Consider the following 57,671-nt stretch of genomic DNA (forward strand, 5'->3'; position numbering starts at 1 on the left):
CGGGAAACGGGGGAACCGCAACCAGAAACGAAACCCGAACCTCACCCCGAACCCCAGGCCCCACACAGGCCCCACACAGGCCCCCGGATGCAGTACCCGAGCCCGAGCCTGCCCCAGAGAAACCTCCCCAGAGAAACCTCCCCATGCCAGCCTCTCCATGCCAGCCTCTCCGCTTCTCTGGGCCCCAACGCTGCGGATTCGCCAACAGCATCTTCACACCGGCCCGGGGCCCGGCCGGCCCTCACCGGTCAGCGGGCGGGGTCGCGGCGGGCGACGGAGGCGAGATCGGCCTCGATGCGGGCCGTGGTCTCCAGGAGCGCGGGGAGCAGGTCGCGGCGCACGTCCTCGATGGAGGAGCGGTTGGCGTGCGCGGACACGTTGGCCGCGGCGATCACCCGGCCGCTGTCGTCGCGGATGGGCGCGGCCAGCGAGCGCAGGCCCTCCTCCAGTTCCTGGTCGACGATCGCGTAGCCCTGTTCGCGCACGCGCAGGATTTCCGCGCGTAGGTTGGCGGTGTCGGTGATGGTGAACCGGGTCAGCGGCTTGAGCTCCACCCGGTCCAGGTAGGCGGTGAGCTCGGTGTCGTCGTATCCCGCGATCAGGACCCGGCCCATCGAGGTGGTCGATGCGGGGAAGCGGGTGCCCACGGCGATGGACACGGCCATGATCCGCGAGGTGGCCACGCGGGCGACGTAGAGGACGTCGTCGCCCTCCATGACCGAAACCGAGGCGGACTCGCGTACCCGGGCGGACAGGTCCTCCAGGTGCGGCTGGGCGACGTCGGGCAGCCCGGCGGAGGCCACGTAGGCGTAGCCGAGCTCCAGAACGCGCGGGGTCAGGGAGAACATCCGGCCGTCGGTGCGCACGTATCCCAGATCCACCAGGGTCAGCAGGAAACGCCGGGCGGCGGCCCGGGTGAGGTCGGTGGCGCGCGCGACCTCGCTGAGCGTCATCGACGGGCGATCGGCCGAGAAGGCGCGGACGACCATGAGTCCCCTTTCCAGGGACTGAACGAAGTGGGCTCCGCGGTCGGGGGCGTCTTCGGTGGTCATGATGCCTTCCAGGTTTGGGGGCAGAAGGTGAGGCCGTGTCGCGGCGGGGCTTGGTCATCGAGATGTTCTCATACCGAACAGTCGGGGCATGCCTTGACCCTTCCTGTGATCGGCGCTACCGTCATACCCAGTTGTTCGCACTGTGAACATTCATTCGCTATACGAACGGGAGGGTCACTATGGCCGTGCCCCTGGGCGAGGCGGTTCGGCAGCTCATCCACGACGGGGACACCGTCGCCCTGGAAGGGTTCACCCACCTCATCCCCGTGGCAGCCGGGCACGAGATCATCCGGCAGGGCCTGCGCGACCTCACGCTGGTCCGGATGACGCCCGACATCGTCTACGACCAGCTCATCGGCGCCGGATGCGCGCGCAGACTGGTGTTCTCCTGGGGCGGTAATCCCGGCGTGGGCTCGCTGCACCGCTTCCGCGACGCGGTCACCGCCTCCTGGCCTGGCCCGCTGGAGATCGAGGAGCACAGCCACGCCGGGATGGCCAACCGCTACATCGCGGGCGCCTCCGGGCTGCCCTTCGCGGTCCTGCGCGGCTACAGCGGCACCGACCTGGTCGAGCACAACCCCAACATCAAGACAGTCTCCTGCCCCTTCACTGGCCAGGAACTGGCTGCCGTCCCCGCGCTCAACCCCGATGTCACCGTGATCCACGCCCAGCGCGCGGACACCGCGGGCAACGTGCAGCTGTGGGGCATCGTCGGAATCCAGAAGGAGGCCGCCCTGGCCGCCGACCGGGTCCTGGTCACCGTGGAGGAGGTCGTGGACGCCCTCGACCCCGTTCCCGGACAGGTGATCCTGCCCAGCCGTGTCGTGGACGCGGTGAGCGTCGTCCCCGGCGGCGCCGCCCCCTCCTACGCGCACGGCTATTACGAGCGGGACAACGCCGCTTACAAGGCCTGGGACACGATCGGCCGGGACCGTGAGGCCTTCACCTCCTGGCTCGCCGAACTCACCTCGACCGCGTCCGGTGCCACGGCCGCCGTGCTCTCCGGAGCCGCTCCGGCCACCTCGACCCCCACGGCGTCCGCCGCCCCGGACACCGGCGACCCCGAACCCGCTGGGAGAGGCGCGTGACCACCGTGACCTGGACGTCCGACGAGATCATGACCGTCACCGCGGCGCGCTCGCTGCGCGACGGGATGGCCTGCTTCGTCGGCATCGGCCTGCCCAGCACCGCCGCCAACGTGGCCAGTCGCACCCACGCCCCCGACCTGTGGATGATCTACGAATCCGGCACTCTGGGTGCGGCCCCCGATCACCTGCCGCTCTCCATCGGCGACGGGATCCTCGCCGACACTGCCGACGCCGTGGTCTCTGTCCCGGAGGTCTTCAACTACTGGCTCCAGGCCGGACGTATCGACGTCGGGTTCCTGGGCGCCGCCCAGATCGACCGGTACGCCAACATCAACACCACCGTCATCGGCGACTACGACGACCCCAAGGTGCGCCTGCCCGGAGCGGGCGGCGCTCCTGAGATCGCCGCCTCCTGCCGCGAGGTGGTCGTGATCATGCGGCACAGCCGCCGTGCGTTCGTGGACAAGGTGGACTTCGTGACCTCGGTGGGTCACGGGTCCGGCTCCGGCGACCGCGAACGGCTCGGGCTGACCGGATCCGGTCCGGTCCGGGTCATCACCGACCTCGGCGTGCTCGAACCCGATCCGCGCACCCGCGAACTCACGCTGGTGGGCGTGCACCCGGGCGTGGAGGTGGCGGCGGTGCGCGAGGCCACCGGCTGGGACCTGAGGATCAGCGACGACCTCGTGCGGACCCCGGACCCCTCCGGCGACGAGCTCTCCGTGCTCCGCTCCCTCACCGGGGCGGCCTGAGCGATGCGCCGTACACGGGAGCTGTCGGGGTCATGGCATGGATCCGAACCGAGGCGGACCGGGGTCGGAAACCTGGCCCAATACGATACCTAACACCGTTAGGTAATGGTGCCGGGGCCGCCCCGGACCCCGCCCGACGGGCCCGCACCACGGACCCACACCCCTCGAAACCAGGAGGCCCACGGTGACCGACGTCCACGTCCTCGACGCCGTCCGCACCCCCTTCGGCAAGTACGGCGGCGCCCTCTCCGGAACCCGCCCCGACGACCTCGCCGCGCACGTCATCAGCGCCCTCGTCGAACGCGCACCCGGCCTCGACCCGGCTGCCGTCGACGAAGTCCTCCTCGGCAACGCCAACGGTGCGGGCGAGGAGAACCGCAACGTCGCCCGCATGGCCGCTCTCCTGGCCGGGCTGCCGACCACCGTCCCCGGAGTCACCGTCAACCGCCTCTGCGGCTCCGGCATGGAAGCCGCCATCCAGGGCGCCCGCGCCATCCAGACCGGTGACGCCTCCCTGGTCATCGCCGGGGGAGCGGAGTCTATGAGCCGGGCCCCCTGGGTACTGCCCAAACCCGCCAAGGGCTTCCCCGCCGTCAACGCCACCCTGCACTCCACCACCCTGGGCTGGCGCATGGTCAACCCGCGCATGCCCCAGAAGTGGACCCTCTCCCTGGGCGAGAGCACCGAGGGTCTGGCCGGTCAACACGGCGTCAGCCGGGCGGACCAGGACGCCTTCGCCCTGGCCAGCCACGCCAAAGCCGCCCGCGCCTGGGCCGAAGGCACCTTCGACGCCGAGATCGTCCAGGTCGAGGGCGCCCGCCTGGACCGCGACGAGAGCATCCGCGAGACCTCACCCGACAAGCTCGCCGGGCTCAAACCGGCCTTCCGTGACGACGGCGCCATCACCGCGGGCAACGCCTCTCCCCTCAACGACGGCGCCGCGGCCCTGTTGCTCGGCGATGAGGCGGCGGCCGAGGCCACCGGCCTGGAACCCCTGGCCCGCGTGGTCAGCCGGGGCGTCGCCGGGGTGGATCCTGATGTGTTCGGCATCGGCCCGGTCCGTGCCGCGGAGATCGCCCTCGAACGCGCCGGGATCGGCTGGGGCGACCTGAGCGCCGTCGAACTCAACGAGGCCTTCGCGGCCCAGTCCCTGGCCTGCGTCCGTGCCTGGAAAGGGCTGGACCCCGACATCGTCAACCCCAACGGCGGAGCCATCGCTATCGGTCACCCGCTCGGCGCCTCCGGGGCACGCGTTCTGGGCTCGCTCGCCCACGAACTGCGCCGCAGGGGCGGAGGATGGGGTCTGGCCGCCCTGTGCATCGGGGTCGGCCAGGGCCTGGCCGTCGTCCTGCACGCCTGAGGTCGCATGATCCAGAGTCCGCGCCTGGAGTTCAACGCCCGACGGCACCTGGCCCCGGAAGCAGAAGGGGCAGAACCTGAAGTCGTGCCTCCCAGGGGCCGCGTCTGACAACGCGTGACTGATGTCCCCAGCTGCGGGCCCCGACCGTCCCGGGGCCCGCTCCGACGCTCCGAAAGGAAGCACCGCATGTCCACCACCTCCGGGCTCCACATCCCCGGGTATGTTCGCGATCACAACACCCACCCGCCGCTGGACTACCCCGGGTACAAGAGCACCGCGCTGCGCCACCCCCAGCGCCCGCTCACCCTCCTGCCGCACATGCTCACCGAGATCACCGCGCCCGTGCTGGGCCAGGACCGCCTCGGCCCCCACGACCACGACCTCACCCGCCAGCACGAGGGCGAACCCCAGGGCCAGCGCATCCTCGTGCACGGCCAGGTCCGCGACAGCGACGGCCGCCCGGTCCCGCACACCCTGGTGGAGGTCTGGCAGGCCAACGCCGCCGGCCGCTACCGCCACACCGGTGACAACTGGCCCGCCCCGCTGGACCCCAACTTCACCGGGGTCGGTCGGGTCCTCACCGACGCCGAGGGGCGCTATCGGTTCGTCACCGTCCGGCCCGGCGCCTACCCCTGGAAGAACCACCAGAACGCCTGGCGCCCCGCCCACATCCACTTCTCGCTGTTCGGGCGGGCCTTCACCCAGCGCCTGGTCACCCAGATGTACTTCCCCGACGACCCGCTGTTCTTCCAGGACCCGATGTGGCAGTCCGTTCCCGACGAGAAGGCCCGCGAACGCATGCTGGCCCGCTTCGACTACGACGCCACCGAACCCGAGTGGGCCCTGGCCTACAAGTGGGACATCGTGTTGCGCGGACGCGAACAGACCCTGTTCGAGTCCGAGGAAGAGATCCTGGAGGACGACGAGTGAGCGCTCACACCAACCAGCCCCAGGTACCCACCACCCCGTCCCAGACGGTGGGCCCCTACCTGCACATCGGCCTGCCCTGGCCGGACGGCCCCTTCGCCGTCGTCGAGGGCACACCCGGCGCGCTCTGGCTGCGCGGCACCGTCTACGACGGCGCGGGCGCCCCTGTCACCGACGCCCTCGTCGAGACCTGGCAGGCCGACCCCGACGGTCGCTTCGACCACCCCGACGACCCCCGGGGCGCACGTAGTTTGCCGGGCTTTCGCGGATTCGGCAGGTGCCCCACGGACGCCTCGGGCTCCTACGCGATCCTCACCCTCAAACCCGGGCCGGTCCCCGGGCCCACCGGCGACCAGGCGCCGCACGTCGACATCTCCGTCTTCGCGCGCGGCATGATGCACCGGGTCGTCACCCGCCTGTACTTTCCCGAGGAGGAGGCGGCCAACGCGGCCGACCCCGTCCTGAACTCCATCGGAGACCCGGCCGCCCGTGCCACCCTCGTCGCCGACCGGGAGGAGGGCGGATACCGCCTCGACATCCGCCTCCAGGGGGAGCAGGAGACCGTCTTCTTCGACATCTGACCCGCGTCGTCCGCCCGCCGACCGCTGCCCATCGAGCCCGCCCCGAGCCAGACAAGGACTTCCCATGACCGGCCTGTTCGACGGTGTCCTCAACCACGGCCCCCTGGGGTCGCTCACCGACGACACCGCCTGGCTCCAGGCCCTGCTCGACGCCGAGGCGGCCCTCGCCCGGGCACTGGCCGACACGGGTCACATCACGGACCAGCAGGCCGAGGCCGTCGCCGCCGCCTGCCAGGCCGACAGCTTCGACCCGGCCGCCCTGGGCAGGGCGGCCGCGGACGGCGGCAACCCCGTGATCCCCCTGGTCAAACAGCTCACCGCACACGTGCACCAGACCGATCCCGAGGCCGCCCGCCACGTCCACCGCGGTGCCACCAGCCAGGACGTCATGGACACCGCCGCCATGCTCCTGGTCCGCCGGGCCGGGCAGGTCCTGCGCACCGAACTGTGCGCGCTCATCACCGACCTGCACGCGCTCGCCGACCACCACCGCACCACACCGATGCCCGGCCGCACCCTGCTCCAGCAGGCCCTGCCCACCACCTTCGGCGCCGTCGCCGCGGGCTGGGCCGCGGGGCTCACGGGGGCGGCGGAGCGGCTCGAGGACGTGCTCACCCATCACCTGGCCGCCCAACTTGGCGGCGCCGTGGGAACCCTGGCCTCCCTCGAACCGCACGGCCCCATCGTGGCCGCAGCCTTCGCCGAACACCTCGGCCTGCCCGAACCCCTGCTGCCCTGGCACACCGAGCGCGGCCGTATCGCCGAGATCGCCGCCGCTCTGGGCCGGGTCTGCGGGGCGGTCGGAACCACCGCACAGGACATCGTCCTGCTCGCCCAGACCGAGGTCGGCGAACTCACCGAGGAAGGCGGCAGCGGGGTCGGCGGGTCCTCCACCATGCCGCACAAACGCAACCCGGTCGCCTCCGTCAGCGCCCTGGCCGCCGCCCGCCAGGCCCCTGGCCTGGTCGCAACCCTGTTCGCCGCGCAGATACAGGAACACCAGCGCGCCGCCGGGGCCTGGCACGCCGAGTGGCTCCCCCTCACCGACCTGATGCGGCGCACTGGCTCAGCGGTCTCTTGGCTGCGCGTGAGCGTTCAGCGTCTGCGCGTGCACCCCGACCGCATGCGCGCCAACCTGGACCTGACCGGCGGGCTGGCCCTGAGCGAACGCCTCACCACCGACCTGGTCCCCGAACTGGGTCGGCTGGAGGCCCACCGCAGGGTTTCCGGAGCCTGCCGGGAGGCCGTGGAACAGGGACGCGACCCCGTCGAGGTGCTGGCCGAACACCTCCGGGGCTTGCGCACTCGCGAGCGCATCAGTGCACTGCTGGACCCCGCCGCCTACCTCGGCGCCGCTCCCGTGTTCACCGACCGGGTCACGGGTAGGACCGGCCAGGCAGGCCCCAGCGGCACAGGGGCCAGCCCCGCCGACGCAGCAACCGGCCCGACCGACACAGAAGAAGGAACCGATGAGCGTTGACCTCCACCACCTCGTGAGCGGCCCCGTGGACGCACCGCCCCTGGTGCTCGCCGGGTCCCTCGGCTCGACCGTGGGGATGTGGGAACCCCAGGTCGAGGCGCTGTCCACCGTCTTCCGTGTGATCCGCGTGGACCTGCGCGGACACGGACACTCGCCCGTCCCGGAGGGGCCCTACAGCATGGCCGACCTGGGCGGGGACGTCCTGGCGCTGCTCGACCGGCTCGGCATCGAGCGCGCCCACTACGCGGGCCTGTCCATCGGCGGCATGGTCGGCCAGTGGCTGGCGGTCAACGCCCCCGAACGCCTGGGCCACCTCGTCCTGCTGGCCACCTCGCCGTACATGGGCCCCGCCCAGAACTGGCGCGACCGGGCCGCCCTGGCCCGCGACAAGGGCACCGCGGCCCTGGCCGACGCCGTGGTGGAACGCTGGTTCACCCCCGACTACGCCGCCGCGCACCCCCACGAGATCACCCGCCTGCGCGACCAGATCGTGGACACCCCGGATGAGGGCTACGCCGGTTGCTGCGGCGCCATCGAGCACCACGACACCCGCGAGGACCTGCACAGGATCACCGCGCCCACCCTGGTCATCGCCGGGGCCGAGGACCCCTCCACCCCGCCCGACCCCCACGGTGCGCTGATCGCCGAACGTGTGCCCGGAGCCCGGATCGTGGTACTCGACGGCGCTGCCCACCTGCTGTCCTGGGAGCAGGCCGCTCGGGTCAACACGCTCATCACCCAGCACCTCGCCGCCGCCGACCGCTACGAAGCCGGGATGCGGGTACGCCGCGGTGTGCTCGGCGACGCCCACGTGGACCGCGCCGAGGCCCGCAAGACCGCCTTCACCGAACCCTTCCAGGACCTCATCACCCGCTACGCCTGGGGCGAGATCTGGACCCGCCCCGGCCTGGACCGGCGCACCCGCAGCTGCATGGTGCTCACCGCCCTGGTCGCCCACGGCCACTGGGGCGAGGTGGCCATGCACGTGCGCGCGGCCCTGCGCAACGGCCTGACCCCCGACGAGATCGGCGAGGTCTTCCTCCAGGCCGCCGTCTACTGCGGTGTCCCGGCCGCCAACAAGGCCTTCGCCATCGCCCAGGAGGTCTTCGACGAGGAGGCCTCGGCCTGAACCCGCGGGGCCGGGAGGAAAGGAGATCCGCCTCCGGAAGGAAATTCGGAGAGTCTGCCGATTCGCCGGACAAAGGGCCGCCCGCCTCGGTAATGTGGCTTTCGAACACGTGAACGAACGTCGTCGATGTTCGACCGCGGAGCCCGCGGCAGTGGAAGGAACCCATGGACCACACCGAACAGGCTCTGCGTGAGCGCGGGGAGCGTTTCCGGGAAATGCACCGGGGGCCGGGCGCCTTTGTGGTGGCCAACGCCTGGGACGCCGGGACGGCCCGATTGCTGGCGGGGCTCGGATTCGCGGCCCTGGCCACCACCAGCGCCGGGCTCGCGCACTCCCTGGGACACCGGGACGGCGCCGGACTGGTCAGCCGGGAGCAGACCCTGGGCAACGCCGCGGCGATCGCGGCCGCCACGGACCTGCCGGTCTCGGCGGACCTGGAGAACGGGTTCGCTGACAGCCCCGAGGAGGTGGCTCGGACTGTGCGGGAGGCGGCCGGGACGGGGATCGTCGGTGGTTCGATCGAGGACACCACCGCTGACCCCGACGCCCCGATCCACGAGTTCGGGCTCGCGGTGGAGCGGGTCCGCGCCGCCGCGGAGGCGGCGCGGGCACTGCCCTTCCCGTTCACACTCACCGCCCGGGCGGAGAACTTCCTGTACGGCCGCCCGGACCTCGAGGACACGGTCCGCCGCCTGCGCGCCTTCGAGGAGGCGGGGGCGGACGTGCTGTTCGCGCCTGGGCTGCCGGACGCCGATGCCGTCCGAACCGTGTGCGCCGCGGTGGAGCGCCCGGTCAACGTCCTGGCGGCGGGGGCCGCGGCACAGATGTCGGTGGCGGAGCTGGGCGACCTGGGCGCACGGCGGGTCAGCCTGGGCTCGGGGCTGTCGCGCTCGGCGCTGACCGCGGCCCTGGCGGCCGCCCGCGAGGTCGCCGAGCACGGAACCTTCGCCCGGATAGCCGAGGCCAGCTCCAACCCCGAGATTCACCGACTGCTGTAAGCCCGGCGCCGACTACCGTTACCTCGCTCGCCCCGGCTGCTACCAGCCTCGCGCCTGGCTCGGCTGCTGGCTCTGCGGACCCTCTTCGTCGTCTGGGCGGGTCAGGGCTTGAAGGCCACTCCGGCCAGTTCCCAGCGCTTGATGTCCGCTTCCTTGGGGCGGGCGACCGGATCCCGGTCGGGGTGGCGCCAGGTGCTGCAGTCCACGGCGCGGGGGCCCTGGTCGCGCCCGTCGGCCCAGGGGCTGACCAGCTCCAGTCCGGCGAAGACCTGGGAGGCCTCCTCCGGGCTGCGCACCCGGCCCCACGGGGTGCCGAAGGACAGGATCTTGTCGGTCATCCAGGCGGCCGCCGCGGTGTCGTCCGAGACGATGTGGGAGAAGATCACGCAGGACCCGGGTGCCAGCCGGCCCATCAGGTCGCGCACCAGACCGAAGGGGTCGGACTCGTCGGGCAGGCAGTGCAGCAGGGAGACCAGCATGACGCAGACCGGCAGATCGGGGTCGATCAGCCCCTGCGCCTCGGGGGAACCGAGGATGAGGTCGGTGTCGCGCATATCGGCCATCAGGAAGGCGGTCCCGGAGCTGTCAGCGACCAGAGCCCTGCCGTGGGCCAGCACGATGGGGTCGTGGTCCACGTAGAGCACCCGTGCTCCGGGGTTGGCCCTCTGCGCCACCTGGTGGGTGTTCTCCCCGGTGGGCAGTCCCGCACCGAGGTCGAGGAACTGCTCCACCCCCCGGCCGCTCACGTACTCGACCGCGCGTCCGAGGAAGGCCCGGTTGTCCCTGGCGAAGGAGACCAGCTCGGGGATCCCCGCGGCGAGTACCTCACAGGCATCCCGGTCCGCCGCGAAGTTGTCCTTTCCTCCCAACAGGTAGTCGTACATCCGAGCGATGCTCGGAGTGTCCATGTCGATGTGAGGGGGGAAGCGATCGGCCATAAGGAGAGGTACCAATCAGGACTAGTCGTGCGGGTTCGTCTCCAGTCGAATCGTAACCATGTTTCGGTGCGCTTACCGGCGTTTTCCACAAGAAAAACAAGCGGATACTTCAGGGGTCCTCTTGAAGTGTCGAAAAGGGCTTCTCGGAACGGTCGAAACCGGGCAGGTGATCGGCGACATGGCCTGGCGCTGCGGCCCTGGCGCGGTCTGCGGTGTCCGCGGGCAGGAGCGGTGGAGGGGGAGGTGCGGGGGCTGACCAGAAGGCCGCCGGGGAAAGGGGATCTGCTGTTTGTGCCTGGGCGGCGAAAACGCCATCACCAGCTCCGGGGTGTTCTTCGGAAAGACGTGTGGGGTGATCGTCGGCCAACGCCGCTTCTCGAGCCGAAGGTCCCTTTGTTCCGGCAGGGAGGTCCCTGACCAGTTCCACCAGCGTCCGCCGTTCCCGGCCCGCCCAGCGGGTCAGGACGAAGGGGTCGCGGTCGGCCTCGGCGCCCAGCGCGGCGGCGGTCACCGACAGGTGCGCGCACCGCCCCCGCCAGTGGTCGCAGGAGCAGGTCGCCACCAGTGCGCCCCAGCCGCGCGGCACCAGGTCCAGGCCGAGCAGTCCGAACACCCGGGCCGCGGCGTCGGGCAGTTCACCGGAGAGCAGCCGCGCTCGGAACAGCGGCTGCGAGGCCAGTGCCGCGCACACCTGGACCCACTCCTCGTCGGCCCACACCGTGCGGATCAGGCTCACCTCGTGCCCCCGAACCCGGGCGAGCACCTCGCCGGGCCGCACCGAGAACCGTTCCACGGCGGCGGCGCCCGGGCCGTCACCGGGACCGCCCAAGGCCTCCCCGACCAGCTCCGACCAGCTCATCCCGACACCGCCTCCGGCGCCAACCGAACCACCTCGCGCAGATCCTCCACCGACAGTCCGCCGAGCCACTGTTCCCCGGTGGCCACCGCGCCGTCGGCCAGCGCGCTCTTGCGTTCGATCATCTCGTCCACCCGTTCCTCCACTGTGCCCACACACACCAGCTTGCGCACCTGCACGTCCCGGCGCTGTCCGATCCGGAAGGCGCGGTCGGTGGCCTGGTTCTCCACCGCCGGGTTCCACCACCGGTCCACGTGCACGACGTGGTTGGCCGCGGTCAGGTTCAGCCCGGTCCCGGCCGCCTTCAACGACAGCAGGAACACCACCGGACCCGACACCGTCTGGAAGTGCTCGGTCATCCGCTCGCGGTCGGCCCGGGAGGTGCCGCCGTGCAGCCACAGCACCGGAACCCCCAGCTTGGAGCGCAGGTAGGGCGCCAACCTCTCGCCCCAACGCGCGTACTGCGTGAAGCACAGCGCCTTGTCGCCCTCGGCCACGGCCTCGCCCAGGATCGACTCCAGCCGGTCGAGCTTGCCGGACCTGCCCGACAGCACCGAGCCGTCTCCCAGGAACTGGGCCGGATGGTTGCAGATCTGCTTGAGCCGAGACATGGTCGCCAACACCAGCCCTTTGCGCTCCTTCTCGTCCGCCTCGGCCATGCGCTCGGCCATGTCGTCCACCACCGCCTTGTACAGCGAGGCCTGCTCGGGGGTGAGCGTGCACCAGGTGCGCATCTCCTGCTTCTCCGGCAGGTCCGCGATGATCGAACGGTCGGTCTTGAGGCGGCGCAGCACGAACGGACCGGTCAGCCGACGCACCAGGTCGGTGCCGTCCCCCGCGCCCTCCTCGGCTTCGGCCCGGTCGGCCACCGCGCGCTGGAAGTCGGCCGCCGTGCCCAGCAGCCCGGGGTTGGCGAACTCCATCACCGACCACAGCTCGCCCAGGTTGTTCTCCACCGGGGTGCCGGTGAGCGCGATCCTGGTCGCCGCGGGCAGCGAGCGTACCGCCCGTGCCTGCCGGGTGGAGTGGTTCTTCAGCGCCTGGGCCTCGTCGCAGACCACCCGGTGCCAGGGCATCCCCGAGAGCTCGTCCGAATCCCGAGCCACCACCCCGTAGGTGGTGACCACCAGGTCGCAGGCGCCCACGATCCGGGCCAGGTCGTTTCCGGTCGGCCGGTCCGGGCCGTGCTGGACGTGCACCCGTAGCCCCGGAGCGAACTTCTCCGCCTCGCGCCGCCAGTTGCCCACGAGGGAGACCGGGCACACCAGCAGGGTCGGCCCGGACGCGGGGGCCTGCGCGCGTTCGTCGGTGAGCAGGGCCAGCAGCTGCACGGTCTTGCCGAGCCCCATGTCGTCGGCGAGCACCGCGCCCAGCCCCAGCTCGCCCAGGAACCGCAGCCAGGCCGAACCCCGGTCCTGGTAGGGGCGCAGCTTCCCCTGGAAACCGGGAGGGGTGCCCATGGGACGCGGTTCGGCCTTGGCCTCGCCGTCGAGCAGGGCGCCCAGCGGGCCGTCTGCCACCACGTCCGCCACCGGCAGCGGGGTCTCCGCGACCCCGATCGCCGCGCGCAGCGCCTCCTCGCGGCGCATCCGCCCGCGTCCGCCGCCGCTGCGGCGCATCAGTTCCAGGGCGGCCTCGACCCGTTCGGGGTCCATCTCCATCCACCGGCCGCGCACCCGCACCAGGGAGCGCTTGAGCCGGGCCAGCTCGGCGAGCTTGTCCAGCTCCTCGGCGGCCAGGGGCTCGCCGGAGCCGGGACCGCGCAGCAGCGCTTCGAAGGAGACGTCCACGAGGTCGGTGGGGCCGACCCCGCCGCGCCCGCGCTTCTTCGGCTCCTCGTTCACCGTCATTCGCAGTTCGAGGGCGCCGCGCCCGCTCCACTCGGGAAGGATCACCCCGAACCCCGCCGAGGTCAGCCGGGCCGCGGCACCGCCCACGAAGGACTGAGCTCCGGCGGTGTCCAGGAGGAGCCGGGTCGGGGCCAGATCGCCCAGGGTCCGCCGGAGGGCGGGCAGGTGGCGTACGGCGCGGCGCAGGTCGGCCAGGGCGGTGGTACCCACATCCTCGGGCAGCCAGGCGGCGCCCTCGCCGAGCCAGACCTGTTCCAGGGGAAGGCGTAGACCGGGGTCGCTGGTGGAGCGCACCCAGAACTCCACGGTCCAGGGCCGAGGGCCGCCCCGGGAGCTCTCGGGTTCGGGCTCGCGCAGCACGAACAGCAGCTGGGCCCGGCCGCCGCCGCGCACTCGGGAACGCCATTGGCGCAGGGGGCCGCGCAGCGCCTGGGCGGTGCCGTCGTCCACCCGGGTGCGCTGCCCGGTGAGCGCGTTCGCCAGCCGGGCGGCGGGTGTGGTTTCGGGGTCGTGGGCCGTGCCAGGGGCGCCTGCGTCGTCACCGATGCTGGGGGAGTGCCGCTTCGGCGCGGTGGCCAGACGGCGGGCGGCGGCGTCGGTGAGCAGCTCCAGCGGGGCCAGCACGCAGACGCGGGCCGCATCGCCCCGTTCGTGCGGATCCAGGTGGGCGGTGGCCGCGGCGGGCAGGGTGTCGGTGAGCGCCGCCAGGTGGGACTCGGCGGTGTCCAGCGGGGCGGGCCGCCAGCGTGCGTGGGGCGGTTGTCCGACCAGGTCGGGCAGGACGCCCCCGGCCAGGACCAGCCGCTCGGCGAAGGCGTGTACCGCCCGCAGATGGGTCAGGGCGGGGCCCGCTGCGACGGGAAGGTCGTCGAGCATGGTGAGCAGAGTGTCGGCCTGGGCCGCGGACAGCGCCAGAGACGGGACCCGCCAGGGCCGGAGTTCGGCGGGCGCCGTGTCGGTGGAGTCGGAAGGCGCGGGGGAGACCGCGGTGCCGGGCAGGACAAGCACCAACGCGGCGCCGTCGGGGGACCCGGGGACGATCCCGGCCTTGGCGGCTACCTCGCGTAGCTCCGCAAGGCTTACGGCGAAGGGGTGCGCCCCCGCCAGGGGCTCCTCCTCGTGTTCACCCTCGCCCCAGAGCACCAGTGTGTCCCTGGACCACACCCCGTGCAGAACCCGCACCACACCTCCCGTGGAGAAAAGCGAACGTCGTCGGCCCCAAGTATCGCGGGGACCGACGACGTTTTCGCACGTGCGGGTCGGGAGCGCAAGACTGCCGGGTTCCCGGACCGGAGCGCGGATCAGAGGTTGGCGGGCACCTTGTTGCCGACCGCCTCGATCCCCTCCTTGAGGTTGGTGCGCCACAGCAGGATCCCGCCGATGATGAAGAACACCACCAGGGAGAAGATCGCGGTGCGGAACCCACCGGTCAGGTTGACCACCAGGGTGATCGAGGCGGCGCCCAGCAGCACCGAGCCCCGGTCGGCCAGCTGGAAGAGGCTGAAGTACTCCGCTTCGCGGCCGCGCGGGATGAGCAGCGAGTACAGTGCCCGGGCCAGTGACTGGGTGCCGCCCAGGACCATGCCGATGCCCGCGCCCAGCAGCAGGAACAGCACCGGGTCGCCCGGCGGAAGGTAGTAGCCGCAGGTGACCAGCCCGCACCAGACGACCAGGCTGGCGAGCACGGTGTTCTTGGTGCCGAAGCGGCGGCCGATCCAGCCCATCAGCAGCGCGCCCGCGAAGGCGACGAACTGGATGAGCAGGATGGTGGCGCTGAGGACCGCCAGGGACAGGCCCAGGTCCTGGCTGGCGAAGCTGCCCGCGAAGTAGATGACGGCCTGGATGCCGTTGTTGAACAGCACGAACGCGATCAGGAACAGCAGGGTGTTGCGGTACTTGCCCATCTCGCGCAGAGTGCGCCAGTACTGCTTCAGCGAGGCGCCCAGCTTGGGCGGTCCGGGTTCGGCGGCGAGTTTGCCGTAGCGGTTGCGCAGCAGGCGGATGCCGATGATCGAGAACAGCAACCACCACACGCCCACCGACGCGAAGGCGATGCGTACGGCGTGGCCCTCGTCAATGCCCAGGGCGTCGGTGGAGGCCAGCAGCCCCATGTGCGCGGCCAGCAGGAGTCCGCCACCCAGGTAGGCCATCGCCCATCCGGTCACCGACACGCGGTTGCGTTCGTCGGCGGTGGCGATCTCCGGCAGGAAGGCGTTGAACACCACCAGGGACATGCCGTAGAAGGTGTTGCCCAGGATGAACAGCAGCACCGCGACCTGGTAGTCGCTGGTGAAGTACAGCCCGCTCACGCACAGCGAACCCAGGGCGGCCAGCCAGAGCAGCCAGCTCTTCTTGTGCTGGGTGTGGTCGGCCAGGGCCCCCACGACGGGCAGCATCACCAGCAGGATGAGCCCGGCGACCGTGGTCACCAGGGGGTGCAGCGAGTTCGGGTGCACGCTGAACCACTCGACCCCGAGCGGGTAGAGCGCCAGACCGGGCTGGGTGCAGTCACCGCTCGCTCCGGCCTCGGCGCAGGCCAGCCCGGACAGGTAGGGGCCGATGAGCACGGTGACCACCGAGGTGATGAACACCTGGTTGGCCCAATCGTAGGTGTACCAGCCGCGCTGTTCGCGCTTGCGCTGCTGCGGGTCGGTCGACGGTGAGTTGTCCGCTGCCGGCGCAGAGGGTGTGGAGGCCATGTGAGGGGGCTATCCGTTCTTCGGGGTTCTCGTGCTGCCCTGGGTCTTGCCCTGCTTGCTGCCCGGGTTCCAACGGCCGCGGCGACGGAGCACCTCGCGCAGCCCGGCGGTGTTGTCGGTGACGATGCCGTCCACCCCCGCGTCGAGCAGCCGCTCCATCACCTCGGTCTCGTTGATGGTCCACACGTGGACCTGCATGCCGAGCCGGTGGGCGGCGCGGATCACGTCCCGGCTGAGCAGCGGGAAACCGTTGTGGCTCAGCGGGATCTGGGCGCAGACGGGTGCGCGGCTGGCGGCGGGGCGCAGGAGGGGCGACAGCGAGGCCAGCCGGAGCCGGGCCACGTCTACCGGGCCGCAGGAGGTGGCCACGCGGGGCCCGTACAGGTGGCGGGCCCGGTCCAGGCGGTCCTGGTCGAAGGAGCCTACGCACACCCGGTCCCAGGCGTTGGTGCGGCGGAGCACCTCCAGCAGGGGCAGGACGGCGCCGTCGGCCTTGAGGTCGATGTTGAAGCGGGCCTCGGGCCAGGCGGCGAGCAGGTCCTCCAGGAGGGGGACGGGCTCCTTGCCCGCAACCCGGGCGCGGGCGACCTCGCGGTAGGGCAGCGCGGAGATGGCGCCGCCCCGGTCGGTGGTGCGGTCCAGGGTGTCGTCGTGGAAGGCCATGAGCACGCCGTCGCTGGTGGCGTGCACGTCCGTCTCCAGATACGTGTAGCCGAGGTCGACGGCGTGCTGGAAGGCCACCGCCGTGTTCTCCAACTCGGTGCGGCGCACGCCCTGGTCGTCGGTGAGCCACCCGCCCCGGTGGGCGAGGGCGACAGGCACGGGGGAGGAAAGGTACGCGTGAGTCACACTCTGAAGTATGACGGTTCCCGGGCGGGTGCTGTTCGTCCCCGCCGCGCTGTGCCGAACCGGCCCTGGTGGTGCCCGAAAAGTCGGAAAGGTCTAGATGCGTCCGGTCGGGCGTCGATAGGGTCCGGGTGTGATGTCCCTCGCCGGGGCTACTCCGGCCAGGGGCACCTCCGTAGCCAAGGGAAGGAGACGGCGGACCGCGCCACCGTGTGGCCGCCACTCGTGTATGAAACCCGCTGACATCGCTCACCTGCACAGCATCAGCGCACCATCACTGTCCCCCGACGGTGACCGGGCGGTCTTCGCCGTGACCCGGCCGGACCTGGAGGAGGACGCCTACCTCGGCTCCCTGTGGAGTGTGCCCACCGACGGCTCCGAACAGCCCCGCAAGCTCACCCGCGGTGACCGGGACAACGCGCCCGTCTACTCTCCCGACGGCCGCTGGATTGCGTTCCTGCGACCCGACGAGGGCAAGCGTCCCCAGATCCACGTCCTGCCCGCCGACGGCGGCGAGCCGTGGAAGATCACCGACCACCCCCTCGGGGCGGGTGCCTTCAGCTGGAGCCCCGACTCCGCCCGCCTGGCCTACAACGCGCGGGTACCCGAGGAGAAGCGTTATGTGGACGGCACGCCGGACAAGGAGCCGCCGCGCCGGATCACCGCTCTGAAGTACCGGCTGGACAACCTCGGTTTCACCAACGACCGGCGTCAGCACGTCTTCGTCAGCGCGCCCGTCGACCCCTCGGGCGAGCCCGGCGAGCCGGTCCAGGTCACCGACGGGGACTACGACTACGGCCGACCGGTCTGGACCCCGGACGGCACCGCCCTGGTGTTCGACGCGGCCCTGCACGAGAGCCGCGACACCGACCTGGTCAGCGATGTGTGGGCCTGCCTCCCCGAGGCCGGGGCCGAGCCGCGGCGGATCACCCGGGGAGAGCTCTTCGCGGGGGAGGTGAGCCTGTCCGAGGACGGCGCGACCGTGTACTTCCTCGGTGACGAACTGGGCCCGGAGCTCGTCGACTTCGCGGGCCGGGTGACCGGTCTGTGGTCGGTGCCCTTCGACGGTTCCGAGGAGCCCCGGCGCCTGACCGGTACCGAGGACCCCCGGATGGGCGTGCGCACCCAGGCGACCGGGCGGGGTGTGCTGGTCGCTGGTGAGAACCGGGGCGCGGTCGAGCTGTACCTGGTCAGCCCCGGCGGGGTGCGCACCACCCTGCTGGGCGGCCACGTGGAGGTCAGCGGCTTCGACCACGCGGGCGGGGTCACCGTCGCGGTGGCCGGCGGGGTCCGCGACAGCGGTGAGCTGTACGTGATCACCGAGGACGGCACCCGCGCGCTGACCTCCTTCGCCGATCCCGCGCTGGACCCGCTGACGCCGACCGAGCTGACCACCCGCACCGCGGACGGCAACGAGGTCCACGGCTGGCTGGTGGTGCCCGAGGGCCAGGGCCCGCATCCGGTGGTGCTCATGATCCACGGCGGCCCCTTCGCCCAGTACGGCTGGCAGATCTTCGACGAGACCCAGGTCTACGCGGCGGCCGGGTACGCGGTGCTCTACTGCAACCCGCGCGGTTCGTCGGGCTACGGGCAGGAGCACGGGCGGGCGATCATTGGGTCGGTGGGCGCGGTCACCTCCGTCGACGTCCTGGCCTTCCTGGACGAGGCGCTCAAGGACGAACGCCTGGACGCCTCCCGGGTGGGTGTCATGGGCGGCTCGCACGGCGGGTTCATGACCTCGTGGATCGCCGCCCACCACGGTGAGCGCTTCCGCGCGGCCATCAGCGAGCGCGCGGTCAACGCGATCGAGAGCTTCCACGGGGCGTCCGACATCGGCTTCTTCTTCCCGGAGCCGTTGTACGGTCCGCCGCAGAACTGGGCCAAGGAGAGCCCGCTCACCTATGCGGACCAGATCGACAAGCCGTTCCTGATCATCCACTCCGAACAGGACTGGCGCTGCCCGCTGGAGCAGGCCCAGCGCCTGTACGTGGCGCTCAAGCGGCGCGGGCACGAGACCGAGATGCTGCTGTTCCCGGGTGAGGGGCACGAGCTGACGCGTTCGGGTCTGCCCAGCCACCGGGTGGCCCGGTTCGAGGCGGTTCTGGACTGGTGGGCCCGCCACCTGTGACCTCGGGTCGGTGAGGCCGAGGGGCCGGGCGTCATCGCTGCCCGGCCCCTTCCCTTCTTTAATGTGATACGCATCACGGTCAAGTCGGCGCTTGGTGTGGTTTTGGTGCGATCTGGTCGGGAACAAACCTTCGCCACCCGCGCCCCCGGCGGGCTTCCCGGGCGTGACGCGCTCCGCGCGAGGCGGGTGGGTTGCCCACCGGGAAGTAACGAAAGGGTCGCGTGCGGTCCAGGGGATGAATTAGTGTTCCCCCAGGTCGGAACGCCCCAGTTCGTCGCCACCAGGGTGACAGCGTCCGGCTTGCCGTTGCACTCTGCTCAACAGCTGTCCTTTTCCCATGAGCAGAGGCCGTCACAACGCCCGGTGTCTTCTCGCGACCCTTCTCGTCGCCGCCGGATCCCCCTCTCCGCGCATCCCCACGCCGTCCCTCGGTGTGCCTTCGGGATGCCCAAGTGCCGGTAAACGGGTGTGGGAGAAAGGCAGTCGGTGCTTTGACTCGCAACCCCGAACCCACGCGTCGTATCACGACGGTCGGCTTCGTCGCCCTCGGCGCCGTGATGCTGTCCTCCGGTGTGGCGCTGGCCGACCCGACCGAGTCGGAGGCCCGTGAGCGCTACGAGGAGCTCCAGGAGGAGCTTTCGGAGCTGAACGCGGTCTACAACGAGGCCCAGGAGGACCACGCGGCGGCCGAGGCCGAGCTGGAGGACCTCCAGGAGCAGCTGGAGCAGGCCCAGAAGGAACTGGAAGCCAAGTCCGGCCAGATCTCGGTCATCGTGCAGGGCGCCTACACCGGCGCCACCCACAACCCGATGGACGTCCTGTTCGGCGGTGACGCGGACAGCGCACTGCAGAACATCGCCGACCTTGACTTCATCTCCGAGGGCCAGCAGACGACCCTGGCCGACTACGTGACCGAGGTCGACAACACCGAGCAGCTCCACAGCGCTGCCGAGGCCACCGAGCAGGCCGCGGCCGAGTCCCTGGAGGCAGCCGAAGCGGCCGTGACCCAGAGCGAGACCGCCCTGGAGGAGCAGGCCGAGGTCCTGGAGAGCCTGGGCGGGGTCGACCCCACCGCAGGGGAGGCCACCGAGGCCACCGACGACAACGGCGCGGCCGGTGACAGTGGCTCCTCCGGCGGCACCGCGGCCGTCTCCGGTAACGTCCAGGCCGTCCTGGACTTCGCCCGCGCCCAGATCGGCAAGCCCTACGTGTGGGGCGGCACCGGCCCGAACGGCTACGACTGCTCCGGCCTGACCCAGGCTGCCTGGGCCCAGGCCGGGGTGAGCCTGCCGCGGGTCACCTACGACCAGGTCAACGCGGGGACCCCGGTCTCGCGCGACCAGCTCCAGCCCGGCGACCTGCTGTTCTTCTACAGCGTCTCGGCCCCGAGCCACGTGGGAATCTACTCCGGCAACGGCAACATGATCCACGGCTCGAACCCGTCGAAGCCGCTGGAGGAGGTCAACCTGGCCGCCTACTGGGATGGCGTCTTCACCAGCGCGGTCCGCCCGGGCTGACCGACCCGGGTCATCTGCCCCCCGGCCCGCATCCAGTGCGTGGAGTGCGGGCCGGGGTTCCACCAGTAGGGAAGGCCGCGTATTCTTCGGCGCATGGGACGTCTTCTGCTCAAGGTCGCTGCGGGTGTCGCGGCCGTTATCGCCCTCTTCTGGCTGCTGTCGGTGATCATCGGCCTGCTGGTGTGGGTCGTCATGATCGCCCTGGTCGTCGGGATCGTCTTCCTCGGCGTCCGGATGCTCAATTCCGAGTCTTCGGGCCGCTGACCGATGCCGGGGTTTCAGGAGACAGGGTTTTCAGGAAGTACGGGCGGCCACGGAGTCCACGGCCGCCCGTAGCGCTGTCCGGAGCAGATGGGGTCCGTCCGCTCCGTAGCTGATGACCAGCGCGGACCTGCCATCGCCGAGGCCTTGCCGAAAGGCCGAGAATCCTTCCAGGGCCAGCCCGCGCAATGCGGCCTCTGCGCACACGTCCTCCTCACGTACCGCCTCGGGCAGCTCCATCAGACAGTGCGGTCCGGCCACCGGCCCCGACGCCGGGGCCGGTGGCGGTCCCGCAACCTCCGGACATTGCGGTCGTAGCGGTGTGACGTGAGGAAAGCGGCAAGGGTCAACTGGCCGAGCGCGTACCGGCCGCCGCCGAGCAGCTCCACGGGGCGGACCGCCGCCGGCCCGGCGCGCGCGTGCGGGGTCGCGGTGACAGGGCTCGGGTCGCGCCACGCGGATACAGCGGGGCGGAACTCACTCTCTGTGGGGAAACATCGCTATAGTGACTCTGTGTCACTGAATAAGCACGTAGGGTCTCATGTTGACGGGGTGTCGCACCGTGGCCGGGTGGAACGGGTCGCCGCCCGCGTCTTCCGCAACGACTGGAGCGCGCTGACACCCCCCGCCACCGGACGCTGGACGCCGGAACTCACCGTCAGCGTCATCATCCCCGCCCGCGGCGGCCAGGACCGGCTGAACCTGGCCCTGGCCTCGCTCTCCGCCCAGACCTACCCCGAGCAGCTCTTCGAGGTCGTGGTCGTCGACGACCACTCCGTGCCCGCCCTGACACTCCCCGAGCACCGACCACGGCGCTGCCGGGTGGTCAGTGCGCCCGACGGCGGCTGGGGCGCCGGATACGCCCGCGCCTACGGCGCGCACTCCAGTACCGGCGACATCCTGATGTGGATGGACGCCGACATGATCGCCTGCCCTGAGTTCGTCGAGGCCCAGGCCCGCTGGCACCACGTCCACGCCGAATGCGTCACCCTCGGCCGCGTCCGCTTCTCCGCCACCGAACCCCGAGGCCCCGAAGAACTCCTGGCTGCTGCCCGCTCCGGCGACCTCTACCGCGACCTGGACACCGGAGGGCGCCACAACTGGATCGAGCGCCTCCTCACCCAGAGCGACTACCTGCGCGACGCCGACCACCTCGGCTTCCACGCCTACCTGGGTGCCGCGGCCGCCGTGCGGCGCAGCCTCTACGAGGCCGCCGGGGGTGTGGACCCCGACCTGGACCTGGGGCAGGACACCGAGTTCGGCTACCGGCTCTGGCAGGCCGGGGCCGTCATGGTCCCCGAGCGCACCGCCACCGCCTGGCATGTGGGCCCGGCCTCGACCGCCCGCACCCGCCTGCCCTCGGAACGCTTCCGCACCGAGGTCCTGGCCGAACTCATGCCGCACCCGCACGCCTATCGCGAACGGGTCCCCGAACCGCGCCGCCGCACCCCGCTGGTGCACGCAGTGGTGGATGTGTCCGGAGCCCCCTACAACCTGGTCCGCGGCTGTGTGGACCGGCTGTTGGGCGGAACCGAGACCGATCTGACCGTGACCCTGGTCGCCGACTGGGAGGGCGCTGAGGCGGCCGCCGGGGGATGCGAGGGACCGAAGCTGGACCTTCGCCTGGTTCAGGCCAACTACCTGCGCGAACCCCGAATCTCCTTCGCCTCCACCGCGCCCAGGACCGGCTTTCCCTCACCCTTCCTCCTCCAGGTCCCGGTCGCCTGGGGGGTGGGCGAACTGGCCCTGTCCCGCCTGCTGGCCAGCGCCGAACGCGCCCGCGCCGGACTCACCGAACTCTTCCTGGCGGCCTCGCCCACCCGCGACGCCGGGGTCCGGCTGTGGCGCACCCGCGCCCTGGCCCGCGCCATGCGGGTGTGCGGGGACGAGGAGGACCTGGCCGACGTGGTCGCCGAACTGCACGGCCGCTACCGGATCCACGGCGGCGAGGGCACGCTCATCGACCTCACCCTGCACCGTTCGGTCCCGCCCCCGCCCCGCGCGGCACTCAGATCGGAGAACTCTGAAGGCACCGTGCCGGGCACCGAAGATGTCCGGCACGAGGACGCCCGACCCAAGGAGAACGGTTTCGCGCAGGGCTTTGCCGAAGGCGCTGACGAAAGTGCCGGTCAGGAGGCACGGCCGCGGCGGCGGGGACTGCGTGCCCGACTGCGTTCACTGTGGCACCGCGCCTGCCGGGCTTGCGGGCGGGAGATGCCCGACGAGGCGGACGGGCAGAGTCGAACCTGGGGGTCCGACCGCTGACGGGCAGGTGGGGGAAGGCACCGACCAGTGCGGGCGGACCCCGCCAAACACCACGGCACCCGCCGAGAGAAGATCACCGAGCGCGACGCGGTCAGTGCGTAAGGTACCCGATCGCAAGCGTGAAACGGGCGCGCCACCGCTGTGACGTGCCCGAAAATCCTGCTTCCGGCGGGTGATTCACCCCCACCGGAGCCGCATCAGGAACCGATCGCCTCGATGGAGGCCAGCAGCTCGGCACGCAGGGTGTCGTTGACCGGGGTGGAATCGGTCTCCTCGGAGACCTCGGCCTGACCCTCCTCGCTCACCACGTACTTCAGGAACGCCTTGACCCGCTCGGCCTCCTTCTCGTCCGGGTAGTCCAGGCACACCGTCTCGTAGCTGACCAGGACCATCGGGTAGCTGCCCGGCTCGGTGGTGCCGTAGTCCAGCTCCAGGGCCAGGTCGAACTCGTTGGTGTTGTCCTCGCGGCGCGGGGAGTCGGCCACGACCTTGGCGGCCGCTTCGGGGGAGATGTCGACAAACTCCTCGCCCACGCCGATGCTCGCGGTCGACAGACCGTGCAGGTGGGACATCTCCACGTATCCGATGGCGCCCTCGGCCCGCGAGACCGTGTCGGCGATACCGCTGTTGCCCTGCGCGGACTCACGCGGGGTGATCGGCCACTGCCCGTCGGACTCGTGCGGCCAGGAGTCGGGGGCAGCCTTGGTCAGGTACTGGGTGAAGTTCTTCGTCGTGCCGGAGTCGTCGGCCCGGTTGACCGGTGTGATCGCCAGGTCCGGAAGGTCCAGCTCCGGGTTGTCCTCGGCGATCTCCGGATCGTTCCAGCGGGTGATGTCCTGGTCGAAGATCCGCGCCAGGGTGTCCGGGCGCAGGTTGAGCTGCTCGACGCCCTCCAGGTTGAACACCACCGCGATCGCCACAATGTAGGCGGGCAGGTTGATGGTGTCGGAGCCGTCGCAACGCGCCAGGGCGTCGGCGTTCTCCTCGGGGTCCATCGCCGCGTCGGTTCCGGCGAAGGTCACGGCGCCGTCGATGAACTGGTTGCGGCCACCACCCGACCCGATCGAGTCGTAGTAGATGCGCGCGTCCTCGCAGGCCGACTGGTAGCCCGCGATCCACGTCGTCATCGCGTTCTCCTGGGCGCTGGACCCGGAGCCGTGCAGGCTGCCCGAGAAGCACTCCAGGTCGTCGGGGACGGCCGGCCCCGAGCCCTGGACGGCGTCGTCGCTGCCACAGGCCGTGGTCGCCAGCAGAAGCCCGGCCAGCGCGGCCGAGGCCGCACCCCGGTAGGCGCTCGAACGGTCCTTGGTGCGGGTGTGCTTGTTGGACGGGAGCACGCTGCTTCTATCCCCTTCGTCGGTGTCGGTGGTCCTCATTGTCTTCACCGCTCGCCACCGGTTCCCGGCGCGTTGTCGCTGGTAATGGAACACCGCCGAAGAATTTAATCATTACCGGACGACCTTCCCCAACGCGGGTGTGTGCGGAACCGGACGCATCCATGGCGCACCGGGGGACGTCAGGTGGACGGCAGGTGAACGAGGAGTTTTCCGCCGGTGAAGGTTGTCGGCAGGGTCGGTCCGCGGCGGGTCGGAGACGGTCGTGCACGAGTGGCCCGGACCATGCATGACACGCCGAACCGGCGGGCACGGAACCTGCGTGATCAGTGCGCACAGTACCTCCGTGAACGGCCACCGGACACCCGCGTCGACCTACCGGTTGCAGCTACGACCGGGTTTCGGTCTTGCCGAGGCGGCCGAGCTGCTCGACCACCTGCACCGGCTGGGGGTGGGTGCCGTGTACCTGTCACCCATCCTCACCGCGACCCCAGGCTCCGACCACGGCTACGACGTGGCCGATCCCACACGGGTCTCCGAGTCACTGGGCGGTGAACGGGCCCACGCCGACCTCGCCGCCCGCGCGCACGCGCTCGGCATGGGGGTGGTCGTCGACATCGTGCCCAACCACATGTCCGTGGCCCGCCCCGACGCCAACCCCTGGTGGTGGGACGTCCTCGAACACGGCCGCGACTCCGTCTACGCGCGGTGCTTCGACGTCGACTTCGACTCCGGGCCCGTCCTGGTGCCGGTCCTAGGCGACGACGGAGACGACGGGCGCGCGGCCCTGAGCGAGCTCACCCTCGCCGACGGCCACCTGGTCTACTTCGACAAACGCTTCCCCCTGGCCACGGGCACCTTCACCCCCGGCGACAGCGTCACCGACGTTCACGAACGCCAGCACTACCGGCTGGTCTCCTGGCGGCGCGGCGACATCGAACTCAACTACCGCCGCTTCTTCGACGTCGACCACCTCGCCGCCGTACGGGTCGAGGACCCCGGGGTCTTCGACGCTGCCCATGCCGAGATCCTGCGCTGGGCCGACGAGGGCAGGGCCGACGGGCTGCGGGTGGACCACGTCGACGGCCTCAGCGACCCCGGCGGCTACCTGCGCCGGCTCGCCGAACGCTTCCCCGGGTGGATCGTGGTCGAGAAGATCCTCGCCCCCGGCGAGACCCTGCCCGCCTCCTGGCCGGTGGCCGGGACCACCGGCTACGACGCGCTGCGCACCGTCTGCGGGGTCTTCGTCGACCCCGAAGCCGAACCCGTCCTGACCGCCCTGGCCCGCGAACACGGCGTGCCCACCGACACCGCCGACGTCGACCACCAGGCCCGCTCACACGCCGCCAACGAACTGCTGCGCGCCGAGGTGCGCCGGATCGCCGCGCTGCTGCCCGCATCGGAGCACACCGAGGAGGCCGTGGCCGAACTCCTGGCCTCCTTCGACGTCTACCGGTCCTACCTGCCCGAGGCCGAACCCGCCTGGACGCGCGCGGTGCGCACCGCCGCCGAACGCCGCCCCGACCTCGAAGCGGTCCTCAAGACCCTCGACCGCGCCGTGCGCGAGGACCCGCACGGCGAACTCGCCCGCCGAGTCCAGCAGACCAGCGGCATGGTCGTGGCCATGGGTACCGAGAACACCGCCTTCTACCGCAACACCCGCTACGTGGCGCTCAACGAGGTGGGCGGTGACCCCGCCGAGTTCGGGGTCAGCGTGGCCGCCTTCCACGAGGCCAACCTGCACCGCGAGGCGGCCGAACCGCACACCATGACCGCGCTGTCCACCCACGACACCAAACGCTCCGAGGACGTACGCGCCCGCCTGACGGTGCTCTCCGAGATCCCCGGCGACTTCGCCGACGCCGTGCGCCGCTGGAGCGCACGCGCCCCGCTGCCCGAACCCTCGCTGGACCTGCTCGGCTGGCAGACCCTCCTGGGCGCCTGGCCGATCAGCGACGAACGCCTGGTGGAGTACCTGCTCAAAGCCGCCCGGGAGGCCCGCCTGGGCACCTCCTGGACCGCCCAGGACCCCGACTTCGAGGACCGCGTCCGCGCCTGGCCCGGCCTGCTGCGCGCCGACGCCGACCTGTACGCCGAAGTCAGGGCGATGGCCGAGTCCCTGGACCGGCCGGGGTGGAGCAACTCCCTGGGCCAGAAGGCCGTCCAGCTCCTGGGCCCGGGCGTGCCCGACGTCTACCAGGGCACCGAACTGTGGGACCTGTCCCTGGTCGACCCGGACAACCGCAGGCCGGTCGACCACCGTCTGCGCGCCGAACTCCTCTCCCGGCTGGAGTCCGGGTGGAGGCCCCCGGTGGACGAGACCGGAGCCGCCAAACTCCACCTGGTCCGCACCTGTCTGCGCACCCGCGCCGAACTCCACCCCGGCGGCTACCTCCCGCTGGCGGCCGAGGGCCCCGCCGCCGACCACGCCCTGGCCTTCGCCCGCACCGTCCGGGGCTCGCACGGACCCGCGCTGGCGGTGGTGGCCACCCGGCTGCCGGTGACCCTGGCCGACGCGGGCGGTTGGGGCGAGACAGTGCTTCCGCTGCTGCCGGGGGAGTGGACCGACCGGCTCACCGGCCGGACCCTGGCGCCAGAACGCATGGACGGCCTGGTCACCGCCCATCTGGCGGAGCTGCTCGACCGCTACCCGGTGGCGGTCCTGGTCAGGAGCTGAGCGCGAAGGGCCGGGGCCGGGGCGGTGGAGGCGAGCACAGCGGGCGGGCGCCGGTAGGCTGACCGCGATCATGACGAACACCCGTACCGGTACCCACAGCGGCCCCGAGCTGCGCATGCCCGCCTCCGTCGCGGCCGCCCTGACCTGCCCTGTCTGCGGAGACCCCCTGGAACAGGGGCCGCACGGACTCTCCTGCGTGAGCGGGCACAGCTTCAACATCGCCCGCGAGGGCTACGCGGGCCTGCTCACCGGAGCGACCCCGCCCGGGACCGGGGACAGCAAGGACATGGTCGCCGCCCGCCTGCGCTTCCAGGCCAAGGGGCACTACGACCCCATCGGTCTGGCCCTGGCGGAGCAGCTCACGGGCACCGGTGCGGCCGGGTTCGCGGACGGGGGCGTCATCGTCGACGTCGGCGGCGGCACCAGCCACTACCTGAACCAGGTCCTGGACCAACTGCCCGCCGCGGTCGGCCTCACCACCGACGTCTCCAAGTTCGCCGCCCGCAAGGCCGCCAAGGCCCACCCCCGAAGCGGGGCCGTCACCGCCGACTCCTGGCGCCGCCTGCCCCTGGCCGACGACACCGCCGACGCGCTGCTCAACGTCTTCGCCCCGCGCAACGCCGCCGAGTTCCACCGTGTCCTCAAGCCTGAGGGTGTCCTGCTGGTCGTCACCCCGGCCGCCGACCACCTCACCGAACCCCGCGAGGCGCTGGGCCTGCTGGCCGTCGACCCCCGCAAGGACGAGCGCCTGGCCGAGGGCCTCAGGGACCACTTCACCCTAGATTCCAGCCGGGACCTGCGCTTCACCATGGAACTCGCGCACGAGGACGTGCTTACCGTGGTGGGCATGGGCCCCAGCGCCCGCCACGTCAGCCCCGAGGAACTCGCCGAACGCGTGGCGAAGCTTCCGGAACCCTTCCGCACCACCGCCTCGGTCCGCCTGGGCACCTACCGGCCGCTACTGCGGAACACCTGATCTGGAACGTCGTACCCGCGTCCTAGGCTGCCTTCCACTGTCTCGCTGACCGGAAGGCCCCCATGCCCAGGACTACCCCACCCCGCCCCGTGGACGTCGAGGAGCTCTTCCCCGAACTCCGCCCCTGGCGGCGCGAGGCGCTGCGCTTGCACCCGCGCCGGGGTAATCCCGCGGTCCACGAGAGCTCCGTGGGCGGTCCCCTGCTGTGGCCCGCCGACGAGCCCTGGCCCACCTGCGAGGCCGAACACGACCTCGGCAGGGACGAGGACGCCGTGGAGATCGAGGGGGCGCCCGACTTCGTCCCGGTGGTGCAGCTCCACCGGAACGACGCCCCCGGGGTGGAATTCCCGCCGGGGAAGGACCTCCTCCAGGTCCTGTGGTGCCCCTTCGACCCCCCGGGCCTCTACTGCCCGCTGCCCCGGGTGTACTGGCGCACCACCGCCTCGCTGGGCGAGGTGCGCTCCACCCCGCCCGCACCGGACGGGGCCAGAGCCGAGCACGTTCCCGCCCCGTGCGTGGTCCACCCCGAGCCGGTGGTCGACTACCCGAGCTGGGACCTGCCAGAAGATCTTTCTGACCAGTTGTCGGAGCGTTTCGAACAGCTGGAGAAGGAGACCGGGTGGCAATATGAGGACGAGTTGGCGGAGGCCCCCGGAATCAAGATGGGCGGGTACCCGAGCTGGACCCAGGACCCGCTCTGGCCCGAGTGCGAGGGCTGCGGGGAGACCATGGAACACCTGCTCACCGTCTCGAGCGTTGAGTACGACGGTGACGGCAGCAGTACCTGGATTCCGGTCGAGGACCGGGATGGTGGCGACCTGGACGTTCGTGACAGAGTCCAGCTGCAACGCCCGCACGGGCTGATGCTGGGCGACATGGGAGGTGTGTACGTCTTCGAGTGCCGCACCTGTCCGGACCGGCCCTTCACCCACCACTTCGACTGCTCCTAGGACCGGGCCCGCTCCGACGCCTGACGTCGGGGCGGGCCCGCCCTGTTCGCACGCAACAGGTCCGTCCCGGGGCAGCGGTGTGTGAACACGCTCGGTAGGCTGCCCGCCATGCGCCGTTTCTGCCTCCTCCTGCTGCCCGTACTGCTGTCCGGTTGTGCGGTGGCCCCCGACATCACGGCGGATGCCGGTACCTCCGAGGACCCGATCGAGGAGCGCCTGGTCGCCTTTCAGAAGTCCTACTACTCCGAGCCCTCCGCGATCAGCCCGGATGAGGATCTGCTGTGCCGAGGCGAACGCGCCGACGAATGCTTTGAGGACGGCGAACTGCGCTGGTCGCTGCCGCTGGAGGGCACCTACCTGCTGCGGGCCAACACGTACGAACCCCTGGGCCTGCACCACGCGGACACCGGTGCGCACAGCCTGGAGGGCATCTCGTGGCCCGGAGCGGGCCGGTTCGCCGCCGTGGAGATCGAGGGCCAGGGCACAGTGGTGTATGCGGAGAACACCCGGTTCCGCGCGTTGGACGCGACCACCGGTGAACAGCGCTGGCGGGTCGACCTGGGGGAGGCCCTGGACAGGGAAACCTTCCTGCACACCGGGTTGAGCGCCCTCCACCACTCCGGGGACGCCCTGCTCGCCCGCTTCGAGCGAGCGCTGGTGGTGGTGGACCCCGATGACGGGGAGGTGGAGACGGTGGTGCGGACGTCGCATCGCCTGGGAACGCTGACCTCGGTGGTGGACGGCCACGCCCTCTTCCGCAGCGGTGACCGGAATCCGTTGTTCACCTCGATCGACCTGGACCGGGGCGAGGTCGTCTGGACCGGGCTCGGACAGGACGACACCGAAGAAGACACCGAGAATGACGTTCTCGAATACGTGGGCGCCTACGGTCCCCACGCCTACCTCACCTGGATTGTCGGGCGCGACTCCGACCTGTTGGCACTGCACCGGTCGACCGGGTGGTTCGTCCGGGTCGACGCGCACACCGGAGAACTCGAACACCTGATTACGGACGGCTTCGAAGGGCTGCGAAGATCTTCGACGCTGTCCGGCGTTCATCCTGACGGCTACGTCGTGCTCAACTCGGAAGAGGCCGGGGTGCAGTACGCCTACGATTTCGCCGACGACGAGCTCCTGTGGGAGGGCGGAGCGAGGCGGGGTGGCCTGACCCCAGTGGAGACACGCTCCGGGCCAGCCTTCAGGCACCTGAACGGGACGCTCCTGGACGCGGCCACCGGAGAGCCGCTGAACGAGGGCACCGAGGTCGAGTCACTGGCAGAGGTGGCACCGCGGCGAGAAGCCCGCACCGGCCGTGACCAGGATCGGATGACCTCGTGGGTCGAAACCGGAGGGTATCGGGGAGGACCGGTGGGGCTGGGCACCTACGGGCTCCTGCGGACCGACGAGTTCGCCATGGCGCTGGCCTGCGCCCCCGACGGCGTGGGCGAGCCCGGCGCCCAGAGCGGGTACCAGGGAGTTCCTTGTGAGCGGCCTCGACTCTATACGGTCAACCTGGACGAGTGATACTCAGGATGCCTGCTGGCCGGATCGGCATGCGATCAGGTCAGCAAATAATCGGCTTGGCCGACGATGAGGTTGACGGATGGTCGGCCCAACCGATTCCGAGCTGACTGGTGACCGGCCGGGCTGCGGGGTTCAACGCCGGCCGGCGGGTACCAGGGCCGAGCATGCGGAGTCCTCGCAACGCAGCACTTCCGCGGAGTCCGGTTGTTTCTCCTCGCCGAGGCGCAGCCACGCCATCACCGGTCGGCCCCGATCGTCTACCCGCAGCGCCACCCACCCCGGGGCGGCCGGGTACGATCCCACCGTCGCCGACTCCGTCTCGGCGCAGGAGGCGTCGGTACAGCTCACGTACTCGATCGTGCGTGACTCCAGGTCGTGTCCGAGCAGCCGGGGCAGGCCCTGCGGGTCGAGGTCCATGGCCGGGGCGGGCCGGTTCCAGCCGGGGCCGAACACCTCCTCGGATGTGAAGCGCTCACAATGCTCGTCGGCGCAGTCCAGGAAGCGGACCGCCCCGTCCCGGGTATCCCGGTAGGCGATGGCCGGAGTGCCGTCGGGGCGTACCCGTACCTGTGCACCGGCGTGCCGCCGGTAGTTCAGGTCCGAGGTCCGGGTGATGCCGGAGGCTGGGACGAGGTTGGTCTCGGTCACTTCGGCGCATTTGGTCCCCGCACACGAGTACAGGGTGAGGGCGCCAGAGTCCGGGTTGTGAACGCTCACACGTGCGCTGCCGTCCGGGGCGACCGCGATGTCGACGAGTCCGCTGTACACGGTGCTCGGGAAACCCGATCTGCTCCAGAAGTACTCGGCGGTGTCCGTCAGCCCCGTGGCGGAGTAATGGCTGCAACGGGCGTTCTGGCACACGAACAGGGTGAGCGTCGCCTCATCGAAGTCTGATGAGGGGACGGCGCTGACCACGTGAGCGCGCCCGTCCCCCTCTTCCATCCAGACCTGGGTGTTGTCCTGCCAGTCCCAGATGGTCCGATCGCCGTCCGCGGAGTCCTCAGCCGCTTCCTGATCGCTGTCGGCCTCGCTCGGGGCGAGGAGGAGTACGTCGTCGTCGAGGCAGCCCTTCTTCCCGCCGCAGCCGTCCTTCTCCCAGATCACGGATCCGGGCGGATCGTCCTCAGAGTTGGGAAGCCTTACCGAGCGCAGACCGTCGTCGGTGATCATCGTCGGTCCGTTGGTGTTCGATTCACCGGAGGTATCGCACTCTTCGGAGGGGGCGCACAGGGCCGTATCTGAGCCCAGGACGACCACTGACCCGTCCGGTGCGAGCAGCAGAGAGGGCTCGTTGAGCGGGTTCTTGCCCGCGCTTGTAGACCACTGGTCGTATCGGGGGACGTCCCAGGGGCCGTCACTCACGGTGCGCTCGAACAGGGGAACGGGGACCCACAGCCAGACCAGGACTGCCCCGGCCAAGGCCGTCGGTGCCCAGCTCCGGATCGGGACCGGGCCTGTGACGAGGGCATGCCCGCCGGGGCCGACTTTGTCGTCCTCTTCGCCGTCCTCACCGGGCTCGCCGGGCCCGGGCAGGGTTCCCTGCTCGAACCGGTCCATGTCTCGGTGGAACAGCGCGGCCAGGGTGAGCGCTCGCGCGGAGAGGGTCAGACCGGCCACCGCCAGGGCCAGCACGAACATCGCGCCGCCGGGGCCCGTCACCCGGTCGAAGCCGATCTCGACCACCGCGAGGGTGGCGGGCGGAGCGAGCAGGCACAGGATCCATCCCCGCCGCAGGGGCCGGCGGAGCAGGACCGAGAGGACCTCGTGCCACGCGCCCGGGCCGAGGGCGACCCCGGCGAGGGGGAACCACAGCGGTGGCAGGGCGACGAACAGCAGTGACCAGACCGGCACGGCCCACACCGGGGACAGCGACTGGGAGAGCAACAGATACAGGCCCACCGGTGCCGTGAACGCCACCACCGTGGCGGGTAGCGTCCTGACCGCGTCGCGCAGGGCGGTGCGCAATGGCCGAGGCCGGTCGTCGTGGACCAGGGCTTGGAAGCCCACTGCCGCTGCCCAGGAGTAGGTCACCAGCACGATCAGCAGGACGACCGCGGCCAACGGGACCCACCCGGGCAGGATCTCCCGCAGCGGCGTGTACAGGTGCGGCTCGCCGTTGATCAGCACCCCGTGGTGGGACAGGAACCAGGGCGATGCCACCGCCAGGAGCATCGCCACGGCCACCGGGGGCAGGGCCAGGACGGCGAACACGATGCCAAGAAGTCCCCAAGGCAGGCGATCGAGATAGCCTTCCGGGAGGAGGGGCGCAGGAGGCCGTGCGGGGGCGTCGTCACTCGGGGTCATGTCGTAGGACCTTAGCGATCACCCGCCCGCACACTCGATCCGGGGCCGGTCCGGGGCCGAACCGGGGAGTGTGTCGTCGGAGACGGTTCGGGCCGCCTCACCTCGGGGTACGCCACCCTGCGTGAACGAACTGGTGACCCAACCCACCCGGCCCGCCACCCCCGGACTCGGCGTACACGGCGACTTCTCGGTCTGGGCGCCCCAGGCCCGCCGCGTACGGGTCCGCGTCGACGGAACCGACCACCCCATGGAACGCGCCCCTGACGGCTGGTGGCACGTCCGGGTGGCGGGCGCCGGACCCGGCTCGGACTACGCCTACCTCCTGGACGAGGACCCCCAACCCCTGCCCGACCCGCGCTCCCTGCACCAACCCCACGGGGTGCACGCACCCAGCCGGGTGTACGACCACGGAGCCCACGCCTGGGCGGACGGTGACTGGACCGGACGCCCGCTCGCCGGAGGCGTGATCTACGAACTCCACGTCGGCACCTTCACCCCCGAGGGGACCCTGACCACAGCCGTCGACCGCCTCGACCACCTGGTCGACCTCGGCGTCACCCACGTGGAGCTGATGCCGCTCAACGCCTTCGACGGCACCCACGGCTGGGGCTACGACGGCGTCCTGTGGGCCGCCGTCCACGAACCCTACGGCGGCCCCGACGCCCTCAAGGGGTTCGTCGACGCCTGCCACCGCCGGGGCCTCGCGGTCCTGCTGGACGTGGTCTACAACCACCTCGGCCCCTCCGGTGCCTACCTGCCGCGCTTCGGCCCCTACTTCTGCGGGGAGAACGCCTGGGGGCCCTCGCTCAACCTGGACGGGCCCGACTCCGATCCCGTCCGGCGGCTGGTCGTCGACGGCGCCCTGGACTGGTTGCGCCACTACCACCTGGACGGACTCCGCCTGGACGCGGTTCACGCCCTGCGCGACGACCGGGCCGTGCCGATCCTGCCCGAACTCTCCGCCGAGGCCGACGCCCTGGCCGCTGGTCTGGGCCGTCCGCTCTCCCTGATCGCGGAGTCCGACCGCAACGACCCGCGCACCGTCCTGCCCCGGGAGGCGGGCGGGCTCGGGATGACCGCCCAGTGGTCGGACGACCTCCACCACGCCCTGCACGTCGCCCTCACCGGCGAGAAACACGGCTACTACGCCGACTTCGACGGCCCCCAGGTCCTGGCCGAGACCCTGCGGCGCGTCTTCTGGCACGACGGCACCCCCTCCACCTTCCGCGGCAGGAGGCACGGGGCCCGGGTGGACACCGCCCTCGTCCCGGGCAGCCGCTTCCTCGGCTACCTCAGCACCCACGACCAGATCGGCAACCGTGCCCGCGGCGACCGTATGAGCGAACACCTCACACCCGGCCTGCTCACCTGCGGCGCCGCCCTCGTCTTCTGCTCGCCCTACACCCCGATGATCTTCATGGGCGAGGAGTGGGGAGCCACCACGCCCTGGCCGTTCTTCGCCTCGTTCACCGACCCCGAACTCATCGAGGGGGTGCGCAAGGGCCGCCGCCGCGAGTTCGCCGCCCTCGGCTGGGCCGATGAGGACATCCCCGACCCCATGGACCCGGCCACCCGCGACAGAGCGGTCCTGGACTGGTCCGAACCCGGGCACGAGCCGCGAAAGCTGGTCCTGGACACCTACCGCGCCCTGATCGCCCTGCGCCGGGCCGAACCCGAACTCTGCGACCCGCGCCTGGACCGGTTCGCCGTCCGCGCCAGCCAGGACGGCCGCACACTGGTGCTGACCCGCGGTTCGCTGCGCCTGGTCTGCAACCTCGGCCTCGAAGAGACCCGGGCGGAGCTGGACGCGGCCCCCGGGGAACTCCTGCTCGCCAACGGCGGTCCGCGGATCGACGGCACCGCGGTCAGCGTTCCGGGGGAGTCCTTCGCGGTGCTGCGGGTCTGAACACCGGAGCCGCCTACTCCACCGGCCCCCGGAAGTGCGCCTCGTCCAAACCGTGGGTCACGGAGACGAGCACGGAGTCAGGGGACCCGGGCAGATCGCACACCATGTCCGTGGTGTGGGTCCCGGCCTCTAGCTCCCCGAACGGCTCCCCTGCGGTGGCGGAGACCGTGTGCTCTCCGTAGGAGCACTGCGCCTCCAGGAACGCGGTTCCGAAGACCCGTCCCAGGTCCGGGACCTCCACGGTCAGAGTGAACTCCACCTGCCCCGGGGCGCCGAGGACGACGTCGTCCACCGTGTAGACGACGTCCTCCTCGACCCCGTCCTGGTACTCGTGCTCGTAGGCACCCACCGGGTACGGGAAGGCGGCGCCCTCACCGAAGGCGTACTCGTGCCCGGTCTCGCCGCCCTCATGCTCCTCCCCGGTGCCCTGCCCGGTCTCCTCCGGCGGGTCCACCGCTTCGGTCCCCGAGTCGGTGGCGGACTCGTCGGAGGCCGGCGGGCCCAGGGACACCTCCTGCTCCGGGGAACCGCAACCGGTGGCGAGCAGGATCGGCAGGGCCAGTATGTAAGGGATAGTGCGTTTCATCCCCCCAAGCTAGGTGAGGTGTCCCCGCTTTCGTGACTCCCTCCGGGGCCTCATCCGGCCAGAAACCGGAACACCGCCACCCACTGGTCCGGGGCCACCAGCCCCACCGGTGTGTCCGGTGCGATCCCCGCCTCTCGGAGAGCGGCCGCCACCCGCGCGGCCGGGTACGCCCGGCACAGCGAAGCCGAGAGCGATCCGCCCACCCCGCCGAAACCCAGTTCCACCATGCGCCGGTACTCGCCCCCGCGCGCCCGCGGCACCAGGGGTTCGGTGCGCCTGCGCAGTACCAGGACCCCGGCGTCCACGCGCGGCACCGGCCGGAAGCGGTCCCGGCTGATCCGTCCGGCCAGCCGCCAGGACCACCACGGCCAGGTCAGCACGGTCAACCTGCTCCACCTGCCGTAGACGCCGGTGCGCTTGCGCGCGTACTCCAGCTGGGTGACCAGGGTGGCCGAGGTGAGTTCCGGGGCCTCCAGACACCAGCGGACGATGTCAGCGGTCCGCGAGTAGGGGATGTTGCCGACCACCGCGAACGGCTCACGAGGAGGACGCGCGCGGGTGAAGTCGCCGTGCACCACCCGCACGCCCAGGGCCGGGTCCCGGTAGCGGTCGGCGAGCCGCGCGGCCAGCCGGGGGTCGAGTTCGTGGGCGACCACCTTCCGGGCTGCTGGGGCGAGGAACCGGGTGATGGCGCCGTCGCCGGGACCGACCTCCACCACGAGGTCCTCGGGGGCCACTCCGGCCAGTCGCACCACCCAGCGGGCGGTTCCTGGGTCGTTGAGGAAGTTCTGCGACAGGCGCCGCCGGTTGCCGCTGCGGTGGTTGCTGCGGTTGTCTGAACGGTTGCCCGAGCGATCGTTGCGGGAGGCGGAGCTCTGGTTTCGGGGAGTGCGGCGTGCCATGCGTGGTCCGTTCTGTCACCCCGAGGGGCGGCTGACGCGGACGGGCAGCACGAAGGGGCGCCTCACCCGGTGAGGGTGCGCGCGTGTGCCATGGGAGGCCCCTGGTCGCCCGTCCGAAGGGAAAGAGGACGTCGGCGGAACCTGGACCGGTACGCGTCTACGAAGTCACGTCTGGCAAGAGCCCCTGGCACCGCCGACGTCGCACCCGGGAAACGGGGCACGGAAACGGCGGTGCGCTCGGAGGGGTTCGGTTACCGGCCCAGCGGGGCGGACCGGAGACGGGTGTACGTGTAAGCGATCCTGGACCAGGCGTGCTGGCACTCGAAGATCGCCGCGAAAGCTGCCATGGGCAGAACGTTAGGACAGCCGCCAACGGCAGGGCAACGGGTTTTCCGGCTGTCCCGACCACCCCGCGTTCCCGGGAAATTCGGTCGCGTGCCCGCCATCGGCCGCGCGATACTCGGCCCCATGCCGAACTTCTCCGACTTCGACACCCGTCACTACCGGACCGTCGACGTGGCCACCGGCTACGACGGCTGGTCCAGCACCTACGAGGACTCCGTACTCGACGCCATGGACCTCGCACTCCTGGACGGGCTCACCGCCCCCGACTGGTCCCAGGCGCGCCGCGCCGCCGACCTGGGCTGCGGCACCGGCCGCACCGGGTCCTGGCTGCGCGGTCGGGAGGTGGAACACGTCGACGGGGTGGACCTGAGCGCCGGGATGCTCGCCCTGGCCGAGAAGCGGGGCGCCCACGACACCCTCACCCAGGGCGACGTCCGCGCCACCGGTCTGCCGGGTAACACCTACGACCTGGTCATCGCCTCGCTTATCGACGAGCACCTGCCCGACCTCGCACCCTTCTACGCCGAGGCCTGGCGGCTGACCAAACCGGGCGGGCGCTGTGTACTGGTCGCCTACCACCCGCAGTTCATCATGGCCTCGGGGATGCCCACCCACTTCACCGACGCGTCGGGTGAGGAGGTCGCCATCACCACGCACGTGCATTTGATCGGCGACCACGTACGGGCCGCCCTGGCCAGCGGGTGGCAGCTGGAGGAGCTGAACGAGGCGGTCGTGGACGACGGCTGGGTGGCGGCCAAACCCACGTGGGAACGCTTCCGTGGCTACCCGATCTCGGCCGCGTTCGTGTGGGTCCGACCCGCCTGATCGACCAACATCTCGCCCCAATGCTCTTGGTGGCGCGTGATGTAGGCGGCGGCCGCGCCCCAGTGGTCGGCGTGCCCCTCGGCGTGCAGGCGGGCCCAGGGCTGCTGGCCGGTCCGCGCACCCTCCTCCAGGACCTCGAACATGCCGCGCACCCGCCGCAGGGCGGCCCCTGGAAGCGCCCGGCGCTGGTCGGCGTCACAGCCGTAGCCGTCAGCCAGTGCCCGCAGCCGCAGCCCGTCGACCTCGGGATCACCACCCTCATGGAGTGGAACGAACCCGTGCGCGGCGTAGCCGAGGTCGCCCATCCGGCTGCCCGGCCCGGCCCCGTCCCAGTCGATGAGGCACCAGGATTCCGGCCCGCCCCCGGGGTCGCGGACCAGGTTCCAGGGGGCCAGGTCGTTGTGGCAGATCACCTCGGGCTCCTCTGGTGGGAAGACCGATTCCCACTGCGCGTCGGCCGCGGGCCGGTAGTCGGCGGTGAGGTCGTGCAGCTGACGGACCATCGCACCCAGCTCGCGGAGTTCGTCGGTGGTCATGGGCGGCATCCGGTCGGCCAGGGTGCCGGGGACGAAGGCCAGCCGCTGGTAGCCCCGGGGCCGCTCGCCGTAGGTGATCGGAGAACCGGAGTAGCCGCGCATGTGCAGGTAGCGCAGCAGGGAGGTCACGGCGGGGGAGGAGCGAAGCCAGGGTTTGCGCACGGTGGCGCCGATCCGCAGGACCTGGTCGGAGACGTTCCCGCCCTCCAGGACCTCGACGTCTTGGGTGTCGTCCTCGAGGGCAGGGAAGGGGGCGTAGGGGGAATGCTCGGAGTGTGTCACGCGGCCATCCTCACCGCCCGGCCCTGCCGCGTCCAGCGGTTTGTTGGGCGAAGACTCTCAATCGATTGGTCGATCGGTTAGCCTGGTTCCATGGCAGAACCGGTCGACCAGGAATCCGAGCGGGAACCCGCTCCCGCCCCCCGCAAACGCCGCCCGGCCACCGCGCGCGAGGCCAAGGCTCTCGGTCACCCGCTGCGCCTGCGCATCCTGCGGCTGTGCCTGACCAGGGAGCTCACCAACCGCGAGCTCGCCGACCGGCTCGACACCAATCCTGGAACCGTGCTCCACCACGTGCGCACACTGGTCAACGCGGGTCTGCTCACGGCCGCACCGGTCCGCACCGGGGCCAGCGGAGCCCTGGAGAAGCCCTACCGTGCCACCGACGAGTCCTGGTGGCTCGACGGCCCGCTCCAGGACCTGCCACCGGAGGAACGGACGTCCCCGATCACCGCCCTGACCGATGAACTGGACGAGGCCGGGCCGGAGGCGGTGCGCACCTACGCCAGGTTCGCCCTGCACCTGAACGACGAGGAGGTGGCCGAGCTGGACCGGCGCATCCTCGCCGTCCTCGACGAGTACGTGGCCACCGACGACCAGCGCCTGGACCGCCCCGTCCACGGCGGCGCGTTCCTGCTGTACCGCTCCCCGGACGCCTAGTCCCCTCTCCCGGGATGATCTTGCTACCAGAGGCTAGTTCGGCGCCGAACTAGCCTCTGGTAGCAAGATCACGGGGAATATGGGGGTTTCGGAGGCACCGGACAGGCTACCGGTCGGGTTTCGGTCCGTGGGGGTGTCGCCCCGCGCCCGCACCCATCGATCCTCGACGTCCTTCGGCGTGGGCGCAGGAGTTCCTAAAAAAGGGCTTCCATCTAGTGCGTTGAGGGATCCCCGGAGCTCTCGGCGGCGTCGAGGGCGGTGTCGTCGATCCGCAGCAGTGGGATCACCAGGGTGAGGATCAGCAGCCCCATGACGAAGAACATGGTCTGCGTGCCGATGATCTGCGCGAGCAGACCGCCCACGCCCGCGCCCAGCGGCCGGGTGCCCCAGGCCAGCAGCCGGTAGACGCTGTTCACCCGGCCCAGCAGGGCGCCCGGGGCCATACGTTGGCGCAGGGACACGGTGATCACGTTCCACACCATGATCCCGATCCCGCCGACCACGAAACCCAACCCCACCAGCCACACGTTGGTGGTCAGCCCCGGGGCCAGCGCCAGCAGGGCGAACGGCAGGACGGACAGCCACAGGACGCGGGCCTGGCCCAGTGCCCGCTCACACCACTCGGCGGCGAACGCTCCGATCAGGCTGCCCGCGGCGAACACGGAGAACAGCAGGCCGAAGGCGGCCTCGGTGAGGCCCAATGAGGAGCCCGGGCCCACCGCGTACACCACGAGCAGGGTGAACACCGCGCTCAGTGCGAAGTTGGAGACCCCGGCCAGCACGGCGAAGGTGCGTAGGACGCGGTGGGACCACAGGAACCGCACCCCTTCGGCGATGTCGGCGCGCATGCTGGTGGGTGGTCCGGTGCGGTTGATCCGGAATCGGCCGCGGACCAGGAGCAGGGCGCCCACGGCGGCGAGCCACAGTGCTCCGGGGGTGAGCAGGGCCAGGGCCAGGCCGACCGCGACCAGGGCGCTGCCCAGGGGAGGGCCGACGAATTCGTTCGCGGCCATCTCCATCCCGTACAGGCGGCCGTTGGCCCGGGAGAGCTGGTCGCGGCGGACGAGCTGGGGCAGGATCGACTGCGCGGTGGTGTCGTAGAGGGTCTCGGTGGTGCCCAGGAGGAAGGCGACCGCGTAGATCAGCCAGATCGATCCGAGGTCGAGGCTCACGCCGAGGAGCAGGGCGAGGACCAGGGCGCCGCGCACGGTGTTGGCGCCGAGCATCGCCCAACGCCGGTCCAACCGGTCGGCCAGGGCCCCGGCGGGCAGGGCGAACAGGAGCCAGGGCAGGCTCAGGGCGACGCCGACCCCGCCGATCAGCAGTGGGGAGTCGGTGAAACGCAGCGCCAGCAGGGGCAGAGCCACCTTCAGGACGCCGTCGGCGAGGTTGGAGAGTCCTGAGGAGGTCCACAGCCGCCAGTAGTCACCACCCAGAGGGCCGTGGGTGGTCGTGGTGTCGTCGTGAGGGGCGGATCCTTGGTTGTCGACCATGAATTGAGATTGGCAGATGGATTGAGAAAATTCAATCGATCAGCGAAAGTCGATCGGCTCGCCTTCCCGAGTCAGCTGCCATGCGGGACTGATGAGGGTGATGGGACCCCGGGGACGGGGCCGCCGGGCCAGCGGGGCACCACGAACAACCTCACGTTCCGCTCGTCCCCGGAGGCTGGCCGCGGGGCTGCTTCAGAAGAAGGCGCGGTGCCTCAGAAGAACTGCCACGGTCCCTTCGGGGGCCGTTGGCCCTCGCCTGGCTCGGACCAGTCGCACACCCCCGCCGAGAACACCTCCCGGGCGCGCTCGGCCTGATCCTCGTCGAACACCATCGGATAGGCGGTCTCGTCGAAGTCGGTCAGGCGGCACTTGACGATGTCGGAGGCGATCGGACCGCCCGCCGCGATCCTCGGTGACCCGTACGTGGGGAAGGCGTTCGCGCAGCGGTCACCTTGCCCGCCGGGCAGCGGCAGCTGCGGGGTGACCACCCGTTCGTCCCCGATCCAGCAGGAGTCCGCGAGCCACTCCGGGCGGGCCTGGCGCAGATGCTCGATCGGGGCCCCGCCCGGGTAGGCGCGGGAGCTCTCGGCGGCCGCGGTCACCCAGGCGTCGAGTTCGGTCAGGGCGCGTCCGGCCACCGGCTGGTCGGCGGAGAACACGCCGCCCCGGTGCGCCTCCACCAGCATCACGTGGTTGTCGGCGGTGCCGTTGGCGGCCAGCAGCCGGTCGCGGGTGCTGAAGGAGTGGTAGCGCATGTGGATGTCGCCGTTCGCGGCGTGGTCCTGGTAGGGGCGGTGGTCCACGATCGGGATGTCGGCGAGCCCGCCACCGGTGTGCAGCAGCCGTCCGCTGTCGTAGGCGGCCGCAATCGCCTCCGCGTCGCCCCTGGTGCGTTCGGCGGTGACCCGGCCGTCCTGGTCGAACCCGCCCACGTGCTCGTTCAGGTGCAGGAACTCGTCGACGTCCAGGGTGCCGTCCAGCAGCGCTGCCAGTCCGTACTGGATTCCCACGTTGTCCAGCGGGCGCCGGGGCAGGCCGGTGTCCGGGTCCGTGCCGTAGACGTTGCGTGCGTGGGAGAAGACGTCGCAGCGGGCGCCGTCGGGGTTGTCCTCGGGGTGGTAGCGCTGCTCGGCGGGCAGAGCGGCCGGGCACACCCCCTGCGGGTCGATCCGGGCCGCTGCGTCGGCCATCGCGCCGATGCCCTCCCAGGTGCCGAACCCGGACACCGCGCGCTGCTGCTCCCTGGACAGGGCACCCGGGTGCGTCTCGGCGTAGGAGCGCAGCAGGAGGGCGTCGCTGACCGCGGGCACGGTCGAGAACCCCACGTCCGGGTAGCTCTGGGAGACCACGATCCCGTCGAGCAGCCCCGGGTAGTTGTCGGCGATCTGGTGTGACTGGTAGGCGCCGCCGGAGGCGCCCCAGCCCAGGGTGTGGTCGGGGACCCCGTGGGAGAGGACGAACCGCTCCTTGACCGCGTTCATGGTCTCGGCCGCCAGCAGGTCGTCGCAGTTGGTGCCGAAAACGTTCAGCGAGGCGGAGGCCACCGCGTACCCCTGGGCGAGCATGCCGTGGTCCAGCACTCCGGCGGTCCGGTTCCCCTGGACGAACCAGCCGCCCGGGCAGCCGCCGCCGAACTTGTACACCAGGCGCCGGTTCCAGCCCTCGGGCGAGATCCACGGGTCGGGCCCGGGCTCGCGCGTGTCGTGCAGGACGGCCGTCTCGTACACGGCCCGGTTGGCGGTTCCGGTCTCCACCCGCACCGTGTACGGGACCTCCTCGCCGGTGGAAGTGACGGTGGTGGCCACGTCCGAGGGCAGGCGACCGCCCTCGGGTAGCGGGGCGAAACCGCCGCCGGTGGTGCGGTACACGTACCCCACCACGGTCTCCACCGAGCAGTGTTCGTCGGTCGGCGCACCCAGTCGGCCCTCCCTGGCGAGTCGGAAGTCCTCGGTCTGACAGATGAACGGCTTCTGGTGCGGGCCGGAGAACACCGGGCCGGTGCTCGGGTGGTTGGTGACCACGACCCGGGCGGGTGCGGGTGAGCCGGGGCTCTCAGCTTCGGCGACGGTATCGGGGATCCAGGCCGTCAACGTGCTCTTTCCCTCGGGCAGGTCCTTGACCAGACCCTCCAGCACGTGGCCGTCGCCGGGCAGGTAGACGGGGCGCAGGGACTCGGTGACGTCGGTGCCGTTTGCTTGCAGTCGCACCTGATGGGGCTCGATCGGGGCAGGAAGAGCCACCCGGACCAGGACGGTTCCGCCCATGACGGTCTCCGGACCCGAGGACAGCACGCTCAGGTCCAGTTCGCCGGGGGACTCGGCCTCTGGAGGCTGCATAGGAGCGGCGGACGGGGGCAGTGTCAGTGCCGTGGCCTGCTGGAGCAGTGGAGCGCCAGATACGGTGAAGGCGGTGGCGGTGACCGCTGCCCCCACCCCCAGGGCTATCCGGTCCCATCCGGCCCTCACCAGGCGTCCCCCGGGACCGCCGGTGAACCTGCCCTCGTGAAGGGCTTGGGACTTTGGTGGTGCTGGTGACCGCTGTCGCACGGGGTGATGTTCTCCGCCTGGCATGAGCAGGAGTGGGGGACACACCGGAGATGAGGCGGGCTTTGCGCTCCCATGCCGCCACCGATACCCCGATCGCGGACAAAAACACCAAAGGCCCGGTGACCACATCTGTCCACCGCGCCGTCCGTCCACGGCGCTGGCCGCTGTGGCCGCCGGACCTCAGCCAGACCTGTGACAGGAACTGGCGGGAACCGGTCAGGACCGGTGGATCTCCCGCCCTGTCAGCCTGGCCGGGGTGATCTTCAGAACCTGGTCGCGCGGGCCCTCCACCCAGGGCTGGGGCAGCCGGCCCTGGGGGATGCGTTCCAGCTCTCCGCTGTCACGGACCCACCGGCAGCGTCCGGAGGCCAGCACGCTCCACCCCTCCCGCCGCTCGTCGTCGAAGTGGTCGACCTGGAAGGCCGCGTATCCCCGCGCGTAACGCATGATGGTTCCGGCCAGCGTGGACCGGAAGATGACGGTGTCGTTGAGCAGGGTGTAGTTGACCGGGAGCACTGTCGGTGCGGCGTCCCCCTCGATGGTGAACGCCACCCGCCCGATGTCCCGTGTGGACATCAGGTTGAAGCAGGTCTGGCGCTCCAGAATGGTGAACCTCGCCCGCTCGTTGTCAGCCAGGTCGGTACCGATCAGCAGCCGTTCGTCCTCGCCGAGCTGCTCGGCGCCCTCCGCCGCCTCGGCGGACTGCCGCTGCTCCGGGGGCGAGGTCGGCCCCACGACCCAGTCCCGTCCGTGCGCCGACGCATCGGCACCGCTTGTTCCAGCCATCACAAGCCCCCCGAAGATTGGTGCCTTCTGTTCCTGCCCTCGCCATCCTCGCTGGTCGCGGCCGCGAAGGCAGCAGCCACGAGTCCCTGAACCGGTGGCGAAGGTCCTCCCTTGCGCATTACCCGCCGGGACACTCGCCTCAAACAGAAAGGGACGTTCGCCTCATACGGTGGCAAGCATCGACGCCTAGGCTGGAGGTGCACCGTCAAGGCGCGCAGCGGAGGCCGCGGGGCTCGACCCCGGGGACGTGCCGCGGCCCGTTCTCAGTTGCCTCACAATGGGCAGGGACGGGTTACCCACAACCCAGGGCGGCCAGGCCGCCTCAGGTCACCACATCCAGCGCTGAGGAGGTGCGCACCTGATGGGCGGCGACAAAGCGATCAGGGTGTTCCTGGTGGACGACCACGAGATCGTCCGACGAGGGGTCGGATCCCTCCTGGACGACGAGGACGGCATCGAGGTGGTCGGCGAAGCCGGAACCGCTGCGCAGGCCCTGGCCAGGGTCTGCGCACTCGAACCCGACGTGGTCGTGCTCGACGTGCGGCTCCCCGACGGGGACGGTGTCACGGTCTGCCGGGACATCCGCTCGATGCTCCCGAACACCCGGATGCTCATGCTCACGTCCTACTCCGACGACGAAGCGCTCTACGGCGCCGTCATGGCGGGGGCCTCCGGCTACATCCTCAAGCAGATCCACGGAACCGACCTGGTCGGTGCCGTTCGCACGGTCGCCCAGGGGCGCTCCCTGCTCGACCCCGAGTCCACCACACGCATGCTCAAACGCCTGCGCGACGAGGCCGGGCGCAAGGACCCGCTGAGCGAGCTCACCGATCAGGAGAAGCGCGTCCTGGAGCTCATCGGCGAGGGCCTGACCAACCGGGAGATCGGCGCCAGGATGTACCTGGCGGAGAAGACCGTGAAGAACTACGTCTCCCGCGTCCTGGCCAAACTCGGCATGGCCCGCCGTACTCAGGCGGCCGCCTACGCCGTGCGCCTGTCCATGAACGAGAGCGCCTGACCTGTACGCGCCACGGCTGGGGGCGTTTCGGGGAACACCCCGGCTGGCCCGTGTGCGGGTTCACTGGTGTGACATGGCCACGACAGTGCTTCGGCACGTGTCATGTTTGAGTAGCCGGGCTGGATAGGGCAGAGTGAGCGCAACCTTTCTCCGCCGCGAACCGAGGTAGCCCGATGAACCTGGTCGCCGTCGTCCTGGCCGCGGTCGCCGCGCTGGTCCACGTGTACATCTTCTTCCTGGAGTCGTTCCGCTGGACCGCGCCGAGCACGCGCAGAACCTTCGGGATGTCCGCGCAAGCAGCTGAGACAACTCGCGAACTCGCCTACAACCAGGGTTTCTACAACCTGTTTCTGGCGATCGTCACCGTGGTCGGCCTGGTCCTGTGGCCGACGATCCCCGCCGCCGGGATCGCCCTGATCCTGGCAGGCACGGGATCCATGGCCGCCGCTGCCCTCGTCCTGGTCACCCGGGACAGCCGCAAGATGCGTGCCGCGATGGCTCAGGGGGTCATCCCCGCCCTCGCTGTCGTCTCCACTCTGCTCACGCTCTGAAGCCCTTCGTTGCCGCGCAGGGATGAGGGCCCACGCGTCTAAGCGGGCTCGTCTTCGGTGGAGTGCCGGATCGGTGCCGACCACTCCACCACGGTGCCCTCGCCGGGCCCGGAGACCACCGACATCGCCCCGCCCAGCTCCTCGGCGCGCGAGGCGGTGTTGCGCAGGCCGCTGCGGTTCACCCCCTCCTGGATGCCGCGACCGTTGTCGGACACCCGCAGGACCACCTGGCCGTCACCGACCGACAGCTCCACGTCCACCGAGGTGGCCTCCGAGTGGCGGGCCGTGTTGGACAACAGTTCGCGTAGCACCGGGACCAGATGCTCGCCGGTCCGCTCGTCCACCGCGTTGTCCACCGGTCCCTGGGTGAGCAGCCGCGGCGCGAACCCCAGGGTCTCCGTGGCGGTGTTGACCACCTCCAGCACCTGGGAACGCAGCCACGACGAGTCGTCCTCCGCGGAACTCTGCAAGGCGAAGATCGTGGACCGGATCTGCCGGATGGTGTCGTCCAGGTCGTCCACCGCCCCCTGCACGCGCTGGGACGAGGTGGAGTCGTCGATCCGCCGCACGGTACCCATCAGGGTGATGGCCGTCGCGTACAGGCGCTGGATGACCGTGTCATGCAGGTCCCGGGCGATCCGGTCCCGGTCCTCCAGCACGCTCAGCCGCTCGGAGTCCAGCCGTGCCTCAGCCAGTTCCAGGGCCACCGCGGCCTGGTTGGCGAACGACGACAGCATGCTCAGCCAGCTGTTCTGGAAGGGCTCCCGGTCCCGGTCGCGGGCCAGCACCAGGACGCCCCGGGCGCCGTCGGGCGGGCCGAAGGGCAGTACCAGCACGGGGCCCACCCCCATCCGGGTTAGGAAGCCGACGCCGAGGTGCTCGAACTCGGAGACGTCGGTGCGCACCGGGGTCCCGCTCAGGTAGACCCGGCCGAGCAGGGTGTCGGCCTCCCGGGTGAGGGTGGCGCCCCGCGCCCCGGCGGCCAGTGATTCGCACTGGTCCTCGGGGCCGTCCCACACACGCACGGTGAGCGTCTCGGGCTCCTCGCCGGGCATGGCGATCACGCCGATGTCGGCGTGCGCCATCAGCCGCGCCCGCCGCGCGACCAGCCGCAGGACCTCCTCGGGGGCCGCGCCGGACAGCAGCCGGGTGGTGATCTGCCCGGAGGCGTCCAGCCAGGTCTCCCGGCTCTGGGTCTGCGCGAAGAGCTGCGCGTTCTCGATCGCGGTACCCGCCGCGGTGGCCAGGGCCCGCAGCAGGAGTTCGTCGTCCCCGGTGAACTCCGCGCCATCGGTCTTGTCGGTCATGTACAGGTTGCCGAAGACCTGGTCACGGATCCGGATCGGCACTCCCAGAAAGGTGTGCATGGGTGGGTGCCCGGCGGGGAACCCGCGCGACTCGGGGTGGTCGCGCACGTCCCGCAACCGCAGGGGTGCGGGTTCCTTGATGAGCAGCCCGAGAATGCCTTCGCCCTTGGGCCAGTGGTCGATGCACGCGATCTCGTGCGGTTCCAGGCCCACGGGGATGAACCGGCTCATGTTCCCGTCGGACCCGATCACCCCGAGCGCCCCGTACCTGGCCTTGACCAGACTGGTGGCGGTCTCGGTGATCCGCATCAGCAGGGGTTCGAGTTCCAGCCCCTCCCCGATGGAGACGACGGCCTCCAGCAGCGAGTGGATGCGCTCCTGGGTTCGGGAGATCTCGGACATCCGGGACCGGACCTCGTCGAGCAGGTCGTCCAGGCGCACCTGCGGCAGCGACAGACGGTCCTGCCCGAGGTGGTCGTTCGGATCGCCGTCTGTCTCACGCATGGGCGACTCTTTCCGGCTGTTGTTCAAGGGCTGCCACCGAGTCTAGGCCCGTGTTCCCCGGCCCCGCGGTCGCCTCCGCATCTCCGAAGTGCCCCGATTCGACCTCCCTGACCAGTCGGTTCTCCCATCTGTGCCGCCACATCCGGCAAGAGGCCAAGGTCCCCTTTCGCCAGGGTCCTTTGCCCCCGAAGAACAGACAGAAGGCCCCGGCCCGCAGGCACGCCCCCGTCAGCCTTTCCTGAGGATGAAGGGAGCATCCCGCACTGCCCGGGACCCTGTCCCGAGCCCTGATCACCACAGGACCTGGTCCAGTCGTCTCTGGACCGTTGACCCCTCTCCCAAGAGCTCAGCACCGATCAATTCAGTTCGCCTGAGGACTCGCACACTCAGGTCGAGGGCTCCAGCGATGGGCGTCAGGTCCACCGGGCCCAGAGCTTGGACGTTGAGAGTGGACAGCGTGGGAATGTCCCGGACCCATGCGGGGACGGAAACGGTCAGGCCTGGTTCCAGTGACTCAAGGTGAAGGTTGCGAAGGTGCTGAAGACGTGTGAGCACGCGGGCATTATCCGTTGCGGTCCGCAATCTCAGCCGTAGCTGTGAAAGGTGTTCCAGATCGACCAATACTCCGAGTTCCAAAGAATGGGTCTCCGAATTAGATCGGTGGATGAATTTGGTCAGGCTTGCAGTTTGACTCTCCAGGCCATCGATCTGGTTTAGGGGAAGAGTGTTGAAGAGGCGGATTGAGTGCAGTCTGCCCGGCACCTTAGTCAAGGATGAGAGATTTTTCAGAGGTACTTGTGTGTAGGCCAGGTCCCGGACTCCAGGCGGGAGCAGCTCGTCCAGGGGAATGCGAGGCAATCCTCTGATCATGTCCAACTTTTCCAGATATTTGAACTCGTGCAAAATTTCCGGATCGGGCAGAGTATTCAGGTGGCTTAAATACAATTTCTTCAAACGGCTTCGGGCAAGCGGACCCATCGAAGCTGCTGAAGCTTCTCCCTGTAGGAGTAGTACTTCGAGGCGGGGGAGATCACTCAAAGGTGAGAGATCGATACCGTGCCATGACTCCCTGTCGAAAGGGCGGACGTCGACCCGCGTTACTTGCCGGAGCTTTTCGATACCCCGAAGGGTGTCTCCATCTCGTCCCTGAATACAGGCTCGGGGCGTGGCTGGCAGATATGAGGTGAGGAAATCGATCCGTTCGGCGGGCACCGGAAGGTAGTAATCATTCTGGTGGGGCTCCATCTGGGGGAGGAACGTTGCGGCCAGATCTTCGCCCATATCGCTCCACCAGGATCGCTGGGCCGCGCGGCGAACATGTTCGGTTCGGAAGCGCATCGCGTCCCCGATCAGCGAGACCGACCCCGGGCCTCCGATCAGTGAGGCCGCCTCGATGGTTTTTACGGCCTGGCGGGCGTTCCGCGGCGGGGCCTTGGCCAGCAACGGCAGCGCGGACTCACCGATCAGGCTGAGGGCGTGAACGTGCTCCTTCGTTCTCGGCGGAAGGATGCTGCGAACTCGCTCCTCCACCTCTTCCCGGAGGCGCTGGGTCAGCTGCGGTGAGGTCTCCAAACAGGCGAAGGCCACCAGTAGCAAACGATCATGGTGCTTCCTGACCTGGTCGGCCCGTTCCAACAGTCCGCTGATCAGCTCTTCCCGCTGTGTGGGGGTGGCGTGACCGGCGGCCATGACCACCACCTCGTGCCATTGATCGTCGTGAGCCTTGTTGATCAGCAGCGGGAAGCTGTCTTCTTCCACGATCGCCTTCGCAGCGAGGTACTCCTCGAAGGTGCGGTGCAGGAAACTCACCCGGTCAACTGTGGGGCACTGGAGTAGCCCGCTGCGGATGATCAGATGGGTGAAGACTTCCTCTGGGGCCTCCTTCACTCGGTGCATACCAGCCAGCACTCTGGCGACCTGGCGTTGCGCAGTTCTGATCGGGGCGTCCGAGCTACCGTTGATGATGAGCCACTGGGCTAGCTCTTGGAGCAGCAACACCAGTTCCTTGCGGGACAGCTCCAATCCCTCGATCCCGCGCTGCTGGTCGCGGTCTTTGAGCAGCATCGCCAGGGCAGCCTCGTACACCTCCATCCGGTCCCGGGGCAGTGAGGTATGCCGGTCTCGGTACAGGGCGCACAACAACGCGCACAAGAGCGGGGTCGACGCGATCGCGCGCAAGTGTCTCTGACTCATCACCTTGCGGGTGAGTTCCTGTTCATAGGTGGTGAGGAGCTCACGTTCAGCCTTATCGGTTACCTCGCTGCGCACCGCTTGGTGCCAGTGGTGAATGAAAGAGCGAACGTCGTCGTCGGTGAGTGGTTGGAGTTCGGCACTGACGAATCCGTCCGCCTCCAACCACGATTCCTTAGCGGCACCTGGTCTGGTGGTGACCACGTATCGACAGCCGGGGAAGTCGGCTATCAGGTCCCGTAGCCAACAACGGGCCGTCTCACGTTGGTTGTGCGGGAGTTCGTCCACTCCGTCGACCAGGATGATACCTCTGCCCGTCGCAAGGACACCGGTCACCCAGCCCTCGGGCGCTTGGTTGGCCAGGTGGCGGCCGGTATGCTGGACAAAGTCAGCGGGTTCGGGGAGTTTTTCGCCCACGTACTGACGCAGAGGAACCATGAAGGGGATAAGGCCGTTCCAGGAGGACATTGCCTCCGGGAAGTCGCCTCGACTGGCCCGAACACCCACCCAGCGCAACAGCGTGGTCTTTCCCGTTCCGGCCGGACCACGTAGAAAGGTGCGTCGGTGTGAGGCCAGTGCGTGCTCAACCCTCAGGTCACCGGTGGTGAAAAGGGCAGCCAACAGATCTTCCAGAGGCGCACGCTCATGCACTTTCATCTCCGATGTCGGAGACACTCTCAGGCTCAGGTAAGCCAATGTCAGCGGGTAACTCCGGGTGCTTGCGTCCGTTCCGAACAACTCCAGGACGTCCCAGCGCTCCGCCGCCTTTCTCCGATAGGCCGTCTCGAACGCCGCCTCGGTGTCCTCCTTCCGGCCCACCTCCTTCGGGATGCGGTCCAGGAGCTCGTCGAGCTTGCCCAGGATGAGGGTTTCCCTACGCAACAGCTCGGTGAAGGCGCCTGCTTGGAAGCGGGGGAGGGTTTTCAGAGTCGCCATCACGTAGGCGCAGGACTCCGGAAGCACCCGGTCGTACAGGGCCACCGCCACGCCGCTGAGGTCGCGGGTGGCTCTGGGCGTCTTGCCGCGGACGTAGCGCTCCAGGTAGAGCGGGTCCAGGTCCTGTTCGAAGAGGATGCGGTCGGTCAGTCCGGCCCGTTCGAAGGTGTCCGCGACGGCCAGCACCGCCGCTTCGCGCTCGTTGTCCGCCAGCCCGTGGAACTCGTGTTCGAGGTAGCCGAGCACCCTCTCGGCGATGCTCTCCTCGATTTCGGCGAACTTACGTTCCAGCCTGCGCTGGTCGCGTCTGCCGGTGACCTTCTCCTGGACCAGGTCCACGACGGTGGTGGCGGCGTTCTCCGCGATGGGGTTGCCGATCCAGATCCCACAGGCGGCCTTGACGACCGCGACGCCCAGTTTGAGCGCGGCTTCGTACACGAGGGGTACTCCGGGAGGTAAGAGAAACAGGGGGCCATTTCCAACCCTAGGACGGCGAAGGCCGTTTCGGGCGTTGTCCACAGCCTGAGCCGGCCTCAGTTTCTGACATATGCCAAGTCAAGGAGGTCGGGAAGAGAGGACGAAAAGGCGGACGGGCCGGGGCGGCGTGTGCCGTCCCGGCCCGTCCTCGGGGGATTGGGGGTTCGGGGGTTGCGGGGGCTCCCAGAAGGTCGACCGTCGATCGACGACGGTCAACCGGTCACTTGGTCACCTTGGCGGAGATGGTGTCCAGGTCGTCGTTGCTGGTCTCCCTGCTGACGATCAGCGCGCCCAGGGTGATCGTGGCGACCAGGATCAGGTAGCCGCCGACCCAGGCCAGGCCGAAGGTGGCCGCGAGCCAGGTCGCGATGTAGGGCGCGAACGAGGCGCCCAGCAGGCTGGCCAGGTTGTAGGCGGCCGATGCACCGGTGTAGCGCACCCTGGTCGGGAACAGCTCCGGCAGGACCGCGGCCATCGGGCCGAAGGTCAGGCCCATCAGGGACAGGCCGATGATGAGGAAGGCCATCACCCCGACGGTGCTGCCGCTGCCCAGGAGCGGGCCCATGGCGAAGCCGAACACGATGATCGCGCTGGTGACCGTGATCAGGACGGGCTTGCGGCCGAATCTGTCGGCGAGCAGCCCGGAGATCGGGGTGAGGATTCCGAAGAACACCACACCGATGAGTAGGAAGACCAGGAAGTCGGTGCGCGCGTAGCCCAGGCCGGTCTCGGGGTCGGTGCCGAAGCCCAGGGAGAACACCGTCATCAGGTAGAAGAGCACGTACGTGGCCAGCATGATGAGGGTGCCGATGACCACGGCGGGCCAGTTGTGGCGGAAGACCTCGACGATGGGGGTCTTGACACGCTCGCCGGAGGCGATGACCTTGGCGAAGGCCGGGGTCTCGTGCAGGGTCAGCCGGACCCACAGGCCGACGATGATCAGCACGGCCGAGAGCAGGAACGGGATGCGCCAGCCGTAGGCCAGGAAGGCCTCGTCGCTCATCGCCTGGCTCAGGAGCAGGAAGACGCCGTTGGCGAGGAAGAAGCCGATCGGTGCGCCCAGCTGCGGGAACGTGCCGTAGAAGCCGCGTTTGCCCGCGGGGGCGTTCTCGGTGGCCAGCAGTGCCGCGCCGCCCCACTCGCCGCCCAGGCCCAGGCCCTGGCCGAACCGGCACAGCGCCAGCAGCAGCGGGGCGGCCACGCCGATCTGTGCGTAGGTGGGCAGCAGGCCGATCGCGATGGTGGCGATCCCCATGGTCAGCAGGGACGCCACCAGGGTCGCCTTGCGGCCGATCCGGTCGCCGAAGTGGCCGAACACCCAGGAGCCGATCGGACGGGCCACGAAGGCGATGGCGAAGGTCGCCAGCGACTGCAGGCGAGCCGCCGTCATGTCGCCCTCGGGGAAGAACAGGTAGGGGAAGACCAGGACCGCGGCGGTCGCGTAGATGTAAAAGTCGTAGAACTCGATGGACGTGCCCACGAGGCTCGCCGTGAGGACCTTCCGCTTCGGGTTGGTCGGTGGCTCGGCCGTCTCGGCTTGTGGCCGTTTCGGTGCCGGAGTGTCTTCGGCGACGTCCGTCATTGGAAGTTCTTTCCAGGTCAGTGCGGGTTGATGGATGGATGCTAGCTCCCGCGGACACTATGTGGAACTTCTGTCTCAGGATATGGACTTATGGTGTGATTGTGGTAGTTACGTGATGCGGGGGTGGAAAACGGAAACCCCGGCCGCATCGGTGTTTTGTGCTTATTTGTGATCCCTGCCATGGGGTCGTCGTGTCACGTTCCCGGGCGCCCGTCTCGTCATGTGGATCAACACCGCTCGAAAGCTGGAGGACGAGAACCCATGAGCCACGAGATCCTGGTGCTCGGCGCGGGCTACGCCGGACTGGCCGCGGCCGGCAGGGCCGCCCACAACATCCGCCGCGACGCACTCGACGCCCACATCACCCTTGTCAACGCAGCACCCGACTTCGTCGAACGCGTCCGTCTGCACCAGGTGGCCGCCGGGCAGGACGTCGGCGTGCATCCCCTGTCCGCCTCACTGGACGGCACCGGGATCGACCTGGTCCTCGGCCGGGTCGAGCACGTGGACACCGGGCGGCGCACCGTCCGGGTGAGCGTCGCAGGGCCGGAGAGACCGGAAGAACAGCAGGGCCCAGAAGGACAGGAAGGGCAGGCGGAGCCGGAGCGCGAGATCAGCTACGACACGCTGGTGTACGCCCTCGGCAGCGACGCAGGGCCGGGCGTGGTGCCCGGGGCCGCCGAACACACCCACAACGCGGCCTCGCTGGGATCCGCATGGGCTCTGGCCCGACGCATTCGTGAGAACGCCCCGCACAGCGTCGCCGTGGTCGGCGGCGGGCTCACCGGAGTGGAAACGGCCACCGAGATCGCCGAGAGCCACCCCCGACTGCGCGTGGAACTCCTCACCCGGGGACGGGTCGCCGACGGCCTCAGCCCGCGCGGCCGCGCCCACGTCCACCGCGTCCTGAGCCGTCTGGGGGTGAGCACCCGCGAAGGCGTCTCCGTGGCCGGGGTGGACTCGGTCGGTCTGCGCCTGGCCGACGGATCACGGGTGGACGCGGACCTCGTGGTCTGGAACGCGGGCTTCGGGGTGGCGACCCTGGCCGCCGAGGCCGGGCTCACGGTGGACCGTGACGGCCGCGCCGTGGTCGACACCGACCAGCGCTCGGTCTCCCACCCCGACGTGTACGTGGTGGGGGACGCCGCGCACGCGGTCGGCGTGCACGGCGATCCCCAGCGGATGTCCTGCGCGATGGGGCTGCCCATGGGGTGGACCGCCGCCGACGCGGTCACCGCGCGGGTGCGCGGGGACGAACCGGAGCTCCCGCCGTTCGCCGACCTTTTCCAGTGCGTGAGCCTGGGGCGGCGGGACGGTCTGGTCCAGTTCGTGCGCGGCGACGACTCCCCGGTCCGCTTCGTCCTCACCGGGAGGCCGGCCGCGCTGTACAAGGAGTACATCGTCGCCTACGCCTACGGCGTGCTGAACGGCGGCCAGGGGCAGCCCGACCAGTACCTGATGCTGGTCCGCTGGGCCGCCCGGCACTGGTTGAAGCGGCACAGTGCCCGGAACCGGGGTGCCGAGGTTGCCGGGTCCGTCTGAGCCACCGGATAGACGCGCGTTGCCCGGGAACGGTTCTGGATTCGTGCAGGCAGGGCCGGGGCGGGGCGGGGCTCAGCGTGCGGAGTAGCGGTCCTTCGACCCGAGCCGGGGGACCCCGCTGACCCGAACGACCCTCGTGCAGTTGTCCCGCAGGCCCTTCACCAGCTCGCCGTTGGGGCGGTCGCTGCGCTCGACCCACTCCTGGGCCGCGTTCGCGCTCGCCCCGCCCGCCACCTGGCGCCGGTGCAGACGGCGTTCGCGCACCTGGTCGTCGGTTTCCACGTACCACAGCTCCGCCAGCAGCCCGCGGACCCCCGCCCACGGCTCCTCGTCACTGGCCAGGTAGTTGCCCTCGGTCACGACCAGTCGGGTGCGCGGCTCGACCACGTGCTGGGCGGCGATCGGCTCGTGCAGCCTGCGGTCGTAGTCGGGAACGTAGACCGGGTTGGTGGTCTCTGCCAGGAGCCGCCGCACCATCGCGAGGTAACCGTGTGCGTCGAAGGTGTCCGGGGCGCCCTTGCGGTCCCGGCGGCCCAGCCGGTCCAGCTGTGCGTTGGACAGGTGGAAGCCGTCCATGGGCAGGTAACCGGCGGTACCGGGTCCCGCCTGCTCGTCGACCGCGTGCACCAGGTAGCGCGCCAGGGTGGACTTTCCGGCCGCGGGGGCGCCGGTCAGGCCGAGTACCACCCGTTCGGGGCCGGTGGAGGTCTCCTCCGGAACCAGGGCGAGGGCGTCGGCGACGAGCGATTCGAGCATGGTTTCCAGCCTAGGCCCAGTGGTGCGCGGGCGACCCGGTGGTTTTTCGGTGGTTGGGCCCCGCATCCGGGTTCGGATACGGGGCCCGTGTGGTCAGACCTGTGTGCTCAGGTCAGCGGGGTCGTGCCGGAGCGATCCGGCCTGTGTGGCCCGTGCGTCGAGCGGGAGGAGTCAGGGGGCGTGGCCGACATAGGCCAGTGCCTGGCGGACCAGGACACCCTGCCCGCCGGGCATCTCCGCGCGGACCTGCGGGCTGGTCGCCTCCTCGGGGGTGAACCACACCAGGTCCAGGGCGTCCTGGCGGGGTTGGCAGTCACCGCTCACCGGTACCACGTAAGCCATGGCCACGGCGTGCTGGCGGGGGTCATGGAAGGGGGTGACGCCCGGGGTGGGGAAGTACTCGGCGACGGTGAAGGGCTGCGGTGAACTGGGGATCCGGGGGAGGGCCACCGGGCCCAGGTCCTTCTCCAGATGGCGCAGGAGGGCGTCCCGGACCCGCTCGTGGTACAGCACCCGCCCGGAGACCACCGAACGGTTGAAGCTGCCGTCGGGGTCGGCGCGCATGAGCAGCCCCACGTGGGTCACCGATCCGGACTCGTCCACCCGCACGGGTACCGCCTGGACGTAGAGCACGGGCATGCGGGCGCGGACGCTCTCCAACTCGTCGGAGGAGAACCAGCCGGGCTGGGTGTCAGCGGTTTCGGTCATCGGGTTCGCGGTCGCGGGACTGCGCGGGGCAGTCTCGGCCGCTCCCTCCCTTCGCTCTCTTCGTGTCCATGAGGGCGGTCAGGGGCCCTTCCCCCGTGGGGGAACAGGGCCACCGGCCGTCACACGGGTGTCCAAGTACCGCTTTTACCGCACGGGCGCGCGGAAAGCACGGTGCGGGTGCCTGTTCGGGAGTGTCCGAGAGGGATGAGGAGTGTCCGAGAGAGAAGAGTGGGGGTCCTGTGCTGTCGGGCCCCGGGAGATCGTGGCCCCATCATGCGGGGCGGTGACACCTGTGTGTCGGGGAGGCTGCATCAGCGAGATTCTGGTGGGTTTTCTCATGGAAACCCTCCCGGAACCTCACTGGAGAGGTTACGATCTCGTACGCGGTTGCGTAGTGGAAAGGTTACGTCCGGTGAGAGGTGGCCCGAGTGGCGATGGATGCCCTGTTCTCGGCCCAGGAACGTTTTCCATGTACAGGAGTGACGGTGGTGCGCGTCCACGGTGAGGTGGACCTGGCCACCGCCGATCTCCTCCGGGATCGGCTGCTCAAGGCCGCGAGTGCCTCACGGTGCGACTGCCTGGTCGTGGACATGTCCGGGCTCGGCTTCTTCGACGCCAGCGGTGTGCGCGCCCTGGTAGCCGTCTACCGGGAGCTGACCCGCCAGGGTCGACACGTGGTCCTGGCCGAACCCTCGCCCATCGCCGACCGGGTGCTCGAAGCTCTCGGGATGCGGCGCCTGTTCGAGGTCTACCCGATGGTGGAGATGGCGCTCACCCACACCAGCGGCCTGCGGGTCGACGGGGAACCCATCTTCGACAACCCCGTGCCCTAGCCGATTCGGGACGGCTTCCGGCCCGGACATGTCCCGGGTTTCGGGCTGGTTGGAAGTTCGAAAGAAGCCCGGAAGAACGCCTGTGTCCCGGTGCCCCGGGGAAGTGGGGCACCGGGACACCGGTCCGAGCGGGTCGATGTGCCTACGGCAGCACCGAGGGCTTGGGTTCGGCGGGGCCGCTCCCGCCCTCCTCACGGACGAGGAACGGGGCGAGCAGCTCCGGTACCGCCTCGTCCGCCCAGGCCAGGCCCTGGCCCAGACCCACGTCCCCGGCGGTGTACATCCCCTCGCCGGAGGCCGTGGTCGCCGACACGCTGGCCAGGCCGACCCTGCGTTGGAACGGCGAACGCGTGATCCGCCAGCCGATCACCGCGGAACGCTCCAGGGTGACGGTGTCGCGCACCGCCATTCCCTTACGCACCACCAGGTACTTCGGGTGCAGGCCGTGGCCCAGGCCCCGGTAGGAGCCGATCGCGTACCAGAACGTCACCACCGCGAACACCGCCGCGACCGCGAACCAGCCCCAGCCCGGGGTGGCCTGGATGGTCGGGCCGGCCAGTGGGAACGGCATGAACTGTTCCTCCGCCACCTGGAGCCCGTCCCACCAGGCCTGGGTGGCCACCTGCTGTAGCCAGGCGAGCCCGCCGGCCAGGGCGAGCGCCACCATCGAGCAGACCGCGGCCCGGGTGAACCGGCGGCGCAGCGCCGCCCTCGGGTGCTCGGCCAGCGGCGCGTCGAGCGCGGAATCGGGCTCACGCATCAGGGCGGCCCCCAGCTCACGGGCGCGCGCCCGGGGCATCGCGGGGGACAGGCGGCTCTTGGCCTCGGTCTTCTGGGCGTCACCGGCGGACAGACCGGTCGCCACGGCACGGATGGAGGCACCGCGCACCGAGCGCAGTACGAAGGGTTCGTGCAGGACGACACCGTTCAGACGGCGGCCCTCCACCGACAGCGACACACTGGTCAGCAGGCCCCGGCGCAGCCGCACCGTACCGTCGGCCTCGCGGACCAGCCGGTAGTCCCACCAGGTTTCCACCGCGATGAGGACCAGGATGACCACACCGGACAGCATCAGCGAGAGCAGCGCGATCGGGACGACCACCAGCAGCTGGCCCATCACGAAGCTGGACATCTCCTGGGAGCTGGGCATGTCGGTCTGCTCGGAGATCCACCGCCAGCCGTGGCCGCCGCTCTGGGCGTTGATACCGATCAGGGCGGCGATCACACCGAGCCCGATACCGAAGGTCGTCATGGTGGCGGGGGCGTAGGCGAACCAGCGCGGGTTCAGCCGGATCAGCTCGGTCTCCTCCTCGTCCGCCGCCTCATCCCCGGTGCTCTCGGAGCCCTCGGCGGAGCCCGTGGCCGGGGCGGCCCGGCGCAGCAGTTCGCGGCGCAGGCTCTCGCCCTGCTCCGCCGTCACGAACAGCAGCTGGAGCTGGTCGGTACCGCCGGCGCCGGCCGACTCGCCGGTCCCCACGGTCACCGAGCACAGACCGAAGACCCGTACGTAGACGGGGGCGGCTACGTCCACGCTGCGCACGCGTTCGCGGGGGATGGAGCGGAAGGCCTTGGCGATGACGCCCGAGCGCATCTCCATGCGCTCGGCGGTGACCCGGTACCGGACGGCGCGCAGCCGGACCAGGTCGATGTAGGTCATCAGCCCGATGAAGGCGAGCGCGGCGGGGACGGGAAGGAGCGCCCACAAGTTCGGGGCGTCAGTGAAGAACAGCGCGAGGGTCGCGACGACGGCACTGGGCACCATGAACAGTGTCACGAGGGCGGTGTTGGCCCACACGCTGAGCGTGCTCAGGCCCTGCCAACCGTCCTCCTCATCCTGCTGCTCGGCTGCGTGCTCCTCTTCCCGTTCCTCGGTCTGCCCCTCCGTTTGCTGCTCTGGCTGCGGAGTCCCGT

Annotated in this window: 44 protein-coding genes (1 of these 44 running past the window's edge); 23 read left to right on the plus strand and 21 right to left on the minus strand. The window is 70.3% G+C overall.

What is annotated here, in order from left to right; translation table 11 throughout:
• Positions 1-248: 248 nt before the first annotated feature.
• Positions 249-1,052, minus strand: coding sequence for an IclR family transcriptional regulator domain-containing protein (locus D457_RS0107395; RefSeq protein ID WP_017580012.1), 804 nt, complete (start codon positions 1,050-1,052; stop codon positions 249-251).
• 179 nt (positions 1,053-1,231) lie between these two features.
• On the opposite strand from D457_RS0107395, the gene D457_RS0107400 reads away from it, so the two are divergent.
• The 8 genes from D457_RS0107400 (at position 1,232) to D457_RS0107435 (ending at position 9,367) form a co-directional block, all read left to right on the plus strand.
• Positions 1,232-2,140: a CoA transferase subunit A gene (locus tag D457_RS0107400; RefSeq protein ID WP_017580013.1), complete on the plus strand. Its 909-nt coding sequence runs from the start codon at positions 1,232-1,234 to the stop codon at positions 2,138-2,140.
• Positions 2,137-2,892 (plus strand): CoA-transferase subunit beta, encoded by a 756-nt coding sequence (locus D457_RS0107405; protein ID WP_017580014.1) that lies wholly within the window; start codon positions 2,137-2,139, stop codon positions 2,890-2,892. The genes D457_RS0107400 and D457_RS0107405 overlap by 4 nt, the downstream gene beginning before the upstream one ends.
• A gap of 184 nt (positions 2,893-3,076) precedes the next feature.
• On the plus strand, positions 3,077-4,252 hold the full coding sequence (locus D457_RS0107410; RefSeq protein WP_017580015.1) for a thiolase family protein: 1,176 nt from the start codon (positions 3,077-3,079) through the stop codon (positions 4,250-4,252).
• Positions 4,253-4,438: 186 nt separating this feature from the next.
• On the plus strand, positions 4,439-5,182 hold the full coding sequence (pcaH, locus tag D457_RS0107415; RefSeq protein ID WP_017580016.1) for a protocatechuate 3,4-dioxygenase subunit beta: 744 nt from the start codon (positions 4,439-4,441) through the stop codon (positions 5,180-5,182).
• A complete protein-coding gene (gene pcaG, locus D457_RS0107420) occupies positions 5,179-5,760 on the plus strand; it encodes a protocatechuate 3,4-dioxygenase subunit alpha (RefSeq protein WP_017580017.1) in 582 nt (193 codons plus the stop codon). The genes pcaH and pcaG overlap by 4 nt, the downstream gene beginning before the upstream one ends.
• Before the next feature lie 64 nt (positions 5,761-5,824).
• Entirely contained in the window at positions 5,825-7,240 is a 1,416-nt protein-coding gene (gene pcaB, locus D457_RS0107425) for a 3-carboxy-cis,cis-muconate cycloisomerase (RefSeq protein ID WP_017580018.1), read from the plus strand.
• A complete protein-coding gene (gene pcaDC / locus D457_RS0107430; protein WP_017580019.1) occupies positions 7,230-8,369 on the plus strand; it encodes a bifunctional 3-oxoadipate enol-lactonase/4-carboxymuconolactone decarboxylase PcaDC in 1,140 nt (379 codons plus the stop codon). The genes pcaB and pcaDC overlap by 11 nt, the downstream gene beginning before the upstream one ends.
• Before the next feature lie 164 nt (positions 8,370-8,533).
• Entirely contained in the window at positions 8,534-9,367 is an 834-nt protein-coding gene (locus D457_RS0107435; protein WP_017580020.1) for an isocitrate lyase/PEP mutase family protein, read from the plus strand.
• 101 nt (positions 9,368-9,468) lie between these two features.
• Here D457_RS0107435 and D457_RS0107440 read toward each other — a convergent pair whose 3' ends face one another.
• The 5 genes from D457_RS0107440 to D457_RS0107460 all read right to left on the minus strand — a co-directional run bounded on the left by D457_RS0107440 (position 9,469) and on the right by D457_RS0107460 (position 16,559).
• On the minus strand, positions 9,469-10,305 hold the full coding sequence (locus tag D457_RS0107440; protein WP_026116429.1) for an SAM-dependent methyltransferase: 837 nt from the start codon (positions 10,303-10,305) through the stop codon (positions 9,469-9,471).
• 109 nt (positions 10,306-10,414) lie between these two features.
• Positions 10,415-11,164 carry an SWIM zinc finger family protein gene (locus D457_RS0107445; protein WP_017580022.1) on the minus strand — a complete coding sequence of 250 codons (750 nt, stop codon included), beginning with the start codon at positions 11,162-11,164 and terminating at the stop codon, positions 10,415-10,417.
• On the minus strand, positions 11,161-14,193 hold the full coding sequence (locus D457_RS0107450; protein WP_017580023.1) for an SNF2-related protein: 3,033 nt from the start codon (positions 14,191-14,193) through the stop codon (positions 11,161-11,163). Before D457_RS0107450 ends, D457_RS0107445 begins: the two co-directional genes overlap by 4 nt.
• Positions 14,194-14,312: 119 nt before the next feature.
• Positions 14,313-15,710 carry an MFS transporter gene (locus D457_RS0107455; RefSeq protein ID WP_017580024.1) on the minus strand — a complete coding sequence of 466 codons (1,398 nt, stop codon included), beginning with the start codon at positions 15,708-15,710 and terminating at the stop codon, positions 14,313-14,315.
• A gap of 9 nt (positions 15,711-15,719) precedes the next feature.
• Positions 15,720-16,559 carry a glycerophosphodiester phosphodiesterase gene (locus D457_RS0107460; protein ID WP_017580025.1) on the minus strand — a complete coding sequence of 280 codons (840 nt, stop codon included), beginning with the start codon at positions 16,557-16,559 and terminating at the stop codon, positions 15,720-15,722.
• A 226-nt stretch (positions 16,560-16,785) separates the two neighbouring features.
• Here D457_RS0107460 and D457_RS0107465 point away from each other — a divergent pair, with 226 nt between their 5' ends.
• The 3 genes from D457_RS0107465 (at position 16,786) to D457_RS36385 (ending at position 20,465) form a co-directional block, all read left to right on the plus strand.
• Positions 16,786-18,684: a S9 family peptidase gene (locus tag D457_RS0107465; RefSeq protein ID WP_017580026.1), complete on the plus strand. Its 1,899-nt coding sequence runs from the start codon at positions 16,786-16,788 to the stop codon at positions 18,682-18,684.
• A 491-nt stretch (positions 18,685-19,175) separates the two neighbouring features.
• Positions 19,176-20,201 carry a C40 family peptidase gene (locus D457_RS0107470; protein ID WP_017580027.1) on the plus strand — a complete coding sequence of 342 codons (1,026 nt, stop codon included), beginning with the start codon at positions 19,176-19,178 and terminating at the stop codon, positions 20,199-20,201.
• A 93-nt stretch (positions 20,202-20,294) separates the two neighbouring features.
• Positions 20,295-20,465: a membrane protein gene (locus D457_RS36385; protein ID WP_017580028.1), complete on the plus strand. Its 171-nt coding sequence runs from the start codon at positions 20,295-20,297 to the stop codon at positions 20,463-20,465.
• Positions 20,466-20,495: 30 nt separating this feature from the next.
• On the opposite strand, the gene D457_RS36630 is transcribed toward D457_RS36385, so the two are convergent.
• Complete coding sequence (locus D457_RS36630) at positions 20,496-20,702, minus strand: hypothetical protein (RefSeq protein ID WP_026116430.1); 207 nt, start codon at positions 20,700-20,702, stop codon at positions 20,496-20,498.
• Positions 20,703-21,014: 312 nt separating this feature from the next.
• On the opposite strand from D457_RS36630, the gene D457_RS0107485 reads away from it, so the two are divergent.
• The gene (locus D457_RS0107485; RefSeq protein WP_017580029.1) at positions 21,015-22,727 is read left to right on the plus strand and encodes a glycosyltransferase; all 1,713 of its coding nucleotides are present in this window, start codon (positions 21,015-21,017) and stop codon (positions 22,725-22,727) included.
• 197 nt (positions 22,728-22,924) lie between these two features.
• Here D457_RS0107485 and pstS read toward each other — a convergent pair whose 3' ends face one another.
• Positions 22,925-24,103 carry a phosphate ABC transporter substrate-binding protein PstS gene (pstS, locus tag D457_RS0107490; protein ID WP_017580030.1) on the minus strand — a complete coding sequence of 393 codons (1,179 nt, stop codon included), beginning with the start codon at positions 24,101-24,103 and terminating at the stop codon, positions 22,925-22,927.
• Positions 24,104-24,386: 283 nt separating this feature from the next.
• Between pstS and treY the strand changes: the two genes are divergently transcribed.
• The 4 genes from treY to D457_RS0107510 all read left to right on the plus strand — a co-directional run bounded on the left by treY (position 24,387) and on the right by D457_RS0107510 (position 30,188).
• Complete coding sequence (gene treY / locus D457_RS0107495) at positions 24,387-26,738, plus strand: malto-oligosyltrehalose synthase (protein ID WP_394297034.1); 2,352 nt, start codon at positions 24,387-24,389, stop codon at positions 26,736-26,738.
• 70 nt (positions 26,739-26,808) lie between these two features.
• Positions 26,809-27,714, plus strand: coding sequence for a putative RNA methyltransferase (locus tag D457_RS0107500; RefSeq protein ID WP_017580032.1), 906 nt, complete (start codon positions 26,809-26,811; stop codon positions 27,712-27,714).
• Between the two features lie 62 nt (positions 27,715-27,776).
• Positions 27,777-28,664, plus strand: a complete 888-nt coding sequence (locus tag D457_RS0107505; RefSeq protein ID WP_026116433.1) for a YwqG family protein — start codon at positions 27,777-27,779, stop codon at positions 28,662-28,664.
• Positions 28,665-28,772: 108 nt separating this feature from the next.
• Positions 28,773-30,188 (plus strand): outer membrane protein assembly factor BamB family protein, encoded by a 1,416-nt coding sequence (locus tag D457_RS0107510; protein ID WP_017580034.1) that lies wholly within the window; start codon positions 28,773-28,775, stop codon positions 30,186-30,188.
• 132 nt (positions 30,189-30,320) lie between these two features.
• On the opposite strand, the gene D457_RS0107515 is transcribed toward D457_RS0107510, so the two are convergent.
• A complete protein-coding gene (locus D457_RS0107515; RefSeq protein ID WP_152514172.1) occupies positions 30,321-32,492 on the minus strand; it encodes a hypothetical protein in 2,172 nt (723 codons plus the stop codon).
• A gap of 121 nt (positions 32,493-32,613) precedes the next feature.
• On the opposite strand from D457_RS0107515, the gene treZ reads away from it, so the two are divergent.
• Complete coding sequence (treZ, locus tag D457_RS0107520) at positions 32,614-34,398, plus strand: malto-oligosyltrehalose trehalohydrolase (RefSeq protein ID WP_017580036.1); 1,785 nt, start codon at positions 32,614-32,616, stop codon at positions 34,396-34,398.
• A gap of 13 nt (positions 34,399-34,411) precedes the next feature.
• Here the strand turns inward: treZ and D457_RS0107525 are convergent, their stop codons facing one another.
• Together D457_RS0107525 and erm are read right to left on the minus strand one after the other, a co-directional pair.
• Positions 34,412-34,984 carry a hypothetical protein gene (locus D457_RS0107525; RefSeq protein ID WP_017580037.1) on the minus strand — a complete coding sequence of 191 codons (573 nt, stop codon included), beginning with the start codon at positions 34,982-34,984 and terminating at the stop codon, positions 34,412-34,414.
• Positions 34,985-35,034: 50 nt separating this feature from the next.
• Positions 35,035-35,886, minus strand: a complete 852-nt coding sequence (gene erm / locus D457_RS0107530) for an ErmE/ErmH/ErmO/ErmR family 23S rRNA (adenine(2058)-N(6))-methyltransferase (RefSeq protein ID WP_017580038.1) — start codon at positions 35,884-35,886, stop codon at positions 35,035-35,037.
• A 468-nt stretch (positions 35,887-36,354) separates the two neighbouring features.
• On the opposite strand from erm, the gene D457_RS0107535 reads away from it, so the two are divergent.
• Positions 36,355-37,056 carry a class I SAM-dependent DNA methyltransferase gene (locus D457_RS0107535; RefSeq protein WP_026116434.1) on the plus strand — a complete coding sequence of 234 codons (702 nt, stop codon included), beginning with the start codon at positions 36,355-36,357 and terminating at the stop codon, positions 37,054-37,056.
• Here D457_RS0107535 and D457_RS0107540 read toward each other — a convergent pair.
• A complete protein-coding gene (locus D457_RS0107540; RefSeq protein ID WP_017580040.1) occupies positions 37,014-37,874 on the minus strand; it encodes a phosphotransferase enzyme family protein in 861 nt (286 codons plus the stop codon). The genes D457_RS0107535 and D457_RS0107540 overlap by 43 nt on opposite strands.
• Before the next feature lie 90 nt (positions 37,875-37,964).
• Between D457_RS0107540 and D457_RS0107545 the strand changes: the two genes are divergently transcribed.
• Positions 37,965-38,531 carry a helix-turn-helix domain-containing protein gene (locus D457_RS0107545; protein WP_017580041.1) on the plus strand — a complete coding sequence of 189 codons (567 nt, stop codon included), beginning with the start codon at positions 37,965-37,967 and terminating at the stop codon, positions 38,529-38,531.
• A gap of 212 nt (positions 38,532-38,743) precedes the next feature.
• Here the strand turns inward: D457_RS0107545 and D457_RS0107550 are convergent, their stop codons facing one another.
• From D457_RS0107550 to D457_RS0107560, 3 genes are all read right to left on the minus strand, one after another.
• Positions 38,744-40,024, minus strand: coding sequence for an MFS transporter (locus D457_RS0107550; RefSeq protein ID WP_017580042.1), 1,281 nt, complete (start codon positions 40,022-40,024; stop codon positions 38,744-38,746).
• Positions 40,025-40,236: 212 nt separating this feature from the next.
• The gene (locus D457_RS0107555; protein ID WP_193374455.1) at positions 40,237-42,489 is read right to left on the minus strand and encodes a DUF6351 family protein; all 2,253 of its coding nucleotides are present in this window, start codon (positions 42,487-42,489) and stop codon (positions 40,237-40,239) included.
• A gap of 297 nt (positions 42,490-42,786) precedes the next feature.
• Entirely contained in the window at positions 42,787-43,356 is a 570-nt protein-coding gene (locus D457_RS0107560; RefSeq protein ID WP_026116436.1) for a pyridoxamine 5'-phosphate oxidase family protein, read from the minus strand.
• Positions 43,357-43,717: 361 nt separating this feature from the next.
• Here D457_RS0107560 and D457_RS0107565 point away from each other — a divergent pair, with 361 nt between their 5' ends.
• Together D457_RS0107565 and D457_RS0107570 are read left to right on the plus strand one after the other, a co-directional pair.
• Positions 43,718-44,374, plus strand: coding sequence for a response regulator (locus D457_RS0107565; RefSeq protein WP_017580045.1), 657 nt, complete (start codon positions 43,718-43,720; stop codon positions 44,372-44,374).
• A gap of 173 nt (positions 44,375-44,547) precedes the next feature.
• Positions 44,548-44,925: a DUF1304 domain-containing protein gene (locus tag D457_RS0107570; protein WP_017580046.1), complete on the plus strand. Its 378-nt coding sequence runs from the start codon at positions 44,548-44,550 to the stop codon at positions 44,923-44,925.
• 38 nt (positions 44,926-44,963) lie between these two features.
• Here D457_RS0107570 and D457_RS0107575 read toward each other — a convergent pair whose 3' ends face one another.
• The 3 genes from D457_RS0107575 to D457_RS0107585 all read right to left on the minus strand — a co-directional run bounded on the left by D457_RS0107575 (position 44,964) and on the right by D457_RS0107585 (position 51,921).
• On the minus strand, positions 44,964-46,736 hold the full coding sequence (locus D457_RS0107575) for a sensor histidine kinase (RefSeq protein ID WP_017580047.1): 1,773 nt from the start codon (positions 46,734-46,736) through the stop codon (positions 44,964-44,966).
• Between the two features lie 291 nt (positions 46,737-47,027).
• Positions 47,028-50,300 (minus strand): NACHT domain-containing protein, encoded by a 3,273-nt coding sequence (locus tag D457_RS0107580; RefSeq protein ID WP_017580048.1) that lies wholly within the window; start codon positions 50,298-50,300, stop codon positions 47,028-47,030.
• Positions 50,301-50,559: 259 nt separating this feature from the next.
• The gene (locus D457_RS0107585; protein WP_017580049.1) at positions 50,560-51,921 is read right to left on the minus strand and encodes an MFS transporter; all 1,362 of its coding nucleotides are present in this window, start codon (positions 51,919-51,921) and stop codon (positions 50,560-50,562) included.
• A gap of 261 nt (positions 51,922-52,182) precedes the next feature.
• Between D457_RS0107585 and D457_RS0107590 the strand changes: the two genes are divergently transcribed.
• Positions 52,183-53,463, plus strand: a complete 1,281-nt coding sequence (locus D457_RS0107590; protein WP_017580050.1) for an NAD(P)/FAD-dependent oxidoreductase — start codon at positions 52,183-52,185, stop codon at positions 53,461-53,463.
• A 72-nt stretch (positions 53,464-53,535) separates the two neighbouring features.
• Here D457_RS0107590 and D457_RS0107595 read toward each other — a convergent pair whose 3' ends face one another.
• Positions 53,536-54,219 (minus strand): nucleoside/nucleotide kinase family protein, encoded by a 684-nt coding sequence (locus tag D457_RS0107595; protein ID WP_017580051.1) that lies wholly within the window; start codon positions 54,217-54,219, stop codon positions 53,536-53,538.
• A 171-nt stretch (positions 54,220-54,390) separates the two neighbouring features.
• Positions 54,391-54,927, minus strand: coding sequence for an NUDIX hydrolase family protein (locus D457_RS0107600; RefSeq protein ID WP_017580052.1), 537 nt, complete (start codon positions 54,925-54,927; stop codon positions 54,391-54,393).
• A 479-nt stretch (positions 54,928-55,406) separates the two neighbouring features.
• Between D457_RS0107600 and D457_RS0107605 the strand changes: the two genes are divergently transcribed.
• A complete protein-coding gene (locus tag D457_RS0107605; protein WP_017580053.1) occupies positions 55,407-55,760 on the plus strand; it encodes an STAS domain-containing protein in 354 nt (117 codons plus the stop codon).
• Between the two features lie 142 nt (positions 55,761-55,902).
• Here D457_RS0107605 and D457_RS0107610 read toward each other — a convergent pair whose 3' ends face one another.
• Positions 55,903-57,671 carry the 3' portion of a PH domain-containing protein gene (locus tag D457_RS0107610; RefSeq protein WP_017580054.1) on the minus strand. Its footprint extends 148 nt past the window's final position, so 1,769 of the gene's 1,917 nt are visible here — the last part of the coding sequence; its start codon lies beyond the right edge, outside the window — the gene reads right to left on this strand; its stop codon occupies positions 55,903-55,905.

It is taken from the genome of Nocardiopsis valliformis DSM 45023 (assembly GCF_000340985.1).
Lineage (GTDB): Bacteria > Actinomycetota > Actinomycetes > Streptosporangiales > Streptosporangiaceae > Nocardiopsis > Nocardiopsis exhalans.

What these genes read in the sequence shown, in the direction of transcription:
- D457_RS0107395 (WP_017580012.1), bottom strand. Translation starts at nt 1,052, where the DNA reads ATGACCACCGAAGACGCCCCCGACCGCGGAGCCCACTTCGTTCAGTCC.
- D457_RS0107400 (WP_017580013.1), top strand. Translation starts at nt 1,232, where the DNA reads ATGGCCGTGCCCCTGGGCGAGGCGGTTCGGCAGCTCATCCACGACGGG.
- pcaH (WP_017580016.1), top strand. Translation starts at nt 4,439, where the DNA reads ATGTCCACCACCTCCGGGCTCCACATCCCCGGGTATGTTCGCGATCAC.
- pcaB (WP_017580018.1), top strand. Translation starts at nt 5,825, where the DNA reads ATGACCGGCCTGTTCGACGGTGTCCTCAACCACGGCCCCCTGGGGTCG.
- pcaDC (WP_017580019.1), top strand. Translation starts at nt 7,230, where the DNA reads ATGAGCGTTGACCTCCACCACCTCGTGAGCGGCCCCGTGGACGCACCG.
- D457_RS0107435 (WP_017580020.1), top strand. Translation starts at nt 8,534, where the DNA reads ATGGACCACACCGAACAGGCTCTGCGTGAGCGCGGGGAGCGTTTCCGG.
- D457_RS0107440 (WP_026116429.1), bottom strand. Translation starts at nt 10,305, where the DNA reads ATGGCCGATCGCTTCCCCCCTCACATCGACATGGACACTCCGAGCATC.
- D457_RS0107445 (WP_017580022.1), bottom strand. Translation starts at nt 11,164, where the DNA reads ATGAGCTGGTCGGAGCTGGTCGGGGAGGCCTTGGGCGGTCCCGGTGAC.
- D457_RS0107455 (WP_017580024.1), bottom strand. Translation starts at nt 15,710, where the DNA reads ATGGCCTCCACACCCTCTGCGCCGGCAGCGGACAACTCACCGTCGACC.
- D457_RS0107465 (WP_017580026.1), top strand. Translation starts at nt 16,786, where the DNA reads ATGAAACCCGCTGACATCGCTCACCTGCACAGCATCAGCGCACCATCA.
- D457_RS36385 (WP_017580028.1), top strand. Translation starts at nt 20,295, where the DNA reads ATGGGACGTCTTCTGCTCAAGGTCGCTGCGGGTGTCGCGGCCGTTATC.
- D457_RS36630 (WP_026116430.1), bottom strand. Translation starts at nt 20,702, where the DNA reads ATGGAGCTGCCCGAGGCGGTACGTGAGGAGGACGTGTGCGCAGAGGCC.
- pstS (WP_017580030.1), bottom strand. Translation starts at nt 24,103, where the DNA reads ATGAGGACCACCGACACCGACGAAGGGGATAGAAGCAGCGTGCTCCCG.
- D457_RS0107500 (WP_017580032.1), top strand. Translation starts at nt 26,809, where the DNA reads ATGACGAACACCCGTACCGGTACCCACAGCGGCCCCGAGCTGCGCATG.
- D457_RS0107505 (WP_026116433.1), top strand. Translation starts at nt 27,777, where the DNA reads ATGCCCAGGACTACCCCACCCCGCCCCGTGGACGTCGAGGAGCTCTTC.
- D457_RS0107510 (WP_017580034.1), top strand. Translation starts at nt 28,773, where the DNA reads ATGCGCCGTTTCTGCCTCCTCCTGCTGCCCGTACTGCTGTCCGGTTGT.
- D457_RS0107515 (WP_152514172.1), bottom strand. Translation starts at nt 32,492, where the DNA reads ATGACCCCGAGTGACGACGCCCCCGCACGGCCTCCTGCGCCCCTCCTC.
- D457_RS0107525 (WP_017580037.1), bottom strand. Translation starts at nt 34,984, where the DNA reads ATGAAACGCACTATCCCTTACATACTGGCCCTGCCGATCCTGCTCGCC.
- erm (WP_017580038.1), bottom strand. Translation starts at nt 35,886, where the DNA reads ATGGCACGCCGCACTCCCCGAAACCAGAGCTCCGCCTCCCGCAACGAT.
- D457_RS0107535 (WP_026116434.1), top strand. Translation starts at nt 36,355, where the DNA reads ATGCCGAACTTCTCCGACTTCGACACCCGTCACTACCGGACCGTCGAC.
- D457_RS0107545 (WP_017580041.1), top strand. Translation starts at nt 37,965, where the DNA reads ATGGCAGAACCGGTCGACCAGGAATCCGAGCGGGAACCCGCTCCCGCC.
- D457_RS0107550 (WP_017580042.1), bottom strand. Translation starts at nt 40,024, where the DNA reads ATGGTCGACAACCAAGGATCCGCCCCTCACGACGACACCACGACCACC.
- D457_RS0107560 (WP_026116436.1), bottom strand. Translation starts at nt 43,356, where the DNA reads ATGGCTGGAACAAGCGGTGCCGATGCGTCGGCGCACGGACGGGACTGG.
- D457_RS0107565 (WP_017580045.1), top strand. Translation starts at nt 43,718, where the DNA reads ATGGGCGGCGACAAAGCGATCAGGGTGTTCCTGGTGGACGACCACGAG.
- D457_RS0107570 (WP_017580046.1), top strand. Translation starts at nt 44,548, where the DNA reads ATGAACCTGGTCGCCGTCGTCCTGGCCGCGGTCGCCGCGCTGGTCCAC.
- D457_RS0107575 (WP_017580047.1), bottom strand. Translation starts at nt 46,736, where the DNA reads ATGCGTGAGACAGACGGCGATCCGAACGACCACCTCGGGCAGGACCGT.
- D457_RS0107585 (WP_017580049.1), bottom strand. Translation starts at nt 51,921, where the DNA reads ATGACGGACGTCGCCGAAGACACTCCGGCACCGAAACGGCCACAAGCC.
- D457_RS0107590 (WP_017580050.1), top strand. Translation starts at nt 52,183, where the DNA reads ATGAGCCACGAGATCCTGGTGCTCGGCGCGGGCTACGCCGGACTGGCC.
- D457_RS0107595 (WP_017580051.1), bottom strand. Translation starts at nt 54,219, where the DNA reads ATGCTCGAATCGCTCGTCGCCGACGCCCTCGCCCTGGTTCCGGAGGAG.
- D457_RS0107600 (WP_017580052.1), bottom strand. Translation starts at nt 54,927, where the DNA reads ATGACCGAAACCGCTGACACCCAGCCCGGCTGGTTCTCCTCCGACGAG.